This is a genomic window from Pseudomonas sp. RHF3.3-3, assembly GCF_048069595.1.
Lineage (GTDB): Bacteria > Pseudomonadota > Gammaproteobacteria > Pseudomonadales > Pseudomonadaceae > Aquipseudomonas > Aquipseudomonas fuscovaginae_B.
This window is the reverse complement of sequence record NZ_CP182250.1, coordinates 821374-877697: the sequence shown is the minus strand read 5'-3', so window position 1 is coordinate 877697 and position 56324 is coordinate 821374. Positions and strand designations below refer to the sequence as shown.

Sequence of the window (56324 nt, the reverse complement as noted above, 5' to 3'; positions counted from 1 at the left end):
GACAAGTCGGTGTGGGCCAGCCTGCGCGCACGGCTGACGGGCGAGCAGAAGGACCGCATCGCCGAGGTACTGGAGACCATCCGCCTGACGGCCTCGGTCAATCGCCCGGCGGGGCTGTTGTCCCACGGCCAGAAGCAGTTCCTGGAGATCGGCATGCTGCTGATGCAGGACCCGCAATTGCTGCTGCTCGACGAACCGGTGGCCGGCATGACCGACGCCGAGACCGAGTTCACCGCCGAGCTGTTCAAGAGCCTGGCCGGCAAGCACTCGCTGATGGTGGTGGAACACGACATGGGCTTCGTCGGCGCGATCGCCGATCACGTGACCGTGTTGCACCAGGGCAGTGTGCTGGCCGAAGGCTCGCTGGCCCAGGTGCAGGAAAACGAGCGCGTCATCGAGGTCTACCTCGGCCGCTGAAACGACGCGCCCCCTGTAGGAGCCGGGCTTGCCCGCGAAGGCGTCCTGACGATCGCTAAAAGCTTCGCGGGCAAGCCACGCTCCTACAAGGGGCGATGCAAGACAAGACAGAGTGGGGAAACTGAGCATGCTGCAAGTCGACAAGCTGCACCAATACTACGGCGGTAGCCACATCCTGCGCGGCCTGTCGTTCGATGTGAAAGTCGGTGAGATCACCTGCCTGCTCGGGCGCAACGGCGTGGGCAAGACCACCCTGCTCAAGTGCCTGATGGGCCTGCTGCCCACCCGCGAAGGCAGCGTCAACTGGGAGGGCAGCGCCATCACCGGCTTCAAGCCGCACCAGCGGGTGCACGCCGGGATCGCCTATGTGCCCCAGGGCCGGGAGATCTTCGGCCGGCTGACCGTCGAGGAAAACCTGCTGATGGGCCTGTCGCGCTTTCCCGCCTCGCAGGCCCGGGAAGTCCCCGCGTTCATCTACGAGCTGTTCCCGGTCCTGCAGCAGATGAAGCATCGGCGCGGTGGCGACCTCTCCGGCGGCCAGCAGCAACAGCTGGCGATCGGCCGGGCGCTGGCCAGTCGTCCGCGGCTGCTGATCCTCGATGAACCGACCGAGGGCATCCAGCCTTCGGTCATCAAGGAAATCGGTGCGGTGATCCGCAAACTGGCGGCCCGTGGCGACATGGCGATCCTGCTGGTGGAACAGTTCTACGACTTCGCCGCCGAGCTGGCCGACCAGTACCTGGTGATGTCCCGGGGCGAGATCATCCAGCAGGGCCGCGGAGAAAATATGGAAGCCGAGGGTGTACGCGGGTTGGTTACGATCTAACCTGTAGCGTCCGGACAATAATCGATCATCATGACCTCATCTGCCACCAACGCCCTGTTCACGCCCAGCTGGCACGCCGAGCTGGAGCTGGGTTACGCCCGCTTCGGCGACACCACACGGCCGGTCCGCCGCCGTCACCTGGGCCCGCTGCGGGTACAGAAACACCTGTATGCCGAAGGCCCCGAAGTCTGCCAGCACATCATCGTTCATCCGCCCGGGGGGATCGCCGGCGGCGACCGGCTGGACATCAGCGCCCACGTCGAACGCGACGCCTGGGCACAGTTGACCAGCCCCGGCGCGGCCAAGTGGTATCGCGCCAGCGGGCCCGCCCACCAGAGCATCAGGCTCCGGGTCGGCGCTGGCGCCACCCTGGAATGGCTGCCCCAGGAAACCATCGTGTTCAGCGCGGCCCAGGCCGAGCTCGACACCCGGATCGAGCTGGAAGGCGATGCCCGGCTGTTCTACTGGGACATGGTTGCCCTCGGCCGCCCGGCCAGCGGCGAACGCTTCGACCTCGGCCACTTCCAGTCCCACCTGGACATCCGCCGCGACGGGCGGCCGCTCTGGCACGAACGCCAGCGCATTCTCGGCAGCGACGGTCTGCTGGACTCGCCGATCGGGCTCGACGGCCAACCGGTCTTCGCCACCCTGCTGGTCACCGGTGACATCGACAGCGAACTGCTCGAACGCTGCCGCCACCTGCCGACACCGGTGCGCGGCGACCTCAGCCAACTGCCCGGCCTGCTGGTGGCCCGCTGCCTGGCCGGGCAGGCGCTGCATGCGCGGGCCTGGCTGATCGAGCTGTGGAGGCTGCTACGGCCGACGCTGCTGGGCCGCGAGGCCGTGCCGCCGAGGATCTGGAATACATGAACTGCCCCTACGACTTGCGTTTTTCAACTGCCTGCCAACGGATCTGTGAACCATGGACCTGACTCCCCGCGAAAAAGACAAACTGCTGATTTTCACCGCCGGCCTGGTCGCCGAACGACGCCTGGCCCGCGGGGTGAAACTCAATTATCCGGAAGCCATGGCCTACATCTCGGCCGCGCTGCTCGAAGGCGCCCGCGACGGCCAGACCGTGGCCGAACTGATGCACTACGGCACCACACTGCTCAGCCGCGAACAGGTGATGGAAGGCATCCCGGAGATGATCCCGGAGATCCAGGTCGAAGCGACTTTCCCCGACGGTACCAAGCTGGTCACCGTCCACCAGCCGATCGTCTGAGGCCGCCCATGTCCTACGTCATCCGCGATGCCCTGCATGCCGACCTGCCGGCCATTCGCGACATCTACAACGACGCGGTGCTCAACACCACGGCGATCTGGAACGAGCAACCGGTGGACCTCGGCAACCGCCAGGCCTGGTTCAGCGCCCGCCAGGCCCAGGCCTATCCGATCCTGGTGATCGTCGACAGTACCGACAGCGTGCTCGGCTACGCTTCCTTCGGTGACTGGCGGCCCTTCGAGGGCTTCCGCCACACCGTCGAACACTCGGTGTACGTGCGCAACGACCAGCGCGGCAACGGCCTGGGACCCAGGCTGATGACGGCGCTGATCGAACGCGCCCGTCATGGCGGCAAGCACATCATGGTCGCCGCCATCGAGAGTGGTAACAGCGCCTCCATTCGCCTGCATGAACGCCTGGGTTTCGTCACCACCGGGCAGATGCCCCAGGTGGGGGTGAAGTTCGGCCGCTGGCTGGACCTGACCTTCATGCAACTGTGCCTGAACCCGGGCGCCCTGCCGCCCGCCATCGCCAAGGAGTAAGCCGATGAACGCTGCCCAGCTGCGTCGCGTGACCCACGAAAGCTTTGCGCATTACCGCCAGGGGCTGATCGAATTGTTGCTCGATGCCGTGGAGTACGGTGCCTCCGTAGGCTTCATGGCCGATCTCGATGCACGCCAGGCGCGTGCCTATTTCGACGGTGTGCAGGCGGCCCTGGACAACGGCGGCCTGCTGCTCTGGGTGGTGGTGCGCAACGAGCAGGTGCTGGCCAGCGTGCAACTGCAGTTGTGCCAGAAGCCCAACGGGCAGAACCGTGCCGAAGTGCAGAAACTGCTGGTGCGGGGCGAGGCCCGTCGCCATGGTCTCGGCCAGCAGTTGATGCAGGCCGTGGAGCAGGCGGCCCGCGAACAGCGGCGCGGCCTGTTGTACCTCGACACCCAGGCCGGCTCCGATGCCGAAGCCTTCTACCGCGCCCTCGGCTACACCCGGGTGGGCGAACTGCCGGATTACTGCACCACACCGGACGGCCGGCATCACCCGACCGCCATTTACTTCAAGACTCTGGGACGACCCGAATGATTCCTGGTGAATATCAGATCCAGCCTGGCGACATCGAGCTCAATGCCGGTCGCCGGACCGTCAGCCTGAGCGTGGCCAACAGCGGCGACCGACCGATCCAGGTCGGCTCCCACTACCACTTCTTCGAAACCAACGACGCCCTGAGCTTCGACCGCGCCGCCAGCCGCGGCATGCGCCTGAACATCCCGGCCGGCACCGCGGTGCGCTTCGAGCCGGGGCAAAGCCGCGAGGTCGAACTGGTGGAACTGGCCGGGCTGCGCCGCGTGTTCGGCTTTGCCGGCCGGGTCATGGGCAATCTGGACAAGGAACCGACATGAAGATTTCCCGACAAGCCTACGCCGACATGTTCGGCCCCACCGTCGGCGACAAGGTCCGCCTGGCGGACACCGAGCTGTGGATCGAAGTGGAGAAGGACTTCACCACCTACGGTGAGGAAGTGAAGTTCGGCGGCGGCAAGGTGATCCGCGACGGCATGGGCCAGGGCCAACTGCTCGCCGCCGAGGTGGTCGACACCCTGATCACCAACGCCCTGATCATCGACCACTGGGGCATCGTCAAGGCCGACGTCGGCCTCAAGGACGGACGCATCGCCGCCATCGGCAAGGCCGGCAACCCGGATATCCAGCCCGACGTGACCATCGCCGTCGGCGCCAGTACCGAAGTGATCGCCGGCGAGGGCATGATCCTCACCGCCGGCGGTATCGACACCCACATCCACTTCATCTGCCCGCAGCAGATCGAAGAGGCGCTGATGAGCGGCGTCACCACCATGATCGGCGGCGGCACCGGGCCGGCCACCGGCAGCAACGCCACCACCTGCACCTCCGGGCCCTGGCACCTGGCACGCATGCTCCAGGCCGCCGACGCCTTCCCGATGAACATCGGCCTGACCGGCAAGGGCAACGCCAGCCTGCCGGAACCGCTGGTCGAACAGGTCAAGGCCGGTGCCATCGGCCTCAAGCTCCACGAGGACTGGGGCACCACCCCGGCGTCGATCGACAATTGCCTGGGCGTGGCCGACCAGTACGACGTGCAGGTGGCGATCCATACCGACACCCTCAACGAGTCCGGTTTCGTCGAAACCACCCTGGGCGCGTTCAAGGGCCGCACCATCCACACCTATCACACCGAGGGTGCCGGTGGCGGCCATGCGCCGGACATCATCAAGGCCTGCGGCTTCGCCAACGTCCTGCCGAGTTCGACCAACCCGACCCGGCCGTTCACCCGCAACACCATCGACGAGCACCTGGACATGCTGATGGTCTGCCACCACCTCGACCCCAGCATCGCCGAGGACGTGGCCTTCGCCGAGAGCCGCATCCGTCGCGAGACCATCGCCGCCGAGGACATCCTGCACGACCTCGGCGCGTTCTCGATGATCAGTTCGGACAGCCAGGCCATGGGCCGGGTCGGCGAAGTGATCACCCGCACCTGGCAGACCGCCGACAAGATGAAGAAACAGCGCGGGCCGCTGCCGGGCGACGGTGAAGGCAACAGCAACTTCCGGGTCAAGCGCTACATCGCCAAGTACACCATCAACCCGGCGATCACCCATGGCATCAGCCATGAGGTCGGTTCCATCGAAGTGGGCAAGTGGGCCGACCTGGTGCTCTGGCGCCCGGCCTTCTTCGGCATCAAGCCGACGCTGATCCTCAAGGGCGGCGCGATCGCCGCCAGCCTGATGGGCGATGCCAACGCCTCGATCCCGACGCCTCAGCCGGTGCACTACCGGCCGATGTTCGCCAGCTTCGGCGGCTCGCGGCATGCCACCAGCCTGACCTTCATCAGCCAGGCGGCGCTGGAAGCGGGGCTGCCCGAGAAGCTCGGGTTGAAGAAGCGGATCGCCGTGGTCAAGGGCTGTCGCGACGTGCAGAAGACCGACCTGATCCACAACGACTATCTGCCGCAGATCGAGGTCGACCCGCAGACCTACCAGGTCAAGGCCGATGGCGTGCTGCTGTGGTGCGAGCCGGCGCAGGTGCTGCCGATGGCGCAGCGCTACTTCCTCTTCTGATACGAGGCCGCTGGGCAAGGCTCCGCGTTAGCGGGGCCTGTTCGTGGATAACCGTGTCAGCGTCGTTCGCAGGGTCCATGCACGGCGCGAGCACTTGTGGGGCCGGACTCAGCCGCGAACAAGCGGGCGGGCCGGCCACCGCCCCCACGAGACTCAGTCGGGGACGAAACGCTGCAACCGCTGGCGCAGCATCTGGTTCTCCGCGCGCAATTGCCGGACTTCGCCCAACAGCTCCAGGGCCAGGGCGACGCCCTGCCACTCCAGTTCCAGATCCTGGCGCAGCTTCGCCGCACGCCGGGCAATCGGCAGTTCATGGTCGAGAAAACGCCAGGCGTCCGGTGAGCGGCCCTGAGGTTCGAGGATGCCGTGTTCGACGATTTCGATCACACAGGCGACCGGCAGGTCGGACGCCTCGCAGAAGGCTTGCATATCCAGTTGAACGCTCAGGGCAGGACTCATGATCAACTACTCCATTGTTCTCTCGGGTCGAATGCGGCCTTCTTCGCCAGTTCCTGCCACAACGCCTTCACCGCGTCGTCGCTGTGCCTGGGCATGACCGCCTTGAGTTGCACGAACAGATAGCCGCGTTGCCCGGCCTTGTTCAGCAGGCCATGGCCCTTGGCCCGCATGCGCTGGCCGTTCTGGCTGCCGGCGGGCACCTTCAGATTGATTTTACCCGTCAGGGTCGGTACCGCCACTTCGGTCCCCAGCGCCAACTCCCACGGTGCCAGCGGCAACGTGATGATCAGGTTCTCACCTTCGACATCGAATTTGGGGTGAGGTGCGAAACGGATGGTCAGGTACAGATCGCCATTGGCCCCGCCGCCGACACCCGGTGCGCCCTGGCCCTTGAGGCGGATGCGTTCGCCGTCGGTCACCCCGGCCGGAATCTTCACGTTCAGGCTCTTGCTGGTGTTGCTCACATGCTGGCCGGCCGCGTTGTACTGAGGCACCTGGAAGGTGACCTTCTTCGACTCGTTCGACAGGCTCTCTTCCAGGAAGATCGGTAATTCCATTTCCACGTCTTGTCCTCGCCGGCCGGCGCTGCGACCTGATTGTCCGCCACCAAATCCGGCGCCGCGCGAGCCGAAGATCGAACTGAAGAAGTCCGAGAAGTCACCGCCGCCGCCAAACCCACCGTTGCCGCCACGCCCCTGCCAGCCAGGCGGGCCCTGGAACGGCTGGCCGTGCTGGCCGTATTTGCGCAGTTCATCGTACTCGGCGCGCTTGTCGGCGCTTTTCAGCGCTTCGTAGGCTTCCGAGGCGTCCTTGAACTTGGCCTCGGCGTCCTTTTCCTTGCTGACATCCGGGTGGTACTTGCGCGCCAGCTTGCGGTACGCGGCCTTGATCGCCTTGTCATCCGCCGTCGGCTCGACACCCAGGATCTTGTAGTAGTCTTTGAAGTCCATCTAGGGATCACCCTGCATTATCGATATCGCGCCGCTCGGCAGGACACAGCATGCGCCTTCGCGATCTCAAGGCTGTGACTGGGCGGGGCGTCAGAAGTTTATCGGCCGTGCCGGCGATTTCTTGTCATCGCCGATACACAACACGAACCAGTGACAGCAAGTTTGGGTGCAATGGCGCACCTTTCAAGTCATCCATGCACGATTGAGTGGATAACCGGCCTTCGATTCCGCGCTCGACTGGCATACACTGCGCGGCCGTTTTTTCACCGGAACTCGAAAGACATGAAAGACGCCTCTGCGGCCCGTGCCTGCGGCATCGACTTCGGCACGTCCAACTCCACTGTCGGCTGGCTGCGCCCCGGCATGGAAACGCTGATCGCACTGGAGGACGACAAGATCACCCTGCCTTCGGTGGTCTTCTTCAATATCGAGGAACGCCGCCCGGTCTACGGCCGGCTGGCCCTGCACGAGTATCTGGAAGGTTACGAAGGCCGCCTGATGCGCTCGCTCAAGAGCCTGCTGGGCTCCAAGCTGATCAAGCACGACACCAGCGTGCTGGGCACCGCCCTGCCGTTCAAGGACCTGCTCGGGATGTTCATCGGTCAGTTGAAGGGCCGCCTGGAAGCGACCGCCGGTCGGGAGTTCGAGCAGGTGGTGCTGGGCCGCCCGGTGTTTTTCGTCGATGACGACCCGGTTGCCGATCAGGAAGCCGAAGACACCCTGGTGGAAGTGGCGAAGAAGATCGGCTTCAAGGAGGTGTCCTTCCAGTACGAACCGATTGCCGCGGCCTTCGACTACGAGTCGAGCATCGAGCGCGAGGAACTGGTGCTGATCGTCGACATCGGCGGCGGTACCTCGGACTTCTCGCTGGTGCGCCTGTCGCCGCAGCGTCGTGGCCTGGACGACCGCCACGAGGACATCCTCGCCACCGGCGGCGTGCACGTCGGCGGTACCGACTTCGACAAGCAGTTGAGCCTGCAGGGCGTGATGCCGCTGTTCGGCTACGGCAGCCGGATGAAGAGCGGCGCCTACATGCCCACCAGCCACCACATGAACCTGGCGACCTGGCACACCATCAACTCGGTGTACTCGCAGAAATCCCAGTTGGCCCTGGGCAGCATGCGCTACGACATCGAGGACACCGTGGGCATCGACCGCCTGTTCAAGCTGATCGAACAGCGCGCCGGACACTGGCTGGCGATGGAAGTCGAGGAAACCAAGATCCAGCTGACCCACGCCGAGAACCGGCATGTGCCACTGGACCGCATCGAGGCCGGCCTGAGCGTCGACCTGAGCCGCTCGCTGTTCGAGTCGTCGATCGATAACCTGCTGGAACGGATTCGCCAGAGCGTCACGCAGATCCTCGGCACCGCCGGTGTAGCGGTCGAGCAGGTCGACACGGTGTTCTTCACCGGCGGTTCAAGCGGCATCCCGGCGCTGCGCCAAAGCGTCGCGGCCATGCTGCCGAACGCCCGGCACGTCGAAGGGAACATCTTCGGCAGCATCGGCAGCGGCCTGGCGATCGACGCGCAGAAGCGCTACGGCTGATCCTGCGCCCGCGGATCAGGAACACGAACCCAACGAACTGCGACACCTTGTAGGAGCAAGGCTTGCCTGCGAAAGCGATGCCGGAATCGTCAAATGCTTCGCGGGCAAGCCGGGTCGCCGCGGCGCCAGCGCCTACAAGTCCTGCAGCACGACTGCGCCAGTCAGACCAGCTCCGCCCGCTTCAACTCGCTCTTGAGGTACGCGTAGTAGATCGGCCCCGCCACCACCCCGGGCAGGCCGAACGCCGCCTCGAACACCAGCATCGCCATCAGCAGTTCCCAGGACTTGGCACTGATCTGCCCGCCGACGATCCGCGCGTTGAGGAAGTATTCCAGCTTGTGGATGAAGATCAGGTAACCCAGCGCCGCCGCCGCGACCCAGATCGACAGCGACAGGGCGACGATGGTGATCAGGGTGTTGGACATCAGGTTGCCGATGACCGGCAGCAGCCCCAGCAGGAAGGTCAGCACGATCAGCGTCTTGGTCAGCGGCAGCTTGATCCCGCACAGCGGCAGGATCACCGCGAGGAACACGGCGGTGAACGCGGTATTGAGCGCCGAGATCTTGATCTGGGCGAAGACGATATTGCGAAACGCCTGCACCAGCAGGCGCAGACGGTCGAACAACGCCGCCGCCAGCGGTTTGCGCTGGCTGGCATCGGGCACATGCTGCAGCGCGACGATCGCCCCCAGCACCATGCCGATCAGCAACGTCACGAACATGTGCGCCGCATCCTTGCCCACCAGTTGCAACTCGCTCAGGTGACGCTTGAGCCATTCCCCGATAGCCACCTGGAATTCCGCCGCGCTGGCCGGCAGGTAGGCATCGATGAACGGTGGCAACTGTCCGCGGGCCTTGTCCACCACCTGCATGAACTTGCCCAGGGAAGCGCCGGGATTTTCCGCCTCGTGCAGCAGGAAACTGATGGCCCCGGCAAAGATCAGCGCCAGCACGCTGACGATCAGGGTACCCAGCAGCACGACCGCCAGCCAGCGCGCGCGGCGCCCGGCAATCAGGTGTTCGAGCTTGGGCGTAAGCATGTTCACCAGTTCGAACACCAGCAGGCCGGCCAACAGGCTCGGCAGCAGCCGCAGCGGCAGGACCAGCAGCAGGCTGCCGCAGACGATGATCAAACTGGCCAAGACTACATAACGCTGGGGAAACGCCGACATACAGCCTCAAAACGTAAAGAGAGCCAAGGGATGGGCAGTCTGCCAGCGTTCATGTGACAGAACCAGGGGGACGTACACGCGACGATACAAAGTCCCCCGCGACCCAACTCGACCGCCGAAGACCTCCAACTGCCACCGTGGAGGTCCTGCCGGCCCGGGCTACTTCTTCAGGCAGGTGCTCATGAAGGTCTTGCGCTCGTCGCCCTTGAGCGCCTTGGCGGTGGCGTCGGCATTGCAGGTCTTCATCTTGTCCTGCTGGGTCATCGCCTTGGCCGGTTGGGCCTTGAGGCAGTTGCTCATGAAGGCCTTGCGTTCATCGCCCTTGAGGGCCTTGGTGGTGGCTTCGGCATTGCAGGTTTTCATCTTGTCCTGCTGGGCCTGTTGGGCAGCAGTGGCGGCAAAGCCCTGGGAGCACAGCAACAGGCCAGCCAGCAACAAAGGAATACGCAGCATGTTCATGGAGTTTTCTCCTGGTTGCCGCACCGATGGGCACGGCTCCCGAAGAAGTGTAGACAAACCCTGTTACACCTCCAGCGGCCAGCCCCCCTGCTCAAGGCAGCCGTGACTGGCGTCGGTACTGCTCCGGTGTACAGCCGGCCTGGCGCTGGAACATGGCAATGAAGGCCGAAGCGGTGCTGTAGCCCATGTCGAAGGCGATCTCCTGGACGCTGCGACCGCCTTCCAGGGCCTGAACCGAACAGACGAACCGCAGGCGCTGGCGCCACTCGCCAAAACTCACCCCCAGCTCACGCACGAACAGGCGCGCCAGGGTCCGCTCGCTGACATGCAGGCCGGCCGCCCACTGCGCCAGCGAGCGGTTGTCCGCCGGGTCGTCCTGCAATCCTTCGAGCACGCTGAGCAGGCCCGGGTCGTCGGAGTACGGCAGGTAGGAGCTGTGGACCTTGGCCAGGTGCAGCTGGTCCACCAGCACCTGGGCCAGGCGGATATCGGCAGGATCACAGGGGATCTTCACGTCGCGCCGGGCGAAATCGCCGAGGATCGCCTTGAGGATGTCGCTGATGGCCAGGGTGCTCGCCACCTCGGGCATGCCACGGCAGTGCTCCTCGGCCACATAGACCGAGCGGTAGACGATTGCCTGGGTGTTGTAGGCACTGTGCTCGGTGCCGGGCGGGATCCACAGGGCATAGCGCGATGGCGACATGAAGCGCCGGCCGGCCACTTCGTAATGGATGACGCCATGGGACACGTAGTCCAGCGAGCCCCAGCGATGGCGGTGGCTGGCCGCATGACTGCCAGGGCCGAATTCGGCATAGCGAAAATACACCGGTGCCGGCAAATCAGGGAAAGAAGGGATCTCGATGGGGATCTTGCGCATGCTGTCCGGATTCCGACGCCGATTGACCGGATTGAAGTATAAGTCTTGATTCGGACAAACGGATAATTCGCCTCATCCTGTCCTTGCGGTCTCAACTCCCATGCAATACGCGTTTCCCCTGCTGGCCATCTTCATCTGGGCCGGCAACACCGTCGTCAACAAAATGGCCGTCGGGGCGATCTTCCCGGCGGAAATCGGCTTTTACCGCTGGCTGCTGGCGGCCCTGCTGTTCACCCCCTTCCTGCTGCGCCCGGTCATCGCCAACCGCGCGGCGATCCGCCCGCACCTGGGCAGGATCGTCGCCCTCGGCGTGCTCGGCATGGTCGCCTACCAGAGCCTGGCCTACTACGCAGCGACCCTGACCACGGCGACCAACATGGGCATCATCCTGTCGCTGATGCCGTTGATGTCGCTGGCCCTGGCAATCGTCAGCCTCGGCCAGCGCCTGACCGCCGGCGCACTGTCCGGCGCGGTGCTGTCCTTCATCGGGGTGCTGGTGGTGGTCTCGGCGGGCGACCTCGCCTCGTTGCTGACCCATGGCCTGAACCTGGGCGACGCCATGATGCTCGGCGCGACCCTGGCCTATGCGGTCTACAGCACCCTGCTGAAAAAGTGGCAGTTGCGCCTGCCACCGTTGCAGTTGCTCTACCTGCAGATTCTGGTGGCGGTGGTCGCGCTGTTGCCGCTTTACCTGCTGTCGCCCAAGGTCGGCCCGAACCTGCACAACGCCGGCCTGGTGCTGTACGCCTGCCTGCTGGCCTCGATGCTCGCACCGCTGCTGTGGATGAAGGCGGTGGCCCGGCTGGGCCCGAGCCGCACGGTACTGTTCTTCAACCTGCTGCCGCTGCTCACCGCGCTGATCGCCGCCGGGGTCCTGCGTGAACAACTGGCGCTGTATCACCTGCTGGGCGGCGCCATGACGCTGGGCGGGGTGATCCTCTCCGAGCGCTGGACCACGGCGCTGCGCCAGGTCAAAGCCCGGCAGCCTTGAGCCGCCGGGCATGCTCGACGAACAGCCGGATCGGCTCGGCGCCCTTGCCCACCAGGCCCAGTGACTGGTTGACGATATCGAAGTGATCGAGGGGATAGTCGTCGCCGATGACCGTCCCCAGGTGCGAACTGTAGCGTCCGACCATGCCATCGCACTGCCCGGCCTCGCGGATGAAGGTCCTGGCGAACAGCCGGCAGCTGCGGTGGGTGCCGTCGAACAGATTGCGCCCACGATCGGTGATGCCCGGCTGCAGGATCCCGGCCCAGGAGTAGTAATGCACGCCATCGACCCGTTCCGCGCCCTGCCCACCCCAGCTGTCCGGCAGCCCCTGGGGGTACTGGCGATTGAACAGGGCGACACCTTCGCTGGTCAGCGAGTGATGCGAGGCGTTCAGATCCATGGGCAACGCCGGGCCGCGACAGCCGGTTTCCAGCCAACCCATCAGCCGTGCGACGGCGCAGAGCACGAAGGTCAGCAGGCGCCCACGGGCACTGCTCGGCGGGTAGTGACGCAGGAAGTGATCCGCCAGTTCCGAGCCATGATTGGGCCCGGCTACCGAGGTCACCGAGGCCACCCAATCCGGCCGCTTGGCCGCCGCATACCGCGCGGTCAGCGCGCCCTGGCTGTGACCGATCAGGTTGACCTTTTCCGCCCCTGTCTCGCGGCGGATCTGCTCGATCCGCGACAGCAGTTGTTCGCCCCGCACCTCATTGGAGTGCAGCGGCGAAACCCGGACCGGGAACACCGTTGCGCCGCCCGCGCGCAAGGCCGGGGTGATGCCATACCAGTAGGGAAACCACAGCAACCGGACGAACCCGAGCATGCCCGGTACCAGCACCAGCGGATAACGCGTGGCGAGTTCTTGCGACATCAGTGAGCATCCATGACAGGTTACGAATGAGAGCCTAGTGGCCCGGAGTCGGGTATGCGAATCCGCCACACAAGCCACGAGGCCTGGGACGAAAGCATCGGCATGGAAGATGACAACACGGCAACATCCCGCGCTCGGCCACCCTTTACGTAACAATCGGATAAAACTTTTTCGCTCTCGCGCCACTCACACCCAGGGTAGCGATCTCGCCAACAGAGCGAGGCGCCCCAACCGGATCAGTCAGGAGATCGAGATGAGCGACATGCATTTGTCCGATGTAACCACCCTGCGTGAACGTGCGCGCAAGAATGTCGAGAACGGCGCGGTCACCGAAGGCTACGGGGCCGACCGCAGCGAAATCCTGCGGCTGCTCAACGAATCGCTGGCCACCGAGCTGGTCTGCACCCTGCGCTACAAGCGCCACTACTTCATGGCCACCGGGCTCAAGGCCAGTGTCGCTGCCGACGAGTTCCTCGAGCACGCCAACCAGGAAATGGCCCACGCCGACCGGCTGGCCGAGCGCATCGTGCAACTGGGCGGCGAGCCGGAGTTCAACCCGGACCTGCTGTCCCAGCAGTCCCATGCCCAGTACGTGGCCGGCAAGACCCTCAAGGAAATGGTCTACGAGGACCTGGTGGCCGAACGGATCGCGGTGGACAGCTACCGCGAGATCATCCAGTTCATCGGCGACCAGGACCCGACCACGCGGCGGATCTTCGAGGACATCCTCGCCCAGGAGGAAGAACATGCCGATGACATGGCGGACATCCTGCAGGATCTGTAGAGCACTGCCCGGCCCCCTGTAGGAGCGTGGCTTGCCCGCGAATAGGCCCTCAAGGCCGCTAAAAGTTTCGCGGGCAAGCCCTGCTCCTACAGGTAACCTGTGCAATCCTCGCTACAAAATCAGTTCCTGACTGTCCGCGGCGCCTTGCCCGACTTCATCTGCTCCAGCAACGGCGCGCACTGGTTCGGCACATCGCCACCCGGGGCCACCAGCGCCAGCAACCCGGTCGCCGGCCCGGCGATCACGCCCAGGGCAACCATGCCGGCACCGCGCAGCAACAGCGGCACCGCCTGCACACCGGCATCCGGCTTGATGAACTTGCCACGCACGTACAACGGCGAGCGCAGGGACAGCAGCCGGAAACCCTTGGACTCGGGGCTGATCTTCAGATCCAGCTGTTCGCTGGCAAAGTTGGCCGTGCCGTCGACGTAGATGATCGCGTTCTCGGTGTCGAAGACGAACAACCGGGTGGTCGCCAGGCCGCTCTTGATGCCGAGGTCGGCCGCCGCGCAGTTGATCTTCACCTCCTTGTCGCCAAAGATCTTGCCCACCACGTAGTTACCGACGTTGAGCCCGGCGATCTCCATCAGGCCACGGCTGATGGCGCCATCGTTGACCAGCATCTTCAAGTCGCCATTGGAGGTGCCCAACAGACGCGCCACCGAGTTGCCGGTGCCGCTGATATCGGCATCGCCATTGAGCTCGCCGAAGCTGGTCTTCATCGGCTCGAAGGTGGGGAACAACTGCTTGAGCTTGAAGTTGCGCGCGGTCAGCTTCGCCCGCCCCTGCATCGGCGTGGCGCGGCCATTGAGGCGGATCTGTGCGTCGAGCTTGCCGCCCGCCACGCCGAAACGCAGGGGCTCCAGGCTCAGCTCGCCATCGTTGAGCACCAGGTGGGTGTAGAGGTCGGTGAACGGCAGCTCGGCGCTGTGGACGATGCGCTTGCCGGTGAATTCCACATCGGCGTCCATGTCGCGCCAGCGCTCGGTGCGGAACTCCTCGACCGGCAGGACCTTGTCCGCCGGCTGCTTGCTTTCACCGCCACGAGCCTTCTGCCTGGCATTGGAGTCCGCGCCGATCAATGGCGCCAGGTCGGTCATCAGCAACTGGTTGGAGACCAGCACGCCGGTGAGTTTCGGCCGAGGCTGGCTGGCGGCGTAGGACAGGTCTCCATGGATATCGCTGGTACCGATTTTGCCGTTGAACTGCTCATACTGGAAGGTCGCCCCGGTCGGCTCATGCAGCCTGGCGATCAGGTGGCCGTCGGTCTCGTAGGCCGGCGAGTCCGGCAGGGTCACCCCGATCAGCGGGTAGAGATTGCCCAGGCTGTTGCCGGCCAGCTTCAGGCGCAGGTCCAGGGCTCCCAGGTTGCGCGGATCGGTCAGGGTGCCGGCCACGGCGATCCGGGTGTCGGCGATCTTCACATCGGCCTGCACCGGGAACGGCCTGGCCGCGTCCTGCAACGCCAGCAGGCCGCCGACCTTGCCGGTCCCGGCGAGATTCTGGCCATGGTACTGGCCCTTGACCTTCAGCGCGAACGCATAGTCCTGTGGCGCCGAGCCCTTTTCCAGGGCCTTTTTCGCCGCGCTGTCGCCGACGATATCGCTGAACGGAATCGGCTTGCCCAGCGGGTCGATCAACAGGTCGAGCTGAGTCTTGAGGCTCTTGTCGTCCAGGGTGACATGCCCCTTGTCGAAGCCGATGGCGCCGATGTCCACCGTCCAGGCGGACGGCGGCTCGTCGGGATCCTTGGGATCGAACTGGAACGTCCAGTTGGCGCGGCCATCGGCCAGCCGTTCGAGACTGGCATTCGGCTCGGTCAGGTCGATCCGCGGAATCACCACCTTCCGGACCAATAATGGCAACGGCGCAAGGCGCAGTTCGACACGCTTGAGGCTGACCATCTGCGGATTTTTCGACCAGTCCGGATTGCCCAGTGTCAGGTCCTCGGCGATCACGTGGGGCCAGGGCAGCCAGGCGCGCCAACCGCCTTCGTCGGGCTCACGCTGCCAACGCACCGACAGGCCGCCATTGATGGCGAACGGGCGATGAAGGATTTCGGAAACCTTGGCATTGACCGGCGGCTTGATCCGGTTCCAATCGAAGAACGCGATGATCGCCACCAGCACCGCCAGCAGCAGGACCAGGCAGGCACCGGTCCAGAGAAAGATTTTTCGAGTGCGCGTCATTGCACGAGGCTCCTGATAACGGCTGAACGTCCAAAAAGCGACGCGATATACCTTTACGACTGACAAAACCCGGGCAAGGTTTAATGGAAAAAGCCCTCGGCCAGGAAAATCGAAGCGGGCCGAAGCTGACCGATCCATCAGCTTTTCGTTCCCCGGCATGCCCTCGGATGAAGCAGGACTGGGTAGAAAATACCCAGTACGGAGCAGGGGTAACACGCTGTAAGGCCCGATCTAGAGCCATCGCCCGGAACAATCAATTCCGTTGATTATTAACATTGTCCTTATGAACTTTTATATCGATTTTGCAAGGGTAACATTAGCTCCGTACCCACTTTATCGCCCTCCAACGGAGCAAACGATCATGAAACGCCAATTACTTCTCAGCCTTACCCTTGCCGTCCTGACTGCCAACGCCTATGCCTTGCCAGCCCGTGAACAGGCCGCCCCACAAGCTCAGGCCAGCCACGCCACCGTCAGCCAGTCGCTGAACACCCTGGCCTCGGATGGTTCCGAACGCACCCCACAAGGTCAGACCCTTGCCGAAGGCGGCAGCGATCGTACCCCACTGGGTCAAACCCTGGCAGAAAACGGCAGCGACCGTACCCCTCTGGGCCAAACCCTGGCAGAAAACGGTAGCGACCGTACTCCACTGGGCCAGACCCTGGCAGAAAACGGCAGCGACCGTACTCCTCTGGGCCAGACCCTGGCAGAAAACGGCAGCGACCGTACCCCTCTGGGCCAGACCCTGGCAGAAGGCGGTAGCGACCGTACCCCATTGGGTCAGACCCTGGCAGAAAATGGTAGCGACCGCACCCCACTGGGTCAGACCCTGGCAGAAAACGGCAGCGACCGCACACCTCTGGGCCAGACGCTCGCCGAAGGTGGGAATGATCGCCTGAAGGACAAAGGCCTGATCACCGAAGGCGGTGCCGATCGCCTGGCCGAACGTCATCAAGCCTTGAGCTGAGGCCATGATGGCCTGGAGCGAAGCCCGATCCACCGGATCGGGCTTCGACATTTCTGCAACCCCGATTTCCTGCTTCCTACCCTCTCTCCCGCTCCACGTTCGACGCCGGCAAAGCTGATTTGCTAGAGTGCGCCGCTCCTGTCTTTCAGAAAACGTCCCGTCGATGCTGCCTCGTGCCGAACAGAAACAACAGACCCGTCATGCCCTGATGGACGCAGCACGCCATCTGATGGAGGGTGGGCGTGGCTTTGGCAGCCTGAGCCTGCGTGAAGTGGCGAAGACCGCGGGTATCGTGCCGACCGGTTTCTACCGGCATTTCGACGACATGGACCAGCTCGGCCTGGCACTGGTCAGCGAAGTGGGCCAGACCTTCCGCGAAACCATCCGCCTGGTTCGCCACAACGAGTTCGTCATGGGCGGCATCATCGACGCCTCGGTGCGGATCTTTCTCGACGTCGTGGCGCAGAACCGCTCGCAGTTTCTGTTTCTCGCCCGCGAACAGTACGGCGGCTCCTCACCGGTGCGCCAGGCCATCGCCCGCCTGCGCGAGAACATCAGCTCGGACCTGGCCGTCGACCTGGCCCTGATGCCCAAGCTGCAGCACCTGAACACCGACGGGCTGGAGGTGATGGCCGACCTGATCGTCAAGAGCGTGTTCGCCACCCTGCCGGAAATCACCGACCCGCCACAGGAGCCGCTGCCCGACTACCTGGCGCCGCAGGCGAAGATCACCCAGCAGTTGCGCTTCATCTTCATCGGGCTGAAACACTGGCAGGGGCTCGGCAGCACCGAGTGAACCCGCCCCACCCCACCGCATGGGAAGCGCGTAGGAGCCGGGCTTGCCCGCGAAGCTTTTCAACGCCCTGAGCGAACGAAACGCCCTTTACCACCTCCCCTGCCGGGCGCCCCTCAAACGCACCGAAAACGCGCAGAAAAACAGACCGCGCACCATCTTGAAACATCCAGAAACATCACTACGCTCCTTTTTCAGGCGCGCGGCGCTTTCTGACAGGGATTTCCCAGGTTTCGTCCGACTGGCAAGCCCTTTGCTCTAGCTCAGGCATTGCTCATTGCTGGAAGCCCCAAGATGCTGGTGATTCATCGCAGAATCGAACCCCAATCCGCCTGGAGCGCCGAACTGCACCTGAACTTCGAGGCGCGTAGCAAAAGCCGCCTGCGCTGTTTCAGTGCCACCGGTGAAGACGTGGGATTGTTCCTGGAGCGTGGTCAGCCGCCTCTGTACGACGGCGAATTCCTGCAAGCCGAGGACGGCCGTATCGTCCGCGTCTGCGCCCGTCCCGAACAGCTGCTGCATGTCACCTGCGCCAATGCCTTCGAACTGACCCGCGCCGCCTATCACCTGGGCAATCGCCATGTCGCGCTGCAAGTCGGCGACGGCTGGCTGCGGCTGCTCGACGACTATGTGCTCAAGGCCATGCTCGAACAGTTGGGCGCCCACGCCGAAACCATCGAGGCCCCCTTCCAGCCGGAACACGGTGCCTACGGCGGTGGCCATCATCATTCCCGGCATGGCGACGAAGACTTCAACTACCCGCCACGCCTGCACCAGTTCGGTGTGCGCACATGAATCCGGCCTGGGCGCTGCTGCGCCTGGCCAGCCCGCAACTGCCGATCGGTGGCTACAGCTACTCCCAGGGCCTGGAAATGGCCGTGGAGCAGGCCCGGGTGCATGACCCGGCCAGCGCCCGCCGCTGGATCGGCGACCAGCTGCTGCTCAATCTCGCCCGCTTCGAGGCGCCACGGCTGCTGGCCCACTGCACTGCAGCGGCGCAGGCCGACTGGCCGCGCCTGGCACAGTTGGCCGAAGAACACCGCGCCAGCCGCGAGACCCGCGAGCTATATCTGGAAAGCCGGCAGATGGGCTATTCGCTGCAGCAACTGCTCGATGGCCTTCCCGACCTTGATGCCCCCGCACGGGACTTCCTCGCCCGCCAGACCGAACCGCACCTGGCCCTCGGCTGGGCGCTGGCCGCCCGCGCCTGGCGGATCAGCCCCGAGGATGCCCTGGCCGCCTGGCTCTGGAGCTGGCTGGAAAACCAGTTGGCGGTACTGATGAAGACCCTGCCGCTCGGCCAGCAGGCCGCCCAGCGCCTGACCAGCGAACTGCTGCCCCTGCTGCAGCAGGCGCAGCAGGTGGCCAGCGAACAAGATCCGCAACACATCGGCAGCGCCGCCTTCGGCCTGTCACTGGCGTGCATGGCCCACGAGCGCCAGTACAGCCGCCTGTTTCGTTCCTAGGAGAGCAAGATGAACGCACAACCCCTGCGCGTCGGTATCGGCGGTCCCGTCGGCTCCGGCAAGACCGCCCTGACCCTGGCCCTGTGCCTGGCCCTGCGCGAGCGCTACAACCTGGCAGTGGTCACCAACGATATCTACACCCGCGAGGACGCCGACTTCCTGGTGCGCAACCAGGCATTGGCGCCGGAACGGATCATCGGCGTGGAAACCGGTGGCTGCCCGCACACCGCGATTCGCGAGGATGCCTCGATCAACCTCGAGGCCGTGGACCAGTTGAACCGGCGTTTCCCGGGCCTGGACCTGATCCTGGTGGAGTCGGGTGGCGACAACCTGTCGGCGACCTTCAGCCCGGAGCTCTCCGACCTGACCATTTACGTGATCGACGTCTCGGCCGGCGACAAGCTGCCGCGCAAGGGCGGGCCGGGTATCTGCAAATCCGACTTGCTGGTGATCAACAAGATCGACCTCGCCCCGCTGGTGGGCGCCTCGCTGGAAATGATGGACGGCGACACCCGGCGCATGCGCGGCGACAAGCCGTTCGTGTTCAGCAACCAGAAAACCGGGCAGGGCCTGGACGACATCATCGCCTTCATCGAACGCCAGGGCCTGCTGACCGCGGCCTGACCATTCAACCCACCAGGAATTTGCCCATGAGTCTGAAGAAACTCCTCAGTGCCCTCACCCTGCTGCTGGCTCCGGCCATGGCCTTCGCCCACCCTGGCCATGGCGACAGCGGCCTGGTCGCGGGCATCAGCCACCCGATCGGCGGCCTCGATCATCTGCTGGCCATGCTTGCGGTCGGCCTGTGGGCCGCGCAGCAGCAGGGCAGCGCGCGCTGGGCCCTGCCCTGCACCTTCGTCGGCACCATGCTGGTCGGTGGCCTGCTCGGTTTCGCCGGCCTGGAACTGCCGGCCCTGGAAAGCGGGATTGCCGCCTCGGTGCTGGCGCTGGGCCTGGCCGTAGCGCTGGCGGTACGCCCCCCGGTGAGCCTGGCGATCGTCGCGACGGCGCTGTTCGCGCTGTTCCACGGTGTGGCCCATGGCCTGGAACTGCCGGAAATGTCCAGCCCCTGGGCGTATGCCGCCGGTTTCGTGCTGGCAACGGCGGCCCTGCATGGCCTGGGCTATGGGCTGGTGCGGATCTTGCCGCAGGCAGCGGCGCCGTTGGTACGACTGGCTGGCGCGGCGTCGGCGGCGACCGGGGTCTGGTTGCTGGCCGGTTGAGCCCTGCGCTGCCCTGGCAGGCCCGTTCGCGGGCAAGCCCGGCTTCTGCAGGAGCTGTGTCGAACGCATCCCGGCGGCACAGCATGACCTTGTAGGAGCCTGGCTTGCCCGCAAATGGGCCTGCCCCCCTCTCGGCTTACCTCCCCTTGCCTGCCCAGACCAGGTACTGCCTACCTCGGAAAAGCCACTGATCTGACACGACGACAAGTCGCCTGCTACCATGTTGCGCACACTCCTGCCCGACGACTCCTGCCGATGCCTGATGTTTCCAGCTCTGCCGCCGCCCCCGAATCGAAGAGCCTGTTCACCACCGTGCAACAGCACTTGCGCCAGGTAATCATCCCCCTGTGGCAAGGCCCCGGCTGGAATGCCGAGCTGGCGCTGCCGTATGAGGCGCTGGACGCCGAGCACCGCCCGCTGCCGCCACAACGCTATCGCGCCATGGCCTGCGCCCGGCAGCTGTACCTGTTCTCCAGCCTGATCGGCGATGCCGCCTTCCCCGGCGCGGGCACTCGCGCCGCCGCCCTGTTCCGCTCGCTGCAGCGGCATTTCCATGATGCCGAGCACGGTGGCTGGTTCTACAGCATCGACCCACAGGGCGCCCCGCTGGACACCCGCAAGGACCTCTATACCCACGCCTTCATCCTGTTCGCCTGCGCTCATTACTGGGCCAAGGTCCGCGAACCGCTGGTGGAGTCGGTACTCGATGCCGCACTGGAAGTGATTGCCGTACGCTTCGCCACCGGTGACGGCCTCTACGAGGCGGACCTGACCCGCGACTGGTCGTCGCTCGGCAGCGGACCGTTGCAGAACCCCCTGATGCACCTGACCGAAGCCTTCCTGGCCACCCTTGCGGCACGCGAGGATGCCCGCGTACAGGCCGACATGCTGACGCTGGTCGCGGCCCTGCAGAAACGCTTCGTCGATCGCCAGCACGGGGTGATTCTGGAAAAGCCGCTGGGCACTGTGGATAACTGGTTCGAGCCGGGTCATCAGTTCGAGTGGATGTTCCTGCTCGAATCCTCGGCCGTGCTGCGTGACAGCGCCCTGCACCAGTCCCTGCAACGGGGTTTCGCCTATGCCGAGCAGACCGGTGTCGACCCGCGCAGCGGAGCCGTCAGCGCGATGCTGGCCATCGATGGGACACTGCGCGACGCGACCCAGCGGATCTGGGCGCAGGCCGAATACCTGCGGGCGCTGACCCTGCGTGTGGATAACTCGGCGCGCCTGCAGCGCCAGCTCCGGGCCCTGCACGCACAGTTCATGCACCCGGGCGGCTGGCATGAATGCCTGGATGCACAGGGTGTGGTCAGCCGCGCGGACATGCCGTCGACCACGCCCTATCATCTGGCGACCTGCCTGTACGGCCTGGCCGACCATCTGGGCTGATCACCCGCAAGCCGGCTCCCACGATCACCTGGGTTTCAGGCCTTGTCGCGCTCGATGGCGAACCCGGCCCAGGTCTGGCTCACCGGCATCAGTTCCAGGCTGTTGATGTTGACGTGAGCCGGTGTGTTGAGCACCCAGAAGATGGTCTCGGCGATGTCCTGCGGCTGGATCGGCTCGGCGCCGGCGTAGGTGGCGTCGTAGCGCGCCTGGTCACCGCCGAAACGCACCAGCGAGAACTCGCTTTCACACAGCCCCGGCTCGATGTTGGTCACCCGCACGCCCGTGCCCTGCAGGTCGCAACGCAGGTTCAGGGAGAACTGTTTGACGAACGCCTTGCTCGCGCCATACACGTGGCTGCCCGGGTACGGGTACTTGCCGGCGATCGAACCGAGGTTGACGATGCTGGCGCCACGGCCATGAGCGATCAGCCGCGGCAGCAGCAGGCGGGTGCTGTACATCAGGCCCTTGATGTTGGTGTCGACCATGGTGTCCCAGTCGTCCAGGTCGCACTTGGGCGCGGGGTCGACGCCCAGGGCCAGGCCGGCGTTGTTGATCAGCCCACGTAGTTTGGCGAAGCTCGGCGGCAGGTTGGCGATGGCCTCTTCCATGGCCTTGCGGTCACGCACGTCGAGCACCAGGCCATGCACTTCGGTCTGCTGGGAAAGCTCGGCGCACAGGGCATTCAGACGCTCTTCGCGACGCCCGGTCAGCACCAGTTTCCAGCCGGCCTCGGCAAAACGACGGGCACACGCCTCGCCAAAACCGGAAGTGGCGCCCGTGATAAACAGCGTGGATGTCATCGTGTTCTCCTAGCTAAACGCGGTTACAGCCTGAAATAAGGTCGTTCGCCGCCCAGCATGCCCGGCCCGGCGGAGGCCAGCAACTGTGCCGCGTGTTCAACGCAAGGCTGTACAAAAAACGCTCAAAGCTCTACAGCCCAAGCCAGCCGTGGCCTGGCGCCGGATGTACGCATCTTATCCACAGTCCCTTCCACAATCTCTGGGGGCAAGTCGAACAGCGCCAGGCCGCTATCCACAAGGCCTGCAGCACTGTTTTAAAAGTTTTTCGCTTGACCCCGGGCAAGCCCATGTGCAGCCATCGGCCATCGCGACCCACCGATGGGTTTCCGCAGGCTGGCGCCAAGCCAGTAGCTACGCCGCCCACGGCGGTCTTTCCAGAGTTTGCCCACAGAGTTATCCACAGGCTTCCCCGAGCACTTGCCGGGCGAGCGCGACACTCATAAACCTGTTGACAAATGTCTTTCGAGCTTACCGAAAAACGGCTGATCAAAAAACAGACAAACCTCTACAGGCCACGGCCTACAAGGCCTCCAGCCAGCTACTCCCACGTTACCCACAGCCGATTCCACAGCAAACGGGGACAAGTCAAAACGGTGACAAAACAACTGTTTGCAGCGGTTTCATGTCGCACCCCACGAAGTTTTGCCCGGCGTTTTCCACAATTCGCCCCTGGCGCTGTGGATATGAAAAAAGCCCCGGACCGGTCAAGGTCACGGGGCGTTCCTGTGGACCCGGATCAGTGCCCGCCCAGATACGCGTTGCGCACCTCCTCGTTGGCCAGCAGTTCCTTGCCGGTACCGCTGAGACGGATCTGCCCGTTGACCATCACGTAGGCCCGGTCCGAGAGCCTGAGCGCATGGTTGGCGTTCTGCTCGACCAGGAAGATGGTCATCCCCGAGGCAGCCAGTTCGCGCAGGGTGGCGAAGATCTGCTTCACCACGATCGGCGCCAGGCCCAGGCTCGGTTCATCGAGCAGCAGCAGCTTGGGTCGGCTCATCAGCGCCCGGGCGATGGCGAGCATCTGCTGCTCGCCGCCGGACATGGTCATGGCCCGCTGGTTGCGCCGCTCCCTGAGCCGCGGAAACAGCTCGAACATGCGCTGCATGTCCTCGCTGGCGAACTGGTCGCCAATGGGGATGGTGCCCATCAGCAGGTTCTCTTCCACAGTCATGTCGGGGAACACCCGGCGCCCTTCCGGCGACTGGGCGATACCGTTGGAGGCGATGTAGTGGGAGGACTTGTGGGTGATGTCGATGCCCCGGTAGAGGATCTGCCCGGATGCCGCCCGCGGCTGGCCGAAGATCGACATCAGCAGCGTCGACTTGCCGGCTCCGTTGGAGCCGATCAGGCTGACGGTTTCGCCTTCGTCGATGTGCAACGAGACCTTCTTCAGGGCCTGGATCGGTCCGTAATAGACGTCCAGGTTCTTCAGTTCGAGGATAGCCTGACTCATACCAGTTCCTCTTCATCCGCACCCAGGTAGGCGGCAATCACTTTCGGGTCGTTGCGGATCGCCTCGGGCCCGCCCTGGGCGATCACGTTGCCGTGGTCCAGTACCACGATGTGGTCGGAAATACTCATCACCATGCCCATGTCGTGTTCGATCAGCACCACGGTCAGATCGTGCTCGTCGCGCAGCAGCCGGATCATCGCGCTCAGCGCTTCGGTTTCCTGAGGGTTGAGGCCCGCCGCCGGCTCGTCGAGGCAGATCACCTGCGGCCGCGTGCACATGGCCCGGGCGATCTCCAGGCGGCGTTGCTGGCCGTAGGAGAGCTCGCCGGCCAGGCGGTTGGCGCAGTCCACCAGGTCGACTACCTCCAGCCAGTAGAACGCCGTGTCCAGCGCGTCGCTCTCGGCCTTGCGGTAGCCCCGGGTATTGAGGATGCCGGCCAGCAGGTTGCGGTTGACCCACATGTGCTGGGCCACCAGCAGGTTCTCCAGCACCGACATTTCCTTGAACAGGCGGATGTTCTGGAAGGTCCGTGCCAGCCCCGCACGGTTGACCAGGTGGGTACCGCCGAACATCTTGTAGTACAGCCGGCTGGCGAAGTTCTTCGGCGAAACGAAGTCGCTGGCCCGGAAGGACTCGCCCAGCAGCTGGATGACGTTGGTCTCTCGGCCGCGGGTATTGAGCATGATGCTGCCGCCGGTGGCCTTGTAGAAACCGGTGAGGCAGTTGAACACGGTGGTCTTGCCGGCACCGTTGGGGCCGATCAGGGCGAAGATCGAGTTGCGCTTGACCTGCAGGCTGACGTCGCTGAGGGCCTTGATACCCCCGAAGTGCATCATCAGTTTCTCGACCGAGAGAATGATTTCATCGTTCATTGCGCAGCTCCCTCGTGCAAGACACCCTTACGCGGGGCTACCCCGGTACGACTGATACGGATCAGGCCGCGAGGCCGCCAGATCATCATCAACACCATCAATACGCCGAACAGCAGCACCCGGTACTCGGCGAAGCTGCGCAGCAACTCCGGCGCAACGGTCAGCACGAAGGCGGCAATGACCACGCCGATGGTCGAGCCCATGCCGCCGAGCACGACGATGGCGAGGATCAGCGCCGACTCGAAGAAGGTGAACGAGGTCGGGTTGACGAAGCCCTGGTAGGTGGCGAAGAACACCCCGGCCAAGCCTGCCGTCGAGGCCCCGAGGGTGAATGCCGAGAGCTTGACCAGCACATGGTTCAGGCCCATGGCGCGGCAGGCGATCTCGTCTTCACGCAGGGCCTCCCAGGCCCTGCCGACCGGCATCCGGGTCAACCGGTGCTTGATGTAGAGCACCGCCAGCACCACCAGGAACAGCACGGTGTAGATGAAGTAGAACTTCACGTCCGGGTTGTAGGCGATACCGAAGAACTCGTGGAACGGCACCCCGCCATCCTTCGCCCGCTTGCCGAACTCCAGGCCGAAGAAGGTCGGCAGCGGCGCCGGCATGCCGTTCGGGCCGCCGGTCAGCGACAGCCAGTTGTTGAGCACCAGGCGGATGATCTCGCCAAAACCCAGGGTCACGATCGCCAGGTAGTCGCCATGCAGGCGCAATACCGGGAAACCCAGCACGCAGCCGGCCATGGCCGCGCAGATGGCCGCCAGGGGCAGTACGGTCCAGAAGCCCAGGCCGAGGTACTGGTAACCCAGGGCCAGGCCATAGGCACCGATGGCGTAGAACGCCACGTAGCCGAGGTCGAGCAGGCCCGCGAGGCCGACCACGATGTTCAGGCCGAGGCCGAGCAGCACGTAGATCAGGCCGAGGATCACCACGCCCAGCAGGTAGGAGTTGGAGAACACCGGGAAGACCACCGCGATGGCGATCATGATCGGGATGATCCAGCGCAGGCGCGACTTGTAGTCCGGCGCCAGTACGTGCACCCCCGAACCGCCGCCCTCGAAGCTGTCGAGCAGCCGCTTGCCCTTGGCGGTCTGCAGGTAGAGGCTCAGGGCCAGGCGGCCGAGCATGACGATCGCCACCAGCCAGGCGACACGGGTCGGTTCCAGGTTGAAACTGTAGCCCTCGAGGACGACCCCGACGATCGGGCCGAAGACAATGAGGGCGAGCAGGCCGGCAAGAATGGCATCCACCAGGCTTTTTTTGATATCGAGTTTTTTTTCAGTGGCAGTGGACATGGCTTACACCTTCGACACAAGAGGACGGCCGAGCAGGCCTTGCGGCCGAAAGACCAGGACCAGGACCAGCAGCGAGAAGCTGAACACGTCCTTGTAGTCCGAGTTGACCAACCCGGAGAACAGCGACTCGGAGATCCCGAGGATGATCCCGCCCAGCATCGCTCCCGGCAGTGAGCCGATGCCGCCAAGTACCGCGGCGGTGAAGGCCTTGATGCCGATGACGAAGCCCGCGTAGAAGTCGAACGTGCCGTAGTTCATGGTGATCAGCACACCGGCCAGGGCCGCCATGGCCGCACCGATGACGAACACATAGGAAATGATCCGGTCGGTATTGATCCCGAGGATCGAGGCCATCTTGCGGTCCTGCTGGGTGGCCCGGCACATGCGCCCCAGCCTGGTGTACTTGATGATGTAGGTCAGCACGCCCATGCCGAGGAACGCGGCCACCAGGATGAAGACCTTGGTGTAGGTGAGCTGGACGAAGCCACTGCCGACCTCGATGCGCCAGGCACCGGTGAGCAGTGTGGGAACGCCCTGCTGCCTGGCGCCCTGGCTGATCTGCGCGTAGTTCTGCAGGATCAGCGAAATGCCGATAGCACTGATCAGCGGCGCCAGCCGGGTAGAGTTGCGCAGGGGTTTGTAGGCGATACGCTCGATGGTCCAGCCATACACCCCGGTCACGACGATGGTGAACAGCAGCGTGCCGAGCATCAGCAGCGGGAAGGATTCGATACCGAAGTAGGCCAGCAGGGCCAGACTGATTGCCGAGAGGTAGGCGGAAATCATGTAAACCTCGCCGTGGGCGAAGTTGATCATGCCGATGATGCCATAGACCATTGTGTAGCCGATGGCGATCAGGCCATAGACCGACCCGAGGGTCAGGCCATTGACCAGTTGCTGCAGGAAAATACCATCCATAACGCAATCTCACGCACGTTGAGAGACTGCACAGAAGCCCACCGCGACGGACCGGGGTTCAACCGCCGTCGCAGCACAGCCATGTGCAGTTCTACGAGAAAAGACAGGTAACTGCACGGACACACGTGGCGACCGGCCGACCCGCGCGGGGCCGGCCGATCGGCTCATGTCACTTCTGTTTTTCCAGTTGGTGGTATTTGCCGCTCGCGTCCCACTGGTAGACCACGTAGTCGGAGACTTTCAGGTCGCCCTTGGTGTCCCAGGCCTTTTCGCCCATCACGGTCTTGACCGGATGCGACTTGAGCCATTTGGCGGCGTCTTCGCCCTTGTTGGACTTGGCGCCGTTGAAGCCGGCGGCCAGGGCCTGGATCGAGGCGTAGGCGTACAGGGTGTAGCCTTCAGGCTCGGTGCCGTTCTTGCGGAACTGCTCGACGACCGCCTTGCTGTCGGGCAGCAGGCGTGGGTCGGCGCCGAAGGTCATGTAGACGCCGTCGACGTATTGCGGGCCGCCGGCGGTGGTCACCAGTTCATCGGTCACCACACCGTCGTCGGACATGAACTTGACGTCCTTCAGGCCTTCGGTGCGCAGTTGCTTGACCAGGGGACCGGCTTCCGGATGCAGGCCACCGAAGTAGACCACGTCGGCGCCGGCGGCACGGATCTTGGTCACCAGGGCACTGAAGTCCTTCTCGCCACGGGTCAGGCCCTCGTAGATCACCGGGGTCACGCCGCGCTTGATCAGTTGCGCCTTGGTGGCGTCGGCCAGGCCCTGGCCATAGGTGTCCTTGTCGTGGATCACCGCGACCTTCTTGCCCTTGAGCACGTCGACGATGTAGTCGCCGGCGACGATGCCCTGCTGGTCGTCACGACCGCACATGCGGAACATCGCGGACAGACCGCGCTCGGTCACCTGCGGGTTGGTGGAACCGGGCGTGATCGCGATGATGCCGGCTTCGTCATAGACTTCCGAGGCCGGGATGGTCGAGGAGGAGCAGAAGTGCCCGACGACACCGGCGACCTGCTTGTTGGTCAGGTCCTTGGCCACCGTTACCGCCTGCTTCGGCTCGCACGCGTCGTCGCCCTTGATCAGGACGATCTTCTCGCCGTTGACCCCGCCTTCCGCGTTGATCACGTCCGCCGCCGCCTGAGCCCCCTTCATGTACTGCTCGCCAAACGCCGCATTGGCACCGGTCATGGGACCGGCCACACCGATTTTCAGATCAGCCTGAGCAAACGCAGAAACACCCAGCGCAGCAGCCACTGCGAGGGCGACACAGCCTTTTTTGTAAAACTTCTGGGACATGAGGTGGTGCTCCAAGTTTTTTTAGTTTGGCACTGCGACTTCACTGAATGCTCAGAGCAAGGGGCGTGCCATCGGTTTTTTGTTCTGAAAAAAGTCACTGTCTTATGGTTTTCTGGACTGTTTCGGGCCCTTTTCAACTGGGCGTGCAACCGTCTAACTCGGCGAAGGTAGAACCTTTTTCAGAAAAAGGTGCAACCCTCAAGTGCCACTACTGCAACCTCGACACACATACGCGTGCAACCACCATGTAACAACATGCGTCACCGAAGTGCACACTCACAGTGCACGACTGCTACATCGCGCACCATATAGGCTAGCCGTAGCCGGTAAAAGCGCCGTCCGGATTGGCGCTTTTGTTGTATCAAATGACGATCCGCAGGCACTGGCCCGCGTGATACAGCGAGAACCCGACCTCGTACAGGCAACTGCGCAGGCCCACCGCCGGTACCGGCCGCATCGGTGCAAAGGGAATCGGCAGGGCCTGAGGATTTCCGTTACACAGGTAGTCGGCGAAGGCCTTGCCGACCACGGTTCCGGTGGTGACGCCCCGTCCGTTGTAGCCGGTGACGGCCACCAGGCCGGGCGCCGGCTCGAACAGCCGCATCAGGTGATCGGGGGTGAAGGCGATGCAGCCGGTCCAGGTACATTCCCAGTCGACCTTTTTCAGGTAGGGGAAATAGTGCTGCTGGATCCGGTCGGCCCAGGCCCGCAGGAACCAGGCGGGTTTCTGGTTGCCATTGCCGAGGCTGCCCAGCAGCAGCCGGCCGTCGGCATCGCGGCGGATGCTGCTGAGCACCTGGCGGGTGTCCCAGGAGCCCTGCCCGCCCGGCAGGATCCGTTTCGCCGCGTCATCGTCCAGCGGGACGGAAGCGACCTGATAGTAGTAACCGGGGAAGAAATTGCGCCGCAGCTCGGTCCACTCGCCTTCGGTGTAGGCATTGGAGGCCATCACCACCTGTTCGGCAGTGACCGCGCCGTCGGCTGTCTGCACCGACCAGCGCTGGCCCTGGCGCTCCAGCCGGGTGACCGGCGACTGGTCGAACAATCGGGCACCCAGCCCGACGGCGGCCTTGGCCAGGCCCGAGGTGTAGGCCATCGGATTGAGGGTGCCGGCCCGCCGGTCGAGCAGGGCGGCGGCAATCTTGCGCGTACCGGTGGCGGCTTCGCAGGCGCTGCCGGTCAGCAGCTCCACCGGGGCGCCGCGACGCTTCCACTGTTGCTCGCGACTGCGCAGGTCAGCCTCGCCACGGGCATTGTGGGCCATATGCAAGGTGCCTTCGCGGCGCAGTTGGCAATCGATGCCGTACTTGTCGACCAGGCTGAACACCAGCGCCGGGGCACCGCCGAGCATGCGATTGAGCTGGCTGCCGACGGCCTCGCCGAAACCGGCCTCGATATCGTCCGGAGGAATCCACAACCCGGCGTTGACCAGGCCGACATTGCGCCCGGAACCACCATGCCCGGTGCGATGAGCCTCCAGCACGCAGACGCTCTTGCCCTGCTCACGCAGGTGAATCGCAGCCGACAGCCCGGTAATGCCGGCGCCGATGACACAGACGTCGACGCTCAGCTCACCCTTGAAGCGCGGCGCCTCGGGCCGCTGGGGCGTGAGCTTTTCCCATAGACATTCTTCACGTAACGCCATTGCCAGACTCCGAAAATGAAACCCAACAGCCACCTGAACCCAACGCACCGCCGGCTCCTACAGGGACAAACCCGACCCAAGAGGGCCTGGGCGCTCCACCGACTCAGTCAAAGACGATGCCCTGAGCCAACGGCAGTTCCCGCGAGTAGTTGACGGTGTTGGTCTGGCGCCGCATGTAGCCGCGCCAGGCATCGGAACCCGACTCACGACCACCGCCGGTCTCCTTCTCGCCACCGAACGCGCCGCCGATCTCCGCACCGCTGGGGCCGATGTTGACGTTGGCAATGCCACAGTCGCTGCCCACCGCCGACATGAACAGCTCGGCCTCGCGCACGTCGGTGGTGAAGATGCACGAGGACAGCCCCTGGGGCACCGCATTGTTCAGGCGCAGGGCCTCGGCGAAGTCGCTGTAGCCGATCACGTAGAGGATCGGGGCGAAGGTCTCGTGCCGGACCACATCGCTCTGCTCGGGCATCTCGACGATGGCCGGCGAGACGTAATAGGCATCGGGGAACTGCTCCTGCAGTTGGCGCTGGCCGCCGAACACCCGACCGCCCTCGCTCAGGGCCTGTTCGAGGGCGTCCTGCATGGCATCGAAACCGTGCCTGTCGATCAGTGGGCCGACCAGGTTGCCCTCCAGCGGGTGGCCGATGCGCACCTTGGCATAGGCGGCCTTGAGCCGGCTGACGATCTCGTCCTTGACCGACTCGTGGGCGATCAGCCGGCGCAGGGTGGTGCAACGCTGGCCGGCGGTGCCGACGGCGCTGAACAGGATGGCCCGCACCGCCATGTCCAGGTCGGCGCTGGGGCCGAGGATCATCGCGTTGTTGCCGCCCAGCTCGAGGATGCTGCGGGCGAAACGGGCGGCCACCTTGGGCGCCACCTCGCGTCCCATGCGGGTGCTGCCGGTGGCGCTGACCAGGGCCACGCGCGGGTCGTCGACCAGGGCTTCGCCGGCGTCGCGGCCACCGATGACGACCTGGCTGAGGTACGGCGGCGCATCGCTGAAATTCTTCAGCACGCGCTCGAACAGGGCCTGGCAGGCCAGTGCGGTCAGCGGCGTCTTTTCCGACGGTTTCCAGATCACCGGGTTGCCGCAGACCAGCGCCAGCGCCGTGTTCCAGGCCCAGACCGCGACCGGGAAGTTGAAGGCACTGATCACCCCGACCACGCCCAGCGGATGCCAGGTCTCACGCATATGATGGCCAGGACGCTCCGAAGCGATGGTCAAGCCGTACAACTGGCGCGACAGGCCGACCGCGAAGTCGCAGATATCGATCATTTCCTGCACTTCCCCCAGGCCTTCCTGGGTGATCTTGCCGGCTTCCCAGGACACCAGTTCGCCGAGGTCGGCCTTGTACTGGCGCAGCAATTCGCCGAACTGGCGCACCAGCTCGCCACGGCGCGGCGCCGGCACCTGGCGCCAGGCCTCGAAGGCCCGCTCGGCGCGCCCGACCTGCTGCTCGACCTCGGCCGGTCCCTGCCAGTTCACGGCGCCGATGCGGCTGCCGTCGATCGGCGAATGCACGGGCTGCCTGCCCTGTTGAGACAGCGCCGGGTCAACACCAAGACGATCGAGCAATGCGGCAACCATGGGATCATTCCTCCAGACGAAAATCGGAAAACTTCAGGTTGTAGTTGTAGCGACCTTCGGACTTGTCAACAAACGACGATTAGGCGAGATATCATTCCGTTTATTCATGCTGCGCAAGAAACAGAAGAAAAGGCCCGTTCATGCTGAATAAAAGACACCTGCCCTCGATCACCGCCCTGCAGTGTTTCGAGGCCGTTACCCGGCACTTGAGCTTCACCCGCGCGGCAGAGGAGCTGAACCTGACCCAGAGCGCGGTCAGCAAGCAGGTCGCGCAGCTTGAAGAACTGCTCCAGCACCTGCTGTTCCGCCGGGTGCGCCGACGCCTGCAACTGACGCCGGCGGGAAACCTGTACCTGGTGGAAGTCCGAAAAATCCTGACCCAGATGGAGATGTCGACCCACTACCTGCGCTCCTACGGTGGCGAAACCGAAGTCCTGCGGGTTTCCACGCCGCCGACATTCGGTGCCCGCTGGCTGGTGCCACGCCTCAAGGGCTGGCGCCTGCGTCATCCGCATATCCACCTGGACCTGTGCAGCGAACAGGACGCCGACGACCTGCTGCAGGGACGCAGCGACCTGGCATTCTTTTTCGGCCAGGGTTCGCGGCCGGGCACCGAGTGCCTGAAGCTGTTCAGCGAAGAGCTGGTGCCGGTCTGTGCCCCCTCCAGCCTGCCCGGACAGCCATTCGAAGACCCGACGCAGCTGAGCGAACTGGTCCTGCTGCAGAACGCCTCTCGGCCCCAGGCCTGGCATGACTGGTTCGAGCACCAGGGCTATCACACCGAACACAGCTACCACGGGCCACGCTTCGAGACCTTCTACATGTGCATTCGCGCGGCGCAGGTCGGCTGTGGGGTGGCCCTGCTGCCGCGCTTTCTGGTGGAGGAGGAACTGGCCGACGGCAAGCTGGTGATCCCCTGGCCGCATGCGATGCCCAGCCGTGACGCCTATTACCTGGCGTACCCGGAGCACTCGGCGGAAGTGCCAAAGGTGAAGAATTTCGTGCAGTGGATGCAGGAGCAGATCGACGATCCTTCGCAGGCCTGAGGAGTCTGGAGGTCATCGAGATTGGCGGTGGTCTTGAGAACGCTTTCGCGGGCAAGCCCTGCTCCTACAGGAGAGATGTCGAGCACGACATTGATGTACGACATCGTTCTGTAGGAGCGTGGCTTGCCCGCGAATAGGCCCGCAATGCCAGCAAAAATCGCTGGTAAAACCACCCCCTGATATGCGCCACTAGCGCCATTCACCCAAAAGCTGCCGCAACGCCGACCGGCATGGAGACACCCGTTATGAGCGATAAGGCCTTTGGCGATCGCATCGTGCAGAACCTGCTCGACACCGACTTCTACAAACTGACCATGATGCAGGCGGTACTGCACAACTATCCCAACGTCGAAGTCGAATGGGATTTCCGCTGCCGCAACAGCGAGGACCTGCAACCCTACCTGGCGGAGATCCGCTATCAGATCGAGCGCCTCGCCGAACTGAGCCTGAGCATGGACCAGTTGGGCTTCCTCGAACGCATCAGCTTTCTCAAGCCGGACTTCCTGCGCTTCCTCGGCCTGTTCCGCTTCAACCTGCGCTACGTACACACCGGCATCGAGAACGGCGAACTGTTCATCCGCCTGCGCGGCCCCTGGCTGCATGTGATCCTGTTCGAGGTGCCGCTGCTGGCGATCGTCAGCGAGGTGCGCAACCGCTATCGCTACCAGGAGACCGAACTGAAACAGGCCCGCGAACAGCTGTACCGCAAGTTCGACTGGCTGACCGCCAACGCCAGTGCCGACGAGCTGGCGCACCTGCAAGTCGCCGACTTCGGCACCCGTCGGCGGTTTTCCTACCGCGTCCAGGAAGAAGTGGTGAGCGTGCTCAAGCATGACTTCCCCGGACGCTTCGTCGGCACCAGCAACGTGCACCTGGCCCGTGAATTCGACATGAAGCCGCTCGGCACCATGGCCCACGAGTGGATCATGGCCCACCAGCAACTCGGCCCGCGGCTGATCGACAGCCAGATCGCCGCACTCGATTGCTGGGTCCGCGAGTACCGCGGCCTGCTGGGGATCGCGCTGACCGACTGCATCACCACCGACGCCTTCCTGAAGGATTTCGACCTGTACTTCGCCAAGCTGTTCGACGGCTTGCGCCATGATTCGGGCGACCCGGTACAGTGGGGCGAAAAATGCATAGCTCGTTATCACCAGTTGGGCATCGACCCGATGAGCAAGACCCTGGTGTTCTCCGACAGCCTCAACCTGCCCAAGGCCCTGGAGATATTCCGGGCGCTGCGCGGTCGGATCAATGTCAGCTTCGGCATCGGCACCAACCTCACCTGCGACATTCCCGGGGTGGAACCGATGAGCATCGTGCTTAAAATGACCGCCTGCAACGGCCAGCCCGTGGCGAAGATCTCCGATGAACCGGGCAAGGCCCAGTGCAAGGACCCGAATTTCGTCTCCTACCTGCGCCATGTGTTCCAGGTGGCCGATTAATCCGTTTTCGATCGAATCCTACGCAAGGAGTGAATCATGCAAGCCGTACAGCGCCAGATTGCTGAACAGCTCAAGGTCCAGCCGCCGTTCGCCGACAAGGCCGCCCTCGAGGCCGAGGTCGCCCGGCGCATCACCTTCATCCAGAACTGCTTGCAGAACTCGGGCCTCAAGAGCCTGGTGCTGGGCATCAGCGGCGGCGTCGACTCGCTGACCGCCGGTTTGCTGGCGCAGCGCGCCGTGCGTGAACTGCGGGAGCGCACCGGTGATGAGCAGTATCGCTTCATCGCGGTGCGCCTGCCCTACGAAGTCCAGTTCGACGAACACGACGCCACGGCGTCGGTGGACTTCATCAACCCCGACGAGCGCCATACCGTGAACATCGGCCCGGCGGTCAAGGCGCTGGCCGCGGAAGTGGCGGCGTTCGAAGGCAAGGCCGCCGTCTCGCGGGACTTCGTGCTCGGCAACACCAAGGCGCGCATGCGCATGGTCGCCCAGTACACCATCGCCGGTGCCGCCAACGGCCTGGTGATCGGCACCGACCACGCGGCGGAAGCGGTGATGGGCTTCTTCACCAAGTTCGGTGACGGCGCCTGCGACCTGGCGCCGCTGAGCGGGCTGGTGAAGAACCAGGTCCGGGCCATTGCCCGCAGCTTCGGCGCCCCCGAGTCGCTGGTGGAGAAAGTCCCGACCGCCGACCTGGAAGACCTGGCACCCGGCAAGCCGGACGAGGCTTCCCATGGCGTGACCTATGCCGAGATCGACGCGTTCCTGCACGGCCAGCCCGTGCGCCAGGAAGCCTTCGACATCATCTGCCGGACCTACGAAAAGACCCGGCACAAGCGCGAGCTGCCATTCGCACCGTGAGGAGACGCAACGTGGCGGGCTTGCCGGCTCGCCACGACGCCCGGACCAGCCTCGGAATGACAGTTTCAAAGGCCTGATGCCGGCCAGTTTGCCGTAGGATTTTTCTGTTTTTTTCGGCAACTATTGAGGCAGTCCCCCCTGCGGAGCAGTCTTCGCCATCCTCTGTTGGCCAGGACTGCTGCGTATGTTGTTCAAGCAAAAGCCTCCCCATATCCGAGCCACTCCGCTCTTCCAGCGCCCGTGGATCATTCCGCTGTCCGGCCTGATCGGCGCCCTGTGCTGGATTTTCGTCGCCACCCAGCCGTCCGCTCGCCCGGCCAGCGGCCGCCCGAGCAAGGAACACTTTATCCTCAGCGGCAGCATGCCGATCCAGACGGCCCTGCGCGCCAGCGCCCGATACACCCCCGGCAACCAGCAGAGCGGTTGCCCGTACCAGCATCCGACCCTGCACTTCGATACCGTCCCACTGGATAGCCCGCGCACGTTCGACTTCACGGTGCCCACAGGCTATGAACTGCCCGGCTGCAAACTCTATCTGAGCGAAGTCAGCTTCGAGACCGAGGCCTTCTATGGCCAGGACAACCATCAACGCAGCATCACCAGCAGCGGCGCGATCACCCTGCGCGACGACCTGCGTCCAGGCGTGTCGGGGTTCCCGTCATCGGGGGAAAAACACTATCGCGGCCTTTGCGACTGGCAGCCGCACAGCACGCCTGCGGGGCTGGAACCGCAGCAGAGCCTCAATTGCTACAGCGTCGACGAGCAGTGGCAGGCACTGGGCAACGACTACAAGCGCAAACAGTTGGGCGGGGTATTCAGCCGACAGGAAGTGGAGGGAAAAACGATTCGGCTGGAATTGCGGAAAAACGAACAGTCCTGATCCCGCACGGGGCGGGACCAGGTGAGGGCCATCACTTGAGGGTGACGGTGCCCTTCATCATCGAGATGTGGCCCGGGAACGAGCAGAAGAAGCCGTACTTCTCGGCCGGGTTCAGCTTCGACACGTCGAAGGTGACCGAGTCCTTCTCGCCGGCACCGATGATCTTGGTGTGGGCGATGACGCGAGTGTCGCCGTCTTTCAGGTAGTTCTTGTCGATGCCGGCGGAAATGCCGTCCGATGCGATCGGCTGCATGTCGGCTTCCTTGCTCAGCACCCAGTTGTGGCCCATGACGTTCTTCGGCAGGCTGCCGCCGTGAGTCAGTTCCACGGTGAAGGTCTTGCAGCTCTTGTCGATCTCGATGGCCTTGGTGTTGAAGGACATCTGATCGGTCGAATCGACAGTGGTCTTGCATTCGGCAGCGAACACCTGGCCGCTGGCGAGGGCCAGCAGGGATACCGCGACAACTTTGGCAAACATCGTGAATCTCCAAGGCAGGGTATGAAAAGCGGCGGATCAATGCAGGAAGACTACCTGAGGACAGACAGGGTTCCCATGATCTGAATCAAGAAATTGTATACAATCCTAAGCTATCGCCTCGATGGATACAATCAACCAGCCAGACGAATCCGCGCGACTTAACATTAGCCCATCGTCATCCATCGGAGTCTGCGCCATGTCCATCGACAGCCTGCTGTACAGTTTGCTCGCCGCCTATGCCTGCGGTGCCAGCGGTACCTGCGAAGCCACCCGGCGCTAGCGCCGCTTCACCAGCGTACGGCGAAGACTCTCCCGCTGCTTGCGGATCTCCACCAGGCGCTCGCGCATTTCGCGGTGGCGCCGGCTGTTGAGCAACAGCAGGCCCAGCAACGGGGCAAAGAGGGCCAGCGCGTAGACGATCCGATGCGGGTGCGAGGTGATGGTCGGCAGCACACCCAGGAAACACAGCACGAACACCAGCACCAGGCCGCGAACCCACTGCGGCCGGCCGCGCACGATCATGAAGTTGCAGTGGGCAACCACCAAGCCCAGCAACATCAATGCGACGAACGTACCAGTCGCCTGCTCCTCCAGTGAAGCCGCGGGGAAATAGTGGTCCCCCGCCAACGGCAGACCACAGGCGATAGCCACCAGCGCGGCGAAGATCGCCCCGATGAAGGTCGGGAAATAACGCGCCAGAAAGCGCCGCAGGCTCAGCGTCTCCATCATTCGTCGATTTCCTCGTAAAGCCCGACGGCAATGGTCTTCACGTTGCCGGACAGGGCGCTGCCGGTGAGCCCGATCGCCGCGCCCAGGGAATCCTTGATCTGGGTGATGGTGGCATGGCGGATCTCGGTCGGCGTGAAGCGTTTGGGCAACTCGCCGGCCAACTGTTTCAGCTTGAGCATTTTCGGGGTAAGGCGCGGGTCGTTGATGCTCAGCAATTCCTTGGTCAGCTTGGCACGCTCCTGGCGATTGAGCCCGCGCAACACGTCCCGGATACTCTTGCCGGTGGTGGCCTTGGTGATGCGCACCAGCTTGATGGAGGTCAGCGCGGAGGCGCCGACACCCAGCAGCGAAGCCGCATCCAGGGCGATCGAGGTGTACTGGTACCAGGCCTCGCTGTCGAGGTAGTCGTTGCGCGCCGGGTTGGTCACTTCGTTGACCGTCCGATAGCCGCCAACCAGACACTGCGCAGTACTGGCGGCCGCAGCGGTATAGCCGATGGCGACCAGCACCGAACTGGCCCCGGCCGAAAACGGCACCGCCACCGAGCCGCTGAGCACCACGACCCAGCCGATCACCGCGCCGGCACACGACAGGCTGGTATTGATGGCCTCGCTGACCAGCCGCGACTCCCGGGGATTGTCCTGTACCTGCTGGGCGAACTGCTTCGGCGCGATGTACTTCTGCGCCTCGCGCAGGATCACCCGCTTGGGCTTGATGCTGCAGATCGGCTGGAACTCGCGCAGGGTCACCACGTTGAATTCGGCGTCGATGTAAACGACACCGGCACCGACGATGCCGGGATCGGCGTCGATCGCGGCAAACAGCCGTGGCAGGTCGACCTGGCTGGCGATGCGCTGGCGGGCGAAGAACTGGGAGGGACTGGAGTCCATGCCAATGCCGGGTAGCGAAGAGCTCACGCGGGATTCATCCTTGAGTCGAGCGGTGGAAAATTCGCCGCAACCTTAACAAACCCACCGATTCTTCGATAGAAAGCAAAACGCCAGCACGAGGCTGGCGTCCTGTCAGGCACAACGGCTTGTCAGCGCGGCACCACCGGCTTGCGGGCCGGCTTCTTGCCCTTGCCCTTGGCGGCATCGGCGCGCTCCTTGGCTGCCTGCCTGTTGCGTGCGGCGGCCGCAGCCTTGGCTTCCTCGCGCTTGTCCCAGGGCTTGCTGCCGTCGCTGCCACGCGGCGGCAGGCCGGTGTGCTGGGTGAGGATGCGGCCGCTGTCCTTGCCGACCTTGTGGCTGCCGGCCGGCGTCGAGTTCTTGCGCCGGGCGCTCTGGTAGCTGTCGGTCTGCGGCTGGTGCAGCGGGATCAACTGGTGCTTGCCCGGCCCGATCAGGTCGCCACGCCCCATGCGCAGCAGGGCCTCGCGCAGCATCGGCCAGCCCTTCGGATCGTGGTAGCGCAGGAACGCCTTGTGCAGCCGGCGCTGCTCCTCGCTCTTGACGATGGTCACCGCGTCGCTCTTGTAGGTGACCTTGCGCAGCGGGTTCTTGCCCGAATGATACATCGCGGTGGCACTGGCCATCGGCGACGGGTAGAACGCCTGCACCTGGTCGGCACGGAAACCGTTGGCCTTGAGCCACAGCGCCAGGTTCATCATGTCTTCGTCGGTGGTGCCCGGGTGGGCGGCGATGAAGTACGGGATCAGGTACTGTTCCTTGCCGGCCTCTTTCGAGAACTTCTCGAACATCCGCTTGAAGCGGTCGTAGGTGCCGATGCCCGGTTTCATCATCTGGTTGAGCGGACCTTCCTCGGTATGCTCCGGGGCGATCTTCAGGTAGCCGCCGACGTGGTGGGTCACCAGTTCCTTGACGTATTCGGGTGACTCGACCGCCAGGTCGTAACGCAGGCCGGAAGCGATCAGAATCTTCTTCACCCCGGGCAACGCACGGGCGCTGCGGTAGAGCTGGATCAGCGACGAGTGATCGGTGTTCAGGTTCGGGCAGATGCCGGGGAACACGCACGACGGCTTGCGGCACGCCGACTCGATCGCCGGGCTCTTGCAGGCGATGCGGTACATGTTCGCGGTCGGCCCGCCGAGGTCGGAGATGACACCGGTGAAGCCCGGTACCTTGTCGCGGATCTCCTCGATCTCGCGAATGATCGACTCTTCGGAACGGTTCTGGATGATCCGCCCTTCGTGCTCGGTGATCGAGCAGAAGGTGCAGCCACCGAAGCAGCCACGCATGATGTTCACCGAAAAACGGATCATCTCGTAGGCCGGGATCTTTTCCTTGCCATAGGCCGGGTGCGGGATGCGCTGGTAGGGCATGCCGAACACGTAGTCCATTTCCTCGGTGGTCATCGGAATGGGCGGCGGGTTGAACCACACATCCACCTCGCCATGCTTCTGCACCAGCGCACGGGCGTTGCCCGGGTTGGTTTCCAGGTGCAGCACGCGGTTGGCGTGGGCATAGAGCACCGGATCATTACGCACCTTCTCCATCGAAGGCAGGCGGATCACGGTCTTGTCGCGTGTCATTTTGGGACTGGCGAGGATCTGCACCACCTTGGCTTCCTGCGGATCCTCAACCGGCCCCTTTTCCTGCTCGATGGCGCACGCCGCGGTGTCCTGGGTGTTCACATAGGGGTTGATGATCTTGTCGATCTTGCCCGGCCGATCGATACGCGTGGAATCGACTTCATACCAGCCCTGTGGGGTATCGCGACGGATGAACGCGGTGCCGCGCACGTCGGTGATGTCTTCGATCTTCTGACCGTAGGACAGGCGCTGGGCGACCTCGACGATCGCCCGCTCGGCGTTGCCGTAGAGCAGGATGTCGGCGCTGGCGTCGATCAGGATCGAGTTGCGCACACGGTCCTGCCAGTAGTCGTAGTGGGCGATCCGGCGCAGCGAGGCCTCGATGCCGCCGAGTACGATCGGCACGTGCCTGTAGGCCTCCTTGCAGCGCTGGCTGTAGACCAGGCTGGCACGGTCCGGCCGCTTGCCGGCCACGCCGCCAGGGGTATAGGCGTCGTCCGAGCGGATTTTCTTGTCGGCGGTGTAGCGGTTGATCATCGAGTCCATGTTGCCGGCCGCGACGCCGAAGAACAGGTTCGGCTCGCCAAGCTTCATGAAGTCGTCTTTCGACTGCCAGTTCGGCTGGGCGATGATCCCGACGCGGAAGCCCTGGGCTTCCAGCAGCCGGCCGATGATCGCCATGCCGAAGGACGGATGGTCGACGTAGGCATCGCCGGTGACGATGATCACGTCGCAGGAGTCCCAGCCGAGCTGATCCATCTCTTCCCGGCTCATGGGCAGGAAGGGCGCTGGCCCGAAACATTCGGCCCAGTACTTGGGATAGTCAAATAACGGCTTGGCTGCTTGCATGGCGGTGACCGATGTCGAGATGAAAGGTGTCGAGATGAAAAATCGCGGGCGCGGAATATAGCACAAAAAATGATCAAACCCGACGATAATCGTCGGGTTTATCCGTATCGAGTCTGCCCTGTCGCACGCCTGGCGACTGGGCGCTACTCGTCGTCGTCGAAGTTGTAGCTGCCCGGCGCGAGGTTCTCGAAGCGGGTGTACTTGCCGATGAAGGCCAGGCGGATGAAGCCGATCGGACCGTTCCGCTGCTTGCCGATGATGATTTCGGCAATGCCCTTGTGCTCGGTCTCCGGGTGATAGACCTCGTCGCGGTACACAAACATGATCACGTCGGCGTCCTGCTCGATCGCTCCGGATTCCCGCAAGTCGGAGTTCACCGGACGCTTGTTCGGCCGTTGTTCCAGGGAGCGGTTGAGCTGGGACAGGGCCACCACCGGGCAGTTGAATTCCTTGGCCAGGGCCTTGAGGGAACGGGAGATCTCGGAAATCTCGTTGGTCCGGTTGTCGCCGCTGGAGCCCGGGATCTGCATGAGCTGCAGGTAGTCGATCATGATCAGCGCGATATCGCCGTGCTCACGCACCAGGCGGCGGGTCCGCGCACGCATTTCCGACGGGCTGATGCCTGCGGTATCGTCGATGAACAGCTTGCGGTCGTTGAGCAGGTTGACCGCCGAGGTCAGGCGCGGCCAGTCGTCGTCTTCCAACTGGCCGGAACGCACCTTGGTCTGGTCGATGCGGCCGAGGGACGACAGCATACGCATGATCAGCGATTCGCCTGGCATCTCGAGGGAGTACACCAGCACCGCCTTGTCGCTGCGCAACACGGCGTTCTCCACCAGGTTCATGGCGAAGGTGGTCTTACCCATCGACGGACGGCCGGCGACGATGATCAGGTCGGCCGGCTGCAGGCCGCTGGTCTTCTCGTCGAGGTCGGTGTAGCCGGTGGACAGGCCGGTGATCGCGTCGGAGGTGTTGAACAGGGTGTCGATACGGTCGATGGCCTTGGTCAGCAGCTCATTGACGCCCACCGGTCCGCCGGTCTTGGGACGTGCCTCGGCGATCTGGAAGATCTGCCGCTCGGCCTCGTCGAGGATCTCCTCGGCGGTACGGCCTTCGGGGTTGAAGGCACTGTCGGCGATGTCGTTGGTGATGCCGATCAGTTGCCGCAGGGTAGCCCGCTCGCGGACGATCGAGGCATAGGCCTTGATGTTGGCCACCGATGGGGTGTTTTTTGCCAACTCGCCGAGGTAGCCGAGGCCGCCGACCTGGGCCGTCTGCCCTTCCTTGTCCAGCTGTTCGGCCAGGGTCACCACGTCGATCGGCAGGTTCTGGTCGGCCAGACGGGCGATCGCACGGAAAATCAGGCGGTGGTCATGTCGATAGAAGTCACCGTCCGAGACCAGGTCCAGCACGCGTTCCCAGGCGTTGTTGTCCAGCATCAGGCCACCGAGTACGGCCTGTTCGGCCTCGATGGAATGCGGCGGCACCTTCAGGGCAGCGGTTTGCAGATCGTATTGCTCGGGAGCGGAGATTTCGTTCATAGCCACTTGGAATCAGTTGGTTGGAGCCAAAAAACAAAGGGCACGACCTGAATGAACAGAGTCGTGCCCGATGTTAACCGGCTGGCGGGCAAGCCGCCAGACGATCGAGTGCTGCTTAGGCAGCCACCACAACAACGCGTACGGTTGCTTCAACTTCGGCGTGCAGGTGCACGGCGACGTCGAATTCACCCACGTTGCGGATGGTGCCGTTCGGCAGACGCACTTCGCTCTTGGCCACTTCGACGCCGGAGGCGGTCAGGGCATCAGCGATGTCGTGGGTGCCGATCGAACCGAACAGCTTGCCTTCGTCACCAGCGGTGGCAGTGATGGTCACTTCCAGCTCAGCCAGTTGGGCGGCGCGCGATTCAGCCGAAGCTTTCTTCTCGGCTGCTGCTTTTTCCAGCTCGGCACGACGCTCTTCGAAAGCGGCCAGGTTGGCAGCGGTCGCAGCGGTGGCTTTGCCGAAAGGCAGCAGGTAGTTACGACCGTAACCGGCCTTCACTTTTACTTTGTCGCCCAGGTTGCCCAGGTTGGCGATTTTTTCCAGCAGGATCAGTTCCATTTGGTAATAACCTCTTAACTTTTAACCTTCACCGTTCGCGGAACCGTTACCGGGGTCCTTCGACGCCAGGCGTCCGCGAAAATCAATCAGGCTGTCGACAATGGCCAATACCACGAGCAACGGACCGAGCAGGTGCATGAACGGCAAGAACGTCACGTATATCCCCACCAGCCAGAAAGAGGCCAGTCGTTTCTGCGCCACCAGCCCGTGAATCAGGGCCAGGCCGGCGAAGACCAGCGGTACGCTGCACAGCGGCAACAGGATCAGTGCATGCAACCCGAAAAACGGGGCGATACACATGACGGCCAGCAGTGACAGCGTCACGTTCTTCGGCAGTCGGATGACGCGAAACTCGCGACCGAAACCACCAGGGTTATACAACGACGCTTGCCAATAGCGCCCAAGAATCAGGCACAGCACACTGAAGACCTGCAACGAAATCGCCGTCGAAATGATCATCAGCGGGACTGTCAGGGAGATGAGAAACGCCTTCTGGTCGGCCGAGAACTTCTCGTAGACCTCACCCATCGCCAGCGGCATGACGTGTTCGAACGTCTTCGCCAGCGACTCGATGAAGGAACCGAACACGGTTCCCAGGCTCATCGCACACAACAATCCCACGGCCATGCTGCACAGCAGCACGCGGTTCCAGGTATGCCCGGCGCGCAAGACCAACGCCAGGCTGCAACTGCCGAGCAGCACCAGAAGGGCTGTCGGGTCGCCGAAAAAGTGCCAGCTCAACAACACCGACAACAATCCGATACCCAGGACGCTCGAAGCGTCCGAACCGCGCCGCAGGAGCACGAGGCTCCCGGCGGCGGCACTCAACCAGAACAACAGCGGCAATGCCGCAGCTCCGGCCACGACCAGCGTGGCCTGCACACGTCCCCGCATGATGAAGTCAGCTAAGGCACGCATGCACTCAATCCTTTACTACCTGTCGACGACCCGGTCTCAGCGGCCGTGGCTGTCGGTGTAGGCCAGCAGGGCCAGGAAGCGGGCGCGCTTGATAGCGGTAGCCAGCTGACGCTGATAACGAGCCTTGGTACCGGTGATACGGCTTGGAACGATTTTGCCGGTTTCGGATACGTAGGCTTTCAGAGTGTTGAGATCTTTGTAATCGATCTCTTTCACGTCTTCAGCGGTGAAGCGGCAGAATTTACGACGACGGAAGAAACGTGCCATGTAATAGGCTCCTCAAAAGATCCGTGGATTACTCGTCAGCGTTATCGCTGTTGTCGCTGTCATCACCCTCAACGCCTTCAGCGTCGGAGTGCTCAGGACGGTCGCGACGCTCACGGCGCTCACTGCGGTTTTCTTCAGCCTTGAGCATCTCGGACTGGCCAGTGATGGCTTCGTCACGACGGATGACCAGGTTACGGATCACAGCATCGTTGTAGCGGAAGTTGTCTTCCAGCTCGGCCAGGGCCTTGCCGGTGCACTCAACGTTCAGCATCACGTAGTGAGCCTTGTGAACATTGTTGATTGCGTAGGCCAGTTGACGACGGCCCCAGTCTTCCAGGCGGTGGATTTTGCCGCCGTCTTCTTCGATCAGCTTGGTGTAACGCTCAACCATGCCGCCGACTTGCTCGCTTTGATCCGGGTGGACCAAGAAGATAATTTCGTAATGACGCATGAATGCTCCTTACGGGTTGTAGCCTGCCACTCAAAAGCGGTCAGACAAGGAGTGAATGACACTGGTGTGTCTTGCCTTGGAGTAGGCACAAATGCGCCAGCCATCACGGCAAGGGGCGCAATTGTAGAGAAGGGGCGCGTGGGGCGCAAGGCAATTGGTGATTATTTGAACAGATTCAGCAGTGGGAGCCGGCTTGCTGGCGATGGTGTCGACGCGGTATTGGCCGATCGTTCATCGCCAGCCAGTCGGCTGCCCCGGGTCAGGCCTTCTTGGCGGCGGCCTTGACGCTACGCTGGCGCATCGCCTCGAACAGGCACACCCCGGTGGCCACGGAGACGTTGAGACTGCTGACGCTGCCCGCCATCGGCAACTTCACCAGGAAATCGCAATGTTCGCGGGTCAGGCGGCGCATGCCCTTGCCTTCGGCACCCATGACCAGGATGGTCGGGCCGGTCAGGTCCTGCTGGTACAGTTCCTGCTCGGCTTCGCCCGCCGTGCCGACAACCCACAGACCGCGCTGCTGAAGCTTTTCCAGGGTGCGCGCGAGGTTGGTCACGGCCACCAGCGGAATCACTTCCGCGGCGCCACAGGCCACCTTGCGCACCGCCGGCGTCAGGGTTGCCGACTTGTCCTTGGGCACCACCACCGCCAGCGCACCGGCCGCATCGGCGGTGCGCAGGCAGGCGCCGAGGTTGTGCGGGTCGGTCACGCCATCGAGCACCAGGATCAGCGGCGCGCCTTCGGTGCGATCGAGCAGCTCGTCGAGCATCGCCTCACCCCAGACCTGGCTCGGACTGACCTCCGCCACTACGCCCTGGTGCACGCCCTCGACCCAGGCATCCATCTCGCGGCGCTCGGCCTGGCCGACCGCTACGCGGTTCTCGCCCGCCAACTGCAACAGGGGCTGAACCCGCGGATCGCTGCGGCCTTCCGCCAGCCAGATCTGCTTGACGCGCTTGGGGTGATGACGCAGCAGCGCCTCCACGGCATGCACGCCGTAGATCTTTTCCAGCTGACTCATGACTTGCCCTTGGATTTACGTGCCGGACCGTTCTTCGACGGCCCCTTGCGGTGTTTGCTCGGCTTTTCCGAAGAGCCACCCCGACCGGCCTTGCTCTCGACCTTGGGCTTGCCGCCAGTCTTCGCCTCGGCCAGCAACGCCTTCTTCATCTCGCGACTCTTGCGCACCTCGGCGTTCTTCGCCGCGGCATCGCTGGAGCGGTAGGCGTCGCCGGACTTCTTCTCGGCACTGCGACGGGAAGCCCGGGCCGGCTCGGCAGCCGGCTCGACCACCGGCGCCGGGGCGGCTTCGGCCCCACGCTTCTTGCCAGTGCTGCGCCCAACCGGAGCCGACAGGGTTTTCTCGGCCATCTCGAAGTCGATCTTGCGCTCGTCGAGATCGACGCGCATGACCTTGACCTCGACCGTATCACCGAGGCGGAAGCTGCGACCGGTGCGCTCGCCCGACAGGCGATGGTGCACCGGATCGAAGTGGTAGTAGTCGCCCGGCAAGGCGGTGACGTGCACCAGGCCCTCGACGTAGATGTCGGTCAGCTCGACGAACAGGCCGAAACCGGTCACCGCGGTGACCACGCCCGGGAACGATTCGCCCACACGATCCTTCATGAACTCGCACTTGAGCCAGTTCACCACGTCGCGGGTGGCTTCGTCGGCACGGCGCTCGCTCATCGAGCACTGCTCGCCCAACTGCTCCAGCGCCGCTTCGTCGTACGGATAGATGCGCGCCTTCGGAATGCTCATCGCCCCGGCACGACGTACATGCGGGGTGTTCTGCTTCGAATGGATCACGCTGCGGATCGCCCGGTGCGTCAGCAGGTCCGGATAGCGACGGATCGGCGACGTGAAGTGGGTGTAGGCCTCGTAATTCAGGCCGAAGTGGCCATCGTTCTCGGCGCTGTACACCGCCTGGCTCAGGGAGCGCAGCATCACGGTCTGGATCAGGTGGAAATCCGGGCGGTTCTGGATACTGGCCAGCAGGGCCTGGTAGTCCTTCGGCGTCGGCCCTTCCTTGCCCTTGTGCAGCGACAGGCCCAGTTCGCCGAGGAATGCCCGCAACTTCTCCAGGCGCTCCGGCGGCGGACCATCGTGCACCCGGTACAGGGCCGGAATCTCGTGTTTCTGGAGAAACTCGGCGGTGGCGACGTTGGCCGCCAGCATGCATTCCTCGATCAGCTTGTGCGCATCATTGCGGGTGGTCGGACGGATCTCGGCAATCTTGCGCTCGGAGCCGAAGATGATCCGGGTCTCCTGGGTTTCGAAATCGATCGCGCCACGGGTATGACGGGCCGCCAGCAGGACCTTGTACAGCGCGTAGAGCTGCTTGAGGTCTGGCACCACTTCTCCGTACTGGGCACGCAGACGCTTGGCCTCGGCGGTCTTCGGCTGCTCCAGGATGGTGCTGACCTTGTTGTAGGTCAGGCGCGCATGGGAGTGGATCACCGCCTCGTAGAACACGTAGTCGGTCATCTCGCCCTTTTTCGAGATGGTCATTTCGCAGACCATCGCCAGGCGATCGACATGCGGGTTCAACGAGCACAGGCCGTTGGAGAGCTCTTCCGGCAGCATCGGCACCACGCGCTCGGGGAAGTACACCGAGTTGCCACGCACCTGGGCCTCGGCGTCCAGCGCCGAGCCGACTTTCACGTAGCTGGAAACGTCGGCGATCGCCACGTACAGCTTCCAGCCACCGGAGAACAACCGCAGCTTGCCCGGAATCGCCTCGCAGTAGACCGCGTCATCGAAGTCGCGGGCGTCCTCGCCGTCGATGGTGACGAACGGCAGGTCGCGCAGGTCGACACGCTTCTCCTTGTCCTTCTCCTCGACTTCCGGCTTGAGCTTGCGCGCTTCCTTGACCACCGCCTCGGGCCAGACATGGGGAATATCGTAAGTGCGCAGGGCAACGTCGATTTCCATGCCGGGAGCCATGTAGTTACCGACCACTTCGACCACATCGCCCTGGGGCTGGAAGCGCGGCGTTGGCCAGTGGGTGATCTTCACCGCGACGAACTGCCCGATCTGCGCGTTGGCGTTACGGCCCGGGGTGACCAGCACTTCCTGCTGGATCTTCGGGTTGTCGGCCACCACGAAGCCGATGCCGCCCTCCTCGAAGTAGCGACCGACGATGGTCTCGTGGGCACGGGACACCACCTCGACGATCACGCCTTCTCGACGGCCACGCCGGTCCACGCCGGACACCCGCGCCAGGGCACGGTCGCCGTCGAATACCAGGCGCATCTGCGCGGGACTCATGAACAGGTCTTCGCTGCCGTCGTCGGGGATCAGGAAGCCGAAACCGTCCCGATGGCCGGCGATGCGGCCGAGGATCAGGTCCAGCTTGTCCACCGGGGCGTAGGTGCCACGACGGGTATAAATCAGTTGAGCATCGCGCTCCATGGCGCGCAGGCGGCGGCGCAGAGCCTCCACCTGGTCTTCGGTATTCAGACCGAACTCTTCCACCAGTTGCTCGCGACTGGCCGGCGACCCGCGCTCGGACAGATGCGCCAGGATCAACTCACGGCTGGGAATAGGGTTTTCGTATTTTTCCGCTTCACGAGCGGCCTCGGGATCGAGGGACTGCCAATCGGCCATTAGATAAATTTCACCTTGTCTATATGCCCGGTTAGTTTGGCATACGCGTATTGAAACGGGAAATTTCAGGCGCGGATGGCGCCAGAAAATCCCTTTGCCAGCAGCGCCAGACGTTATTGCAGAGCGCTTGAGAGATTTTTTGCATTTTTTTGCCTGCAGGGGTTTACAGCCCCTGAGAGGCTCCGTATAGTGCGCGCCATCGACAACGCAGACGTTGAAGATACTGCCCAGGTGGTGAAATTGGTAGACACGCCAGCTTCAGGTGCTGGTGACCGAAAGGTCGTGGAAGTTCGAGTCTTCTCCTGGGCACCAATTTCAAACTTCAGAAATTCTGAAGTTCTCCAGAAACCCGCGAAAGCGGGTTTTTGCGTTTCTGGTCCAGCAAAAATATCCTCCCCCGAAACACGCCTCCGTGGAAGCCGGCCTGCCGGTGGTAACTGCAGGACAGTCGATATTTCGCGACACCCCCAAGATAGAAAAGCCCCCACCCACCCCTGTCGAGAAAAAATGATTTATTAAAAGCAAAACAGGGGTTTACAGATCAAAACAGTGTCCGTATAGTGCGCGACATCAACAGCGACAACGCTGAAGATGCCCAGGTGGTGAAATTGGTAGACACGCCAGCTTCAGGTGCTGGTGACCGAAAGGTCGTGGAAGTTCGAGTCTTCTCCTGGGCACCAATTTCAAAGCTTCAGAACTTCTGAAGCTCTCCAGAAACCCGCGAAAGCGGGTTTTTGCGTTTCCGGCTTTCGGAAAATGACTGCCTCCCTCTGGAGTGGCGACTCCCGGGCCAGCCTCTTCGTGGATAAACCGGGGGAGCCGGCGCCCCGGTTTATCCACGAAAGGCCAGCAGGGCCCCATCCCATCAGGCCCGGAACTGCCCCAGGCTCGCCTTCAGTTGCGCCGCCAGACCGTCGAGCACCTTGCCGCTGGCCGTGGTCTCCACCACCGCCTGCGCCGCGCGCTCGGCCTGGGCATGAATCACCTCGACCCGCCCACGCACGGCATGCGCTCCCTCAGCCTGCTGCGCCGCCGCCTGGGTCGCCAGGCCGATCGCCGCATGCACCTGCTCGACCGCGGTCTGCACCGTCTGCTGCAGCTTGACGCTGTTACGCAGCACCGCCAGGCCCTCGTTCGCCTGACGCCCGGCCTGACCGATCGCAGCCACCGCCTCGCGCGCACCTTGCTGCAGCGCACCGATATGCGCCTGAATGTCCCCCGTGGAACTCTGGGTCTTGCTCGCCAGCGCCCGCACTTCATCGGCCACCACCGCGAAGCCGCGCCCGGTCTCGCCGGCCCGCGCGGCCTCGATCGCGGCATTCAGGGCCAGCAGATTGGTCTGCTCGGCAATGCCATGGATCACCGTGAGCACCACCTCGATCTGCTCACTCTGCTGGGCCAGGCGCTCGATCACCTTGGAGCCGGTGTCGACCTGCACCGCCAGGGCCTCGATCAGACCGCCAACCTGAGCCGAAGTCCGGGTGTTCTCGTCGGTAGCCTGACGAATATCGACCACCTGCTGGAGCGCCGCCTGCATCGCCTGGCTTTCCGATTGCGCCTCGTCCGCCATGCGCTCCAGGGCCCGCAGGCTCTGCTCCACCTCATCACGCTGCAATTCGGCCGCCTTGTCGGCACCGGCATTGCGCAAGCTCATCGCGCCGATCTCGACACCGGTGCGCTGGGCCACATCCCCCGCCTCGCGCACGATCGGCTGGAGTTTGTCGACGAAGCGGTTGACCGCCGAAGCCATGTGACCGATCTCGTCATTGCTGTCGAGCGGTACACGCTTGGTCAGATCGCCCTCGCCCGCCGCCAGGTCATTGAGCGCCGCGATCAGCAGATGCAGCTTGCTGACCACCCGGCGCCCCAGCACCACGGCCAACAGCAGCAACACGCCCAGGCCAACCAGCGCCAGCCCCAGACCAATCCGCCAGCGCAAGGCCTGTGCCGCATCCTGGACCGCACCGGCGGTATTGGCCTGCATCTGCGTAGCCGTCGCCTGCGCCGACTGCAGACGCGCCCGCATCGCCGTCGAGCTGTCGGCGGCGGCGCCCTTGAGGCTGTCGCCGACCAACTGGTCGCTGCTGGCGATCAGGGCAGAGAAACGCTGGTCCAGAGCCTTCAGGTCGGCATCCACCGATGCGGTCGACACCCCCATCAAGACCTTGCCGATTTCCACGCCATTGGGGCTGATCGAGGCCTCGAGGTAGTAGACCGAAGGGTCGTTCTTCGCCGCATTGAGCAGCTTGTCCATCGCCCGCTCACCCTGCCCCTTCTCCAGCAGCGCCTTGTTGATCGGATTCTCCCGATTCAGATAACGGGTCAGATGCTCGCCATTGGCGTCGTCATACACCACGAACAGCACGTTCGGATTGCGCTGGGCGCGCCGGGCGAATTCGGAAAGCGTGGGCACATCGCTGTCCCACATGGCTCGCGGGGCGACCGAGGCGAGCAATTGCGCCATGTCGTTGGCCGAATCCTTCAGATCCTTCTCCAGAGTCGCCCGCAGTTGCCCCTGCTCATCCTTCAAGCGTGCAGAAAGGCCGGCCGTCAGCCGCTGACGCGTACTGGCAGAAAGACTATCGAGGCTCGATGTCACTTCCCTGCCGGCCTGCTCCAGCTCAGCGGAGAGTTTCTGACTGTCGGCACCCAGACGACTGCCGAGATCGGCCTCGAGCGCCGTGACCGTGCTTCGGGTCAGGGCGACCGCCACCAGCACCTGCACCAAAAGGGCGATACCCAGGGTAATGAACACAGGCCGCAGCAAACGACTCTGTAACAGCGAGAGAATGGCCGACACCGAAGACTCCTCCACGTGGGCGCCATTAATCTGATGGCACACTTTTTTAGAAGATAATCCCAGCAAGGGTCGTGCCGCACAACCGACAGAAACGACAAAGGGCCCCAGAAGGGGCCCTTTTTGATTTACATCAACGACTTATCAGGCGAATGGATGACGCAGGACGATGGTTTCGTTGCGGTCCGGACCTGTCGAAATAATGTCGATCGGCGCGCCGACCAGCTCTTCGATACGCTTGATGTAGGCACGGGCAGCCGCCGGCAACTCTTCCAGGGTCTTGGCGCCCAGGGTCGATTCGCTCCAACCTGGCATCTGCTCGTAGACCGGCTCCAGGCCGATGTAGCTGTCAGCATCGGTTGGCGCGTCGATGACCGCACCGTTTTCGTTCTTGTAGCCCACGCAGATATTGATGGTCTCCAGGCCGTCCAGAACGTCCAGCTTGGTCAGGCACAGGCCCGAAATGCTGTTGACGTCGATGGCACGACGCAAGATGACGGCGTCGAACCAGCCACAACGACGGGCACGACCGGTGGTAGCGCCAAATTCGTGACCACGCTTGGCCAGGAAGGCACCGACGTCATCGAACAGTTCGGTCGGGAACGGACCGGAACCGACGCGGGTGGTGTAGGCCTTGGTGATACCCAGGATGTAGTCGAGGTACATCGGGCCCACGCCGGAACCGGTGGCGATGCCGCCAGCGGTGGTGTTGGAGCTGGTGACGTACGGGTAGGTACCGTGGTCGATGTCCAGCAGCGAACCCTGGGCGCCTTCGAACATGATGTCCTTGCCCTCGCGACGCAGGCTGTGCAGCTCGGCGGTGACGTCGAGCATCATCGGCTTGAGCAGTTCGGCGTACTCCATGCACTCGTCCAGAGTCTTCTGGAAGTCGATGGCCGGTTCCTTGTAGTAATTGACCAGCACGAAGTTGTGGTAGTCCAGCAATTCGCCCAGTTTCGCGGCAAAACGCTCGCGATGGAACAGATCGCCGATACGCAGGCCACGACGGGCAACCTTGTCTTCGTAGGCCGGGCCGATACCACGACCGGTCGTACCGATCTTCTGTTCGCCACGGGCTTTCTCGCGAGCCTGGTCCAGGGCGACGTGGTAGGACAGGATCAGCGGGCAGGACGGGCTGATACGCAGGCGATCGCGCACCGGCACGCCTTTCTCTTCCAGCTTGGTGATTTCCCGCAGCAGGGCGTCCGGTGCAACCACCACGCCGTTGCCGATCAGGCACTGCACGCCTTCGCGCAGCACGCCAGACGGGATCAGGTGCAAGACGGTTTTCTCGCCGTCGATCACCAGGGTGTGACCCGCATTGTGGCCACCCTGGTAGCGCACTACGGCGGCAGCATGTTCGGTCAGCAGATCGACGATCTTGCCTTTGCCCTCATCACCCCACTGGGTGCCCAGGACTACGACATTCTTACCCATAACACTTGTCCTCATTCGCGCAAACTTGGTGCCGGCAGCCGCCGGCGGGAAAACTCAAGAAACCAGCGGCAATACTTGCCAAAGCCCGTTCTGCAGCATCAATTGCCGGTCGCAGTCCGCTTCGCGGGCAGCGGCCAAAGGTTGTCCAGGCAATGCCTGAACGACACGCTGACCCTCGCCGCGCAATTGGCAGACCTTCTGCCAGAGAGCCGCATCCGCACTGTCAGGCATCCAGATACCGCCAGACGGTAGCTCGACCTCAGCACGCCCCAGGGTCACCAGGGTTTTCAAATCGGTGGAGAAGCCGGTTGCCGGACGGGCCCGGCCGAAGTCCGCGCCGATATCGTCGTAACGACCGCCCTGGGCAATGGCTTGCCCGACACCCGGAACGAACACGGCGAACACAACACCGGTGTGGTAGTGGTAGCCACGCAGCTCGCCCAGGTCGAAGTACAGCGGCAGGTCCGGGAAACGCACGGACAGGCGCTCGGCGATCGCCAGCAGGTCGTCCAGCGCCGCCATGACCGGAGCCGGAGCCCCTGCCAGGCGCACCCGCGCCGCCGCCAGCACTTCGCGACCGCCACACAGGTCGACCAGTGAACGCAGCATCGCCGCCAGGTCCGGCTGCAGGCCGTCGGTAAGGTCGATCACCTCGTCGATGGCCTTGCGCTGCAGGGCATCGAACAACTGCTGCTCGACCTCCCCGGACAGGCCGGCCGCACGGGCCAGGCCGCGGTAGATACCGACATGCCCGAGATCCATGTGCACATCCGGCACATCGGCCAGTTGCAGCATCGCCAGCATCAGGCTGATGACCTCGACGTCGCTGCTCGGGCTGGCATCGCCGTACAGCTCGGCGCCCAACTGGATCGGGCTGCGCGAAGTCGACAGCGCCCGCGGCTGCGCATGCAGCACGCTGCCGGCGTAGCACAGGCGGCTCGGGCCGGCACGGCGCAGGGTGTGGGCGTCAATACGCGCCACCTGCGGCGTGATATCGGCACGGAAGCCCATCTGCCGCCCGGACTGCGGGTCGACGACCTTGAAGGTACGCAGGTCCAGATCCTGGCCGGCGCCGGTCAGCAAGGACTCCAGGTACTCGATATGTGGGGTGACAACGAACTCATAGCCCCAGCTCTGGAACAGATCCAACACCTGGCGACGCGCCACTTCGATGCGCGCCGCTTCAGGTGGCAGTACTTCTTCGATGCCATCTGGCAAGAGCCAGCGGTCTACCGTTGCCATTACGCCTTTCCCCCATGATCCGGGCGGCCAGCCCACAGGCGAGCCTTGAGTGAAGCAGAAAATGGTTAACGCACGCGCAAGCAAGGCGCGACGAAACAGCCGAAACCGGCTTCGCCTACCACTTTCCTCGAAAAACCTGTCGGGTCGATCAACCCGTTTTCCACCCATCTGCCGTTAATCAAACATGCAGACGCAAAAAAGCCGGGAATTTCCCGGCTGCCGCATCATACACCCGTTTTCCGAAAGGATCACCCCGCCAGGCGTTTTAGCCGCCCGGCGGGTGTGTAGATGCGCGACGGATCAGGGCTTGGCTTTTTCCAGATAGTGGAAAAAGTCGCTGCTCGGATCCAGCACCATCACGTCACTCTTGTTCGCAAAGCTCTCACGGTAGGCGCGCAGGCTGCGATAGAACGCATAGAACTCCTGGTCCTGGCCGTAGGCCTTGGAATAGATGGCAGCGGCCTGGGCATCACCGTCACCGCGAGTCTCCTCGGACTGACGATAGGCCTCGGCCAGCAGAACGCGACGCTGACGATCGGCGTCGGCACGAATACCTTCAGCCAGCTCGTTACCCTTGGCACGGTGTTCACGAGCCTCGCGTTCACGCTCGGTGCTCATGCGCTCGAACACACTGCGGTTCACTTCCTTCGGCAGGTCGATGGCCTTGACCCGGACATCGATCACCTCGATACCCAGTTCCTTCTCGGCCATCTTGTTCAGCGAAGCGGTAATGTCCGCCATCAGCGCGTCGCGCTCGCCGGAGACCACCTCATGCAGGGTACGCTTACCGAACTGGTCACGCAGCCCGGACTCCAGGCGGCGCGACAGACGCTCGTCGGCGATCTGCTTGAGGCCGGAAGTCGCGGTGTAGAAGCGCTCGGCATCCTTGACCCGCCACTTGGCGTAGGCATCGACCATCACGGCCTTCTTCTCCAGCGTCAGGAAACGCTGGGTCGGGGCATCCAGGGTCATCAGGCGGGCATCGAACTTGCGCACCTGGTTGACATAGGGAACCTTCACGTGAAGACCGGGCTGGACATCCGTCTGCACCACACGACCGAACTGCAGCAGTACGGCACGTTCGGTCTGCAGCACGATGTAGAAGCAGTTCCAGCCAGCCAGCACCACAATGACGCCAACAATCAGGGCGATCAGCGATTTATTGCTCATCAGCGGCTCTCCCTAGTGCGCGTTTGCGGCAGCTCAGTGATATGCGGCACGGCGTCCGTATTGCTGCTGGCAGCGGCCGAACCGGTGACCGGCGAGCTGCTGGCCGGGCTGTTCTGGATCATCTTGTCCAACGGCAGGTAAAGCAGGTTGTTCTGGCCATTCTTGTTGCCGGTCACGAGCACCTTGCTGGTGTTGCTGAAGACTTCCTGCATGGTGTCCAGGTACAGGCGCTGGCGAGTGACTTCCGGTGCCTTGCGGTACTCGGCGACCAGCTTGGTGAAGCGGTCGGCCTCACCCTTGGCGCGGGAGATCACCTCGTCGCGGTAACCATTGGCATCCTCGATGATGCGCTGGGCCTGACCACGGGCCTCTGGCACCACGCCATTGGCGTAGCCTTCGGCCTGGTTGCGCGAACGTTGCTCGTCCTCACGGGCACGGATCACGTCATCGAAGGCTTCCTGGACTTCACGCGGCGCCGCGGCGCTCTGCACGTTGACCTGAGTCACGGTGATACCGGTGCGATAGGTATCGAGGAAACGCTGCAGGCGCTCCTTGATCTCGCTGGCCATCTGCTCACGACCTTCGGTCAGCACTTGATCCATGGCGGTAGAACCCACCACATGGCGCAGGGCACTGTCGGTAGCCTGCTGCAGGCTGATTTCCGGCTGATCGACGTTCAGCACGAAATCCTGCAGGTTGGTGATCTTGTATTGCACGGTCAGCGGCACCTCGACGATGTTCTCGTCTTCGGTCAGCATCTGCCCCTGCTTGGTGTAGGCACGCTCACGCGTGACGTTTTCCATGTACTTCTTGTCGATCGGCGGGAAATAGATGTTCAGGCCCGGGCCGACCGTCTCGTAGTACTTGCCGAAGCGCAGCACCACGGCCTGCTCCTGCTCGTCGACGACATACACGGCGCTGTACAGCCAGACAGCCGCCAGCACGACGAGACCGAGGCCCAGCAGGCCGAAACCACCGCCATTGCCGCCCGATCCACCACCGTCGTCACCGCGTTTCTTTCCGCCACCGAACAACCCATTCAGGCTTTCCTGCAGCTTGCGGAAGGCCTCGTCGAGATCCGGAGGCCCCTTGCGGTCGCCGTTGTTACGACGCTTGCCACCCCAGGGATCCTGATTGTTCGAGTTGCCACCCGGCTCATTCCAAGCCATAGCGCTCTCCATCTGATAAAGCAAAGACGCACCCACGGCGCGCCGACCAATGCTACAGAATGCCTGCGACAGCAGCACAACCGCTTTGTCAGGCTTTTATTGCAAAGTGTGTTGTTCGATAAACTCAGGCGGCTTCATGCCTTCGCGCGAGACCACCCGATTGAACTCGGCCATGGGCAGGCGAATCGACAGGAGACAGGCACCCTCTTCGTCGTGCTCTTCCTTCTGAACCGCCCCCAACTCGAAGAACTGTGCACGCAGTCGAGCAAAACGCTGTGGCAAGCGCAAGGTGCCGACGAACAAATCGTTGCCCAGCAACTCGGCAATCGCCTGCTCGAGCAGTTCCAGGCCCACGCCGTCGCGGGCCGAAAGCCAGACCCGCTGCGGCTTGCCATCCTCGCCACGCTGGATCTGCGGCTCGACCCCCTCGAGCAGATCGAGTTTGTTATAGACCTCGAGGATCGGCAAGTCCTGGGCACCGATCTCGCCCAGCACCACCATCACCTGCTCGATCTGCAGCATCCGGTCCGGCTCCGCGGCGTCGATCACGTGCAGCAGCAGATCGGAGTTGCTCGATTCCTCGAGCGTAGCGCGAAATGCCTCGACCAGGTTGTGTGGCAGGTGGCGGATGAAGCCCACGGTGTCGGCCAGCACGATCGGCCCCAGGTCATCCAGGTCGAGACGGCGCAAGGTCGGGTCGAGGGTGGCGAACAACTGGTCGGCGGCATACACCTCGGAAGCGGTGACCGCGTTGAACAGCGTGGATTTGCCGGCGTTGGTGTAGCCGACCAGCGAGACG

General features: G+C 63.6%; 54 protein-coding genes and 2 tRNA genes (2 of these 56 only partly in view). 24 read left to right on the top strand and 32 right to left on the bottom strand.

Annotated features, from left to right (window positions below; translation table 11 throughout):
- The 8 genes from urtD to ureC all read left to right on the top strand — a co-directional run.
- Positions 1 to 417, top strand: partial view of an urea ABC transporter ATP-binding protein UrtD gene (gene urtD / locus ACMGT0_RS03905; RefSeq protein ID WP_054061351.1) — the end only. 444 nt of this gene lie to the left of the window's left edge; only the last 417 of its 861 coding nucleotides appear in the window; its start codon lies off the left edge, out of view; the stop codon is at positions 415 to 417.
- Positions 418 to 544: 127 nt separating this feature from the next.
- Complete coding sequence (urtE, locus tag ACMGT0_RS03900) at positions 545 to 1243, top strand: urea ABC transporter ATP-binding subunit UrtE (RefSeq protein WP_054061350.1); 699 nt, start codon at positions 545 to 547, stop codon at positions 1241 to 1243.
- A 30-nt stretch (positions 1244 to 1273) separates the two neighbouring features.
- Positions 1274 to 2113: an urease accessory protein UreD gene (locus ACMGT0_RS03895; RefSeq protein WP_054062163.1), complete on the top strand. Its 840-nt coding sequence runs from the start codon at positions 1274 to 1276 to the stop codon at positions 2111 to 2113.
- Between the two features lie 52 nt (positions 2114 to 2165).
- Positions 2166 to 2468: an urease subunit gamma gene (gene ureA / locus ACMGT0_RS03890; RefSeq protein ID WP_003221215.1), complete on the top strand. Its 303-nt coding sequence runs from the start codon at positions 2166 to 2168 to the stop codon at positions 2466 to 2468.
- An 8-nt stretch (positions 2469 to 2476) separates the two neighbouring features.
- Entirely contained in the window at positions 2477 to 3010 is a 534-nt protein-coding gene (locus ACMGT0_RS03885) for a GNAT family N-acetyltransferase (RefSeq protein WP_054062161.1), read from the top strand.
- Positions 3011 to 3014: 4 nt separating this feature from the next.
- Positions 3015 to 3548, top strand: a complete 534-nt coding sequence (locus ACMGT0_RS03880; RefSeq protein ID WP_416771553.1) for a GNAT family N-acetyltransferase — start codon at positions 3015 to 3017, stop codon at positions 3546 to 3548.
- On the top strand, positions 3545 to 3865 hold the full coding sequence (locus ACMGT0_RS03875) for an urease subunit beta (protein ID WP_054058375.1): 321 nt from the start codon (positions 3545 to 3547) through the stop codon (positions 3863 to 3865). The genes ACMGT0_RS03880 and ACMGT0_RS03875 overlap by 4 nt, the downstream gene beginning before the upstream one ends.
- Positions 3862 to 5562 carry an urease subunit alpha gene (gene ureC / locus ACMGT0_RS03870; RefSeq protein ID WP_416771551.1) on the top strand — a complete coding sequence of 567 codons (1701 nt, stop codon included), beginning with the start codon at positions 3862 to 3864 and terminating at the stop codon, positions 5560 to 5562. Before ACMGT0_RS03875 ends, ureC begins: the two co-directional genes overlap by 4 nt.
- 153 nt (positions 5563 to 5715) lie before the next feature.
- Here the strand turns inward: ureC and ACMGT0_RS03865 are convergent, their stop codons facing one another.
- Together ACMGT0_RS03865 and ACMGT0_RS03860 are read right to left on the bottom strand one after the other, a co-directional pair.
- Entirely contained in the window at positions 5716 to 6021 is a 306-nt protein-coding gene (locus ACMGT0_RS03865) for a chaperone modulator CbpM (RefSeq protein ID WP_054058377.1), read from the bottom strand.
- A gap of 2 nt (positions 6022 to 6023) precedes the next feature.
- Positions 6024 to 6971 (bottom strand): DnaJ C-terminal domain-containing protein, encoded by a 948-nt coding sequence (locus tag ACMGT0_RS03860; RefSeq protein WP_054058378.1) that lies wholly within the window; start codon positions 6969 to 6971, stop codon positions 6024 to 6026.
- 282 nt (positions 6972 to 7253) lie between these two features.
- Here ACMGT0_RS03860 and ACMGT0_RS03855 point away from each other — a divergent pair, with 282 nt between their 5' ends.
- Positions 7254 to 8519, top strand: a complete 1266-nt coding sequence (locus tag ACMGT0_RS03855; RefSeq protein ID WP_416771548.1) for an Hsp70 family protein — start codon at positions 7254 to 7256, stop codon at positions 8517 to 8519.
- Between the two features lie 161 nt (positions 8520 to 8680).
- Here the strand turns inward: ACMGT0_RS03855 and ACMGT0_RS03850 are convergent, their stop codons facing one another.
- The 3 genes from ACMGT0_RS03850 to ACMGT0_RS03840 form a co-directional block, all read right to left on the bottom strand.
- Positions 8681 to 9691 carry an AI-2E family transporter gene (locus ACMGT0_RS03850; RefSeq protein ID WP_054058380.1) on the bottom strand — a complete coding sequence of 337 codons (1011 nt, stop codon included), beginning with the start codon at positions 9689 to 9691 and terminating at the stop codon, positions 8681 to 8683.
- A 159-nt stretch (positions 9692 to 9850) separates the two neighbouring features.
- Entirely contained in the window at positions 9851 to 10150 is a 300-nt protein-coding gene (locus ACMGT0_RS03845; RefSeq protein ID WP_054058381.1) for a PsiF family protein, read from the bottom strand.
- Between the two features lie 91 nt (positions 10151 to 10241).
- Positions 10242 to 11027 (bottom strand): AraC family transcriptional regulator, encoded by a 786-nt coding sequence (locus ACMGT0_RS03840; protein WP_054058382.1) that lies wholly within the window; start codon positions 11025 to 11027, stop codon positions 10242 to 10244.
- Positions 11028 to 11127: 100 nt separating this feature from the next.
- On the opposite strand from ACMGT0_RS03840, the gene ACMGT0_RS03835 reads away from it, so the two are divergent.
- On the top strand, positions 11128 to 12018 hold the full coding sequence (locus tag ACMGT0_RS03835; protein ID WP_054058383.1) for a DMT family transporter: 891 nt from the start codon (positions 11128 to 11130) through the stop codon (positions 12016 to 12018).
- Here ACMGT0_RS03835 and ACMGT0_RS03830 read toward each other — a convergent pair.
- Positions 11999 to 12889 carry an esterase/lipase family protein gene (locus tag ACMGT0_RS03830; RefSeq protein WP_054058384.1) on the bottom strand — a complete coding sequence of 297 codons (891 nt, stop codon included), beginning with the start codon at positions 12887 to 12889 and terminating at the stop codon, positions 11999 to 12001. The genes ACMGT0_RS03835 and ACMGT0_RS03830 overlap by 20 nt on opposite strands.
- A 253-nt stretch (positions 12890 to 13142) precedes the next feature.
- On the opposite strand from ACMGT0_RS03830, the gene ACMGT0_RS03825 reads away from it, so the two are divergent.
- The gene (locus tag ACMGT0_RS03825) at positions 13143 to 13673 is read left to right on the top strand and encodes a ferritin-like domain-containing protein (RefSeq protein ID WP_054058385.1); all 531 of its coding nucleotides are present in this window, start codon (positions 13143 to 13145) and stop codon (positions 13671 to 13673) included.
- A gap of 119 nt (positions 13674 to 13792) precedes the next feature.
- Here the strand turns inward: ACMGT0_RS03825 and ACMGT0_RS03820 are convergent, their stop codons facing one another.
- On the bottom strand, positions 13793 to 15862 hold the full coding sequence (locus ACMGT0_RS03820; RefSeq protein WP_416771544.1) for an AsmA family protein: 2070 nt from the start codon (positions 15860 to 15862) through the stop codon (positions 13793 to 13795).
- A gap of 361 nt (positions 15863 to 16223) precedes the next feature.
- On the opposite strand from ACMGT0_RS03820, the gene ACMGT0_RS03815 reads away from it, so the two are divergent.
- From ACMGT0_RS03815 to ACMGT0_RS03785, 7 genes are all read left to right on the top strand, one after another.
- Positions 16224 to 16829, top strand: a complete 606-nt coding sequence (locus tag ACMGT0_RS03815) for a hypothetical protein (protein ID WP_416771542.1) — start codon at positions 16224 to 16226, stop codon at positions 16827 to 16829.
- A 163-nt stretch (positions 16830 to 16992) separates the two neighbouring features.
- Entirely contained in the window at positions 16993 to 17625 is a 633-nt protein-coding gene (locus ACMGT0_RS03810) for a TetR family transcriptional regulator (protein WP_054062156.1), read from the top strand.
- 291 nt (positions 17626 to 17916) lie between these two features.
- A complete protein-coding gene (gene ureE, locus ACMGT0_RS03805; RefSeq protein ID WP_054058389.1) occupies positions 17917 to 18417 on the top strand; it encodes an urease accessory protein UreE in 501 nt (166 codons plus the stop codon).
- Entirely contained in the window at positions 18414 to 19088 is a 675-nt protein-coding gene (locus tag ACMGT0_RS03800) for an urease accessory protein UreF (protein ID WP_054062154.1), read from the top strand. Before ureE ends, ACMGT0_RS03800 begins: the two co-directional genes overlap by 4 nt.
- A gap of 9 nt (positions 19089 to 19097) precedes the next feature.
- Entirely contained in the window at positions 19098 to 19712 is a 615-nt protein-coding gene (gene ureG, locus ACMGT0_RS03795; RefSeq protein ID WP_054061572.1) for an urease accessory protein UreG, read from the top strand.
- A 26-nt stretch (positions 19713 to 19738) separates the two neighbouring features.
- Positions 19739 to 20311, top strand: a complete 573-nt coding sequence (locus tag ACMGT0_RS03790; RefSeq protein WP_416771539.1) for a HupE/UreJ family protein — start codon at positions 19739 to 19741, stop codon at positions 20309 to 20311.
- A gap of 255 nt (positions 20312 to 20566) precedes the next feature.
- Positions 20567 to 21700 carry an AGE family epimerase/isomerase gene (locus ACMGT0_RS03785; RefSeq protein ID WP_416771537.1) on the top strand — a complete coding sequence of 378 codons (1134 nt, stop codon included), beginning with the start codon at positions 20567 to 20569 and terminating at the stop codon, positions 21698 to 21700.
- Positions 21701 to 21735: 35 nt separating this feature from the next.
- Here the strand turns inward: ACMGT0_RS03785 and ACMGT0_RS03780 are convergent, their stop codons facing one another.
- From ACMGT0_RS03780 to ACMGT0_RS03745, 8 genes are all read right to left on the bottom strand, one after another.
- Positions 21736 to 22500: an SDR family oxidoreductase gene (locus ACMGT0_RS03780; RefSeq protein WP_054059818.1), complete on the bottom strand. Its 765-nt coding sequence runs from the start codon at positions 22498 to 22500 to the stop codon at positions 21736 to 21738.
- 736 nt (positions 22501 to 23236) lie between these two features.
- On the bottom strand, positions 23237 to 23953 hold the full coding sequence (locus tag ACMGT0_RS03775) for an ABC transporter ATP-binding protein (protein WP_054062151.1): 717 nt from the start codon (positions 23951 to 23953) through the stop codon (positions 23237 to 23239).
- Positions 23950 to 24825: an ABC transporter ATP-binding protein gene (locus ACMGT0_RS03770; RefSeq protein WP_054059816.1), complete on the bottom strand. Its 876-nt coding sequence runs from the start codon at positions 24823 to 24825 to the stop codon at positions 23950 to 23952. The genes ACMGT0_RS03775 and ACMGT0_RS03770 overlap by 4 nt, the downstream gene beginning before the upstream one ends.
- The gene (gene livM / locus ACMGT0_RS03765) at positions 24822 to 26120 is read right to left on the bottom strand and encodes a high-affinity branched-chain amino acid ABC transporter permease LivM (RefSeq protein ID WP_054059815.1); all 1299 of its coding nucleotides are present in this window, start codon (positions 26118 to 26120) and stop codon (positions 24822 to 24824) included. The genes ACMGT0_RS03770 and livM overlap by 4 nt, the downstream gene beginning before the upstream one ends.
- A 3-nt stretch (positions 26121 to 26123) precedes the next feature.
- Positions 26124 to 27038: an ABC transporter permease subunit gene (locus ACMGT0_RS03760; protein ID WP_054059814.1), complete on the bottom strand. Its 915-nt coding sequence runs from the start codon at positions 27036 to 27038 to the stop codon at positions 26124 to 26126.
- 169 nt (positions 27039 to 27207) lie between these two features.
- Positions 27208 to 28341 (bottom strand): branched-chain amino acid ABC transporter substrate-binding protein, encoded by a 1134-nt coding sequence (locus ACMGT0_RS03755; protein ID WP_054062150.1) that lies wholly within the window; start codon positions 28339 to 28341, stop codon positions 27208 to 27210.
- Positions 28342 to 28702: 361 nt separating this feature from the next.
- Positions 28703 to 29986 (bottom strand): NAD(P)/FAD-dependent oxidoreductase, encoded by a 1284-nt coding sequence (locus tag ACMGT0_RS03750; protein ID WP_054059812.1) that lies wholly within the window; start codon positions 29984 to 29986, stop codon positions 28703 to 28705.
- A 103-nt stretch (positions 29987 to 30089) separates the two neighbouring features.
- Positions 30090 to 31580 carry an aldehyde dehydrogenase family protein gene (locus ACMGT0_RS03745; RefSeq protein WP_054062148.1) on the bottom strand — a complete coding sequence of 497 codons (1491 nt, stop codon included), beginning with the start codon at positions 31578 to 31580 and terminating at the stop codon, positions 30090 to 30092.
- A 140-nt stretch (positions 31581 to 31720) separates the two neighbouring features.
- On the opposite strand from ACMGT0_RS03745, the gene ACMGT0_RS03740 reads away from it, so the two are divergent.
- From ACMGT0_RS03740 to ACMGT0_RS03725, 4 genes are all read left to right on the top strand, one after another.
- The gene (locus tag ACMGT0_RS03740) at positions 31721 to 32626 is read left to right on the top strand and encodes a LysR family transcriptional regulator (RefSeq protein ID WP_054058671.1); all 906 of its coding nucleotides are present in this window, start codon (positions 31721 to 31723) and stop codon (positions 32624 to 32626) included.
- Between the two features lie 245 nt (positions 32627 to 32871).
- On the top strand, positions 32872 to 34071 hold the full coding sequence (gene pncB / locus ACMGT0_RS03735; RefSeq protein ID WP_054058670.1) for a nicotinate phosphoribosyltransferase: 1200 nt from the start codon (positions 32872 to 32874) through the stop codon (positions 34069 to 34071).
- A gap of 36 nt (positions 34072 to 34107) precedes the next feature.
- Entirely contained in the window at positions 34108 to 34935 is an 828-nt protein-coding gene (nadE, locus tag ACMGT0_RS03730; RefSeq protein ID WP_416771532.1) for an ammonia-dependent NAD(+) synthetase, read from the top strand.
- A gap of 184 nt (positions 34936 to 35119) precedes the next feature.
- Positions 35120 to 35815 carry a hypothetical protein gene (locus tag ACMGT0_RS03725; protein ID WP_054058668.1) on the top strand — a complete coding sequence of 232 codons (696 nt, stop codon included), beginning with the start codon at positions 35120 to 35122 and terminating at the stop codon, positions 35813 to 35815.
- A gap of 31 nt (positions 35816 to 35846) precedes the next feature.
- On the opposite strand, the gene azu is transcribed toward ACMGT0_RS03725, so the two are convergent.
- The 11 genes from azu to rnr all read right to left on the bottom strand — a co-directional run bounded on the left by azu (position 35847) and on the right by rnr (position 47710).
- Complete coding sequence (gene azu / locus ACMGT0_RS03720; RefSeq protein ID WP_054058667.1) at positions 35847 to 36293, bottom strand: azurin; 447 nt, start codon at positions 36291 to 36293, stop codon at positions 35847 to 35849.
- Between the two features lie 276 nt (positions 36294 to 36569).
- Positions 36570 to 37022, bottom strand: a complete 453-nt coding sequence (locus ACMGT0_RS03715; RefSeq protein WP_193394190.1) for a hypothetical protein — start codon at positions 37020 to 37022, stop codon at positions 36570 to 36572.
- Positions 37019 to 37939, bottom strand: coding sequence for a hypothetical protein (locus ACMGT0_RS03710; protein ID WP_054058666.1), 921 nt, complete (start codon positions 37937 to 37939; stop codon positions 37019 to 37021). Before ACMGT0_RS03710 ends, ACMGT0_RS03715 begins: the two co-directional genes overlap by 4 nt.
- A 122-nt stretch (positions 37940 to 38061) precedes the next feature.
- Positions 38062 to 40362, bottom strand: coding sequence for a YgiQ family radical SAM protein (locus ACMGT0_RS03705; protein WP_416771530.1), 2301 nt, complete (start codon positions 40360 to 40362; stop codon positions 38062 to 38064).
- 143 nt (positions 40363 to 40505) lie between these two features.
- Positions 40506 to 41903, bottom strand: coding sequence for a replicative DNA helicase (gene dnaB / locus ACMGT0_RS03700; protein WP_017901624.1), 1398 nt, complete (start codon positions 41901 to 41903; stop codon positions 40506 to 40508).
- Between the two features lie 115 nt (positions 41904 to 42018).
- Positions 42019 to 42465 (bottom strand): 50S ribosomal protein L9, encoded by a 447-nt coding sequence (rplI, locus tag ACMGT0_RS03695; RefSeq protein ID WP_017901623.1) that lies wholly within the window; start codon positions 42463 to 42465, stop codon positions 42019 to 42021.
- Positions 42466 to 42486: 21 nt separating this feature from the next.
- Positions 42487 to 43383, bottom strand: coding sequence for a hypothetical protein (locus ACMGT0_RS03690; protein WP_416771527.1), 897 nt, complete (start codon positions 43381 to 43383; stop codon positions 42487 to 42489).
- A 36-nt stretch (positions 43384 to 43419) separates the two neighbouring features.
- A complete protein-coding gene (gene rpsR, locus ACMGT0_RS03685) occupies positions 43420 to 43650 on the bottom strand; it encodes a 30S ribosomal protein S18 (protein WP_002551829.1) in 231 nt (76 codons plus the stop codon).
- Positions 43651 to 43678: 28 nt separating this feature from the next.
- Positions 43679 to 44101, bottom strand: coding sequence for a 30S ribosomal protein S6 (rpsF, locus tag ACMGT0_RS03680; protein WP_017901621.1), 423 nt, complete (start codon positions 44099 to 44101; stop codon positions 43679 to 43681).
- A 259-nt stretch (positions 44102 to 44360) separates the two neighbouring features.
- Positions 44361 to 45122: a 23S rRNA (guanosine(2251)-2'-O)-methyltransferase RlmB gene (gene rlmB / locus ACMGT0_RS03675; RefSeq protein ID WP_017901620.1), complete on the bottom strand. Its 762-nt coding sequence runs from the start codon at positions 45120 to 45122 to the stop codon at positions 44361 to 44363.
- A complete protein-coding gene (gene rnr / locus ACMGT0_RS03670) occupies positions 45119 to 47710 on the bottom strand; it encodes a ribonuclease R (RefSeq protein ID WP_273821647.1) in 2592 nt (863 codons plus the stop codon). Before rnr ends, rlmB begins: the two co-directional genes overlap by 4 nt.
- A gap of 225 nt (positions 47711 to 47935) precedes the next feature.
- On the opposite strand from rnr, the gene ACMGT0_RS03665 reads away from it, so the two are divergent.
- Together ACMGT0_RS03665 and ACMGT0_RS03660 are read left to right on the top strand one after the other, a co-directional pair.
- Positions 47936 to 48022, top strand: a tRNA-Leu gene (locus tag ACMGT0_RS03665).
- A 281-nt stretch (positions 48023 to 48303) separates the two neighbouring features.
- A tRNA-Leu gene (locus tag ACMGT0_RS03660) sits at positions 48304 to 48390 on the top strand.
- Positions 48391 to 48575: 185 nt separating this feature from the next.
- Here the strand turns inward: ACMGT0_RS03660 and ACMGT0_RS03655 are convergent.
- The 6 genes from ACMGT0_RS03655 to hflX all read right to left on the bottom strand — a co-directional run.
- Positions 48576 to 50510, bottom strand: coding sequence for a methyl-accepting chemotaxis protein (locus ACMGT0_RS03655; protein ID WP_416771522.1), 1935 nt, complete (start codon positions 50508 to 50510; stop codon positions 48576 to 48578).
- A 141-nt stretch (positions 50511 to 50651) separates the two neighbouring features.
- The gene (locus tag ACMGT0_RS03650) at positions 50652 to 51944 is read right to left on the bottom strand and encodes an adenylosuccinate synthase (protein ID WP_054059955.1); all 1293 of its coding nucleotides are present in this window, start codon (positions 51942 to 51944) and stop codon (positions 50652 to 50654) included.
- 54 nt (positions 51945 to 51998) lie between these two features.
- On the bottom strand, positions 51999 to 53186 hold the full coding sequence (locus ACMGT0_RS03645; protein ID WP_054062141.1) for an ATP phosphoribosyltransferase regulatory subunit: 1188 nt from the start codon (positions 53184 to 53186) through the stop codon (positions 51999 to 52001).
- A 300-nt stretch (positions 53187 to 53486) separates the two neighbouring features.
- Entirely contained in the window at positions 53487 to 54356 is an 870-nt protein-coding gene (hflC, locus tag ACMGT0_RS03640) for a protease modulator HflC (protein WP_017902074.1), read from the bottom strand.
- Positions 54356 to 55525 carry an FtsH protease activity modulator HflK gene (hflK, locus tag ACMGT0_RS03635; RefSeq protein WP_054059425.1) on the bottom strand — a complete coding sequence of 390 codons (1170 nt, stop codon included), beginning with the start codon at positions 55523 to 55525 and terminating at the stop codon, positions 54356 to 54358. Before hflK ends, hflC begins: the two co-directional genes overlap by 1 nt.
- A 96-nt stretch (positions 55526 to 55621) precedes the next feature.
- Positions 55622 to 56324, bottom strand: the 3' portion of a protein-coding gene (gene hflX / locus ACMGT0_RS03630) for a ribosome rescue GTPase HflX (protein ID WP_054059424.1). The gene runs 599 nt beyond the window's last position; only the last 703 of its 1302 coding nucleotides appear in the window; the start codon falls outside the window, past its right edge — the gene reads right to left on this strand; the stop codon is at positions 55622 to 55624.

Coding starts and splice junctions, on each gene's coding strand:
- urtE (WP_054061350.1), top strand. CDS start 545: ATGCTGCAAGTCGACAAGCTGCACCAATACTACGGCGGTAGCCACATC.
- ACMGT0_RS03895 (WP_054062163.1), top strand. CDS start 1,274: ATGACCTCATCTGCCACCAACGCCCTGTTCACGCCCAGCTGGCACGCC.
- ureA (WP_003221215.1), top strand. CDS start 2,166: ATGGACCTGACTCCCCGCGAAAAAGACAAACTGCTGATTTTCACCGCC.
- ACMGT0_RS03885 (WP_054062161.1), top strand. CDS start 2,477: ATGTCCTACGTCATCCGCGATGCCCTGCATGCCGACCTGCCGGCCATT.
- ACMGT0_RS03880 (WP_416771553.1), top strand. CDS start 3,015: ATGAACGCTGCCCAGCTGCGTCGCGTGACCCACGAAAGCTTTGCGCAT.
- ACMGT0_RS03875 (WP_054058375.1), top strand. CDS start 3,545: ATGATTCCTGGTGAATATCAGATCCAGCCTGGCGACATCGAGCTCAAT.
- ureC (WP_416771551.1), top strand. CDS start 3,862: ATGAAGATTTCCCGACAAGCCTACGCCGACATGTTCGGCCCCACCGTC.
- ACMGT0_RS03865 (WP_054058377.1), bottom strand. CDS start 6,021: ATGAGTCCTGCCCTGAGCGTTCAACTGGATATGCAAGCCTTCTGCGAG.
- ACMGT0_RS03860 (WP_054058378.1), bottom strand. CDS start 6,971: ATGGACTTCAAAGACTACTACAAGATCCTGGGTGTCGAGCCGACGGCG.
- ACMGT0_RS03855 (WP_416771548.1), top strand. CDS start 7,254: ATGAAAGACGCCTCTGCGGCCCGTGCCTGCGGCATCGACTTCGGCACG.
- ACMGT0_RS03850 (WP_054058380.1), bottom strand. CDS start 9,691: ATGTCGGCGTTTCCCCAGCGTTATGTAGTCTTGGCCAGTTTGATCATC.
- ACMGT0_RS03845 (WP_054058381.1), bottom strand. CDS start 10,150: ATGAACATGCTGCGTATTCCTTTGTTGCTGGCTGGCCTGTTGCTGTGC.
- ACMGT0_RS03840 (WP_054058382.1), bottom strand. CDS start 11,027: ATGCGCAAGATCCCCATCGAGATCCCTTCTTTCCCTGATTTGCCGGCA.
- ACMGT0_RS03835 (WP_054058383.1), top strand. CDS start 11,128: ATGCAATACGCGTTTCCCCTGCTGGCCATCTTCATCTGGGCCGGCAAC.
- ACMGT0_RS03830 (WP_054058384.1), bottom strand. CDS start 12,889: ATGTCGCAAGAACTCGCCACGCGTTATCCGCTGGTGCTGGTACCGGGC.
- ACMGT0_RS03825 (WP_054058385.1), top strand. CDS start 13,143: ATGAGCGACATGCATTTGTCCGATGTAACCACCCTGCGTGAACGTGCG.
- ACMGT0_RS03820 (WP_416771544.1), bottom strand. CDS start 15,862: ATGACGCGCACTCGAAAAATCTTTCTCTGGACCGGTGCCTGCCTGGTC.
- ACMGT0_RS03815 (WP_416771542.1), top strand. CDS start 16,224: ATGAAACGCCAATTACTTCTCAGCCTTACCCTTGCCGTCCTGACTGCC.
- ACMGT0_RS03810 (WP_054062156.1), top strand. CDS start 16,993: ATGCTGCCTCGTGCCGAACAGAAACAACAGACCCGTCATGCCCTGATG.
- ureE (WP_054058389.1), top strand. CDS start 17,917: ATGCTGGTGATTCATCGCAGAATCGAACCCCAATCCGCCTGGAGCGCC.
- ACMGT0_RS03800 (WP_054062154.1), top strand. CDS start 18,414: ATGAATCCGGCCTGGGCGCTGCTGCGCCTGGCCAGCCCGCAACTGCCG.
- ureG (WP_054061572.1), top strand. CDS start 19,098: ATGAACGCACAACCCCTGCGCGTCGGTATCGGCGGTCCCGTCGGCTCC.
- ACMGT0_RS03790 (WP_416771539.1), top strand. CDS start 19,739: ATGAGTCTGAAGAAACTCCTCAGTGCCCTCACCCTGCTGCTGGCTCCG.
- ACMGT0_RS03785 (WP_416771537.1), top strand. CDS start 20,567: ATGCCTGATGTTTCCAGCTCTGCCGCCGCCCCCGAATCGAAGAGCCTG.
- ACMGT0_RS03780 (WP_054059818.1), bottom strand. CDS start 22,500: ATGACATCCACGCTGTTTATCACGGGCGCCACTTCCGGTTTTGGCGAG.
- ACMGT0_RS03775 (WP_054062151.1), bottom strand. CDS start 23,953: ATGAGTCAGGCTATCCTCGAACTGAAGAACCTGGACGTCTATTACGGA.
- ACMGT0_RS03770 (WP_054059816.1), bottom strand. CDS start 24,825: ATGAACGATGAAATCATTCTCTCGGTCGAGAAACTGATGATGCACTTC.
- livM (WP_054059815.1), bottom strand. CDS start 26,120: ATGTCCACTGCCACTGAAAAAAAACTCGATATCAAAAAAAGCCTGGTG.
- ACMGT0_RS03760 (WP_054059814.1), bottom strand. CDS start 27,038: ATGGATGGTATTTTCCTGCAGCAACTGGTCAATGGCCTGACCCTCGGG.
- ACMGT0_RS03755 (WP_054062150.1), bottom strand. CDS start 28,341: ATGTCCCAGAAGTTTTACAAAAAAGGCTGTGTCGCCCTCGCAGTGGCT.
- ACMGT0_RS03750 (WP_054059812.1), bottom strand. CDS start 29,986: ATGGCGTTACGTGAAGAATGTCTATGGGAAAAGCTCACGCCCCAGCGG.
- ACMGT0_RS03745 (WP_054062148.1), bottom strand. CDS start 31,580: ATGGTTGCCGCATTGCTCGATCGTCTTGGTGTTGACCCGGCGCTGTCT.
- ACMGT0_RS03740 (WP_054058671.1), top strand. CDS start 31,721: ATGCTGAATAAAAGACACCTGCCCTCGATCACCGCCCTGCAGTGTTTC.
- pncB (WP_054058670.1), top strand. CDS start 32,872: ATGAGCGATAAGGCCTTTGGCGATCGCATCGTGCAGAACCTGCTCGAC.
- nadE (WP_416771532.1), top strand. CDS start 34,108: ATGCAAGCCGTACAGCGCCAGATTGCTGAACAGCTCAAGGTCCAGCCG.
- ACMGT0_RS03725 (WP_054058668.1), top strand. CDS start 35,120: ATGTTGTTCAAGCAAAAGCCTCCCCATATCCGAGCCACTCCGCTCTTC.
- azu (WP_054058667.1), bottom strand. CDS start 36,293: ATGTTTGCCAAAGTTGTCGCGGTATCCCTGCTGGCCCTCGCCAGCGGC.
- ACMGT0_RS03715 (WP_193394190.1), bottom strand. CDS start 37,022: ATGATGGAGACGCTGAGCCTGCGGCGCTTTCTGGCGCGTTATTTCCCG.
- ACMGT0_RS03705 (WP_416771530.1), bottom strand. CDS start 40,362: ATGCAAGCAGCCAAGCCGTTATTTGACTATCCCAAGTACTGGGCCGAA.
- dnaB (WP_017901624.1), bottom strand. CDS start 41,903: ATGAACGAAATCTCCGCTCCCGAGCAATACGATCTGCAAACCGCTGCC.
- rplI (WP_017901623.1), bottom strand. CDS start 42,465: ATGGAACTGATCCTGCTGGAAAAAATCGCCAACCTGGGCAACCTGGGC.
- ACMGT0_RS03690 (WP_416771527.1), bottom strand. CDS start 43,383: ATGCGTGCCTTAGCTGACTTCATCATGCGGGGACGTGTGCAGGCCACG.
- rpsR (WP_002551829.1), bottom strand. CDS start 43,650: ATGGCACGTTTCTTCCGTCGTCGTAAATTCTGCCGCTTCACCGCTGAA.
- rpsF (WP_017901621.1), bottom strand. CDS start 44,101: ATGCGTCATTACGAAATTATCTTCTTGGTCCACCCGGATCAAAGCGAG.
- rlmB (WP_017901620.1), bottom strand. CDS start 45,122: ATGAGTCAGCTGGAAAAGATCTACGGCGTGCATGCCGTGGAGGCGCTG.
- rnr (WP_273821647.1), bottom strand. CDS start 47,710: ATGGCCGATTGGCAGTCCCTCGATCCCGAGGCCGCTCGTGAAGCGGAA.
- ACMGT0_RS03650 (WP_054059955.1), bottom strand. CDS start 51,944: ATGGGTAAGAATGTCGTAGTCCTGGGCACCCAGTGGGGTGATGAGGGC.
- ACMGT0_RS03645 (WP_054062141.1), bottom strand. CDS start 53,186: ATGGCAACGGTAGACCGCTGGCTCTTGCCAGATGGCATCGAAGAAGTA.
- hflC (WP_017902074.1), bottom strand. CDS start 54,356: ATGAGCAATAAATCGCTGATCGCCCTGATTGTTGGCGTCATTGTGGTG.
- hflK (WP_054059425.1), bottom strand. CDS start 55,525: ATGGCTTGGAATGAGCCGGGTGGCAACTCGAACAATCAGGATCCCTGG.